Raw genomic sequence first — 57,671 nt, 5'->3', positions numbered from 1 at the left:
ACCCGGCTTCCGGCAGTGTAGCGCAACTGACGGAGTTTGCGGACTTCCCGGTGATCAGTCTGCAGGCGGGCGCGGGGGCCGTGGTGTTCGAGCAGGCGGGTTACCTGCACGTGTACGATCCGGGCAGCGGTACACACGAGCGACTCGACATCACCGTGCGCGCCGACGTGCTGGACGTGCGCCCACGCTACGTGACGGGGGGCGACCACGTACGCTCGGCCGGAGTATCACCATCAGGTACGCGGCTGGTGTTCGACTTTCGGGGGGAGATCCTCACCGCGCCGGCGGACGAGGGAGATGTACAGAACCTGACGCAAACCCCCGGTGCCCACGAAACGTACCCGGCCTGGTCACCCGATGGGCGGACGGTAGCCTACTTCAGCGACGCCTCCGGAGAATACGCCTTGCACCTGCGTACCGCGCAAACGCAAAACACGCGTACGGTCGATCTGGATGGGACGGGCTTCTACGCCCACATACACTGGGCACCCGACGGAAAACACCTGGCTTTTGTTGATAATGGCCGTAACCTATACGTACTGGAAGTAAGTAGCGGTCAGGTCATCAAGGTGGACCAGGACGTGCTCTACTACCCGGGGGCCTACCGCGACCTGTTCGGTTCCTGGTCGCACGACGGGCAGTGGATGGCCTACTCCAAGATCATGGGCACCAACTTCGAGCGGGCCTATGTCTATAGTGTAGCGGACGGACAGTCGCGGCCCGTGACCGACGAATTGGTGAACGTAACCGAGCCGACCTTCGACCCCTCGGGTAAGTACCTTTATTTGACGGCATCGACGGATGCCGGTCCGGTCGTGAACTGGTTCCAGCAGTCGAGCAACGATATGCAGGCCACGAACAGCATCTACCTGCTGACGCTGCAGGAAGACGTGATCTCCCCCTTCTTCCACCGCAACGACGTGGAGGAACCCAGCGAAGACGAGCAGTACGAAGCCGCGCTCAAGAAAGAGAAGGCGGACGATGCTGCGGATACCGAGGATGAAAAAGACACGACCACTAGCGACCCCGGTCCGCTGAGGATCGACTTCGACGGACTCGACACCCGCATCGTACACCTCCCCCTACCCAACGGCAACTACAGCAACCTGGCGGCCCCCTCCGAGGGCAAGCTGCTCTTCCTGCAAGCTACGGATGCCGGCTCTATGCTACACAGCTACTCGCTGGAGGACCGGGAAGCCACCGAGCACATCCCGGCCAACTGGTTCGAGGTGACCGCCAACGGGAAAAAGGCCTTCGTGGGCAGCTTCGGCCGCTGGGGCGTGACCAGTCTGGACGCGCCTAGCCTGGAGGACCTGAAGTCGCCCGACGACTACGGACTAGCCGTAAAGATCGCCCCCCGGGCCGAGTGGAAGAACATCTTCGACGAGATGTGGCGGGTGAACCGCGACTACTTCTACGACCCCAATATGCACGGGGTGGACTGGGATGCGATGAAGGCTAAGTACGAGCCCTTCCTGGCGGACGTAATGACCACCGACGACCTCTACCGCGTCATGCGCTGGATGGGTAGCGAACTGGGCGTAGGCCACCACCGCTTCGGCGGACAGGGCGAGCCGCTGCGGGAAGCCGAGCGCGTACCGGGCGGTGTACTTGGGGCGGACTATACCGTAGCCAACGGCCGCTACCGCTTTGCCAAGATCTACGGCGGGTTGAACTGGAACGAGGAGCTGGCCAGCCCGCTCACCGAGCCAGGCGTAGACGTGCAGGTGGGTGATTACCTGCTGGCCGTGAACGGGGAGGAGCTGATGGGCGAGGATAATCTCTTCCGCCTCTTCGAGCGCACGGCCGGAACGATCGTGGAGCTCACCGTAGGGCCCAATGCAGACGGTAGCGACAGCCGCAGGGTGAAGGTCACCCCCGTAGAGGATGAGTACGCCCTGCGCAACCGCGACTGGGTGGAGGGTAATTTGCGCAAGGTGAACGAGGCTACGGACGGCAGGGTCGCCTACGTCTACGTACCCAATACGGGCGGCGGCGGCTTCGAGTACTTCAAGCGCTACTTCTTTCCGCAGGTCGATAAGCAGGCCATCATCGTAGACGAGCGCTTTAACGGCGGCGGTCAGATCGCCGATTACTACATCGAACTGCTCATGCGGCCCTATCAGAACAGCTGGACCTACCGCTACGGCGCCGATCAGCACGCCCCCGTAGCCAGTATTCAGGGTCCGAAGGTGCTACTGGTAGACGAGACGGCCGGCTCGGGCGGTGACCTCTTCCCCTACCTCTGGCGACAGAACGAACTGGGCACCATGATCGGCAAGCGCACCTGGGGCGGGCTGGTCGGCGTACTGGGCTATCCGGAATTTATCGACGGCGGCTCGGTGACGGCCCCCAACGTAGCCTTTTGGGACAAAGACGGCTACCGCGTCGAGAACGAAGGCGTAGCGCCGGACATCGTCGTAGAGCAGTACCCGAAGGAGGTCATGGCTGGGCGGGATCCGCAACTGGAGCGGGCGATCGCGGAAGTGCTGCGGCAATTGGAGGAAGCGCCGGTGGCGGTGCCGGAGCGGCCTGCGTTTGAGAAGCGGGGTCGTGCTGGGTTTTAAACACGGATTCCACAGATTTTGGGCACGGATATCACACGGATTCCGGCTCACAAAATCTGTGAGTTAATCCGTGAATTAATCCGCGTAATCTGTGTTTAACCTTAGAACTGCTGGTTCCCCTCGCCCTCCTTCTGGTCATCATTCCGCACGCGGCTCCTACGGTTTTGGGCCTTGAAGTCGATGGCACCGAACTTGTGGCTGAAGCTGACCCCGAAACTGCGGAAGGGGATGGTGAAGGCGCTATACTGCTCGAAATCGGTACCACTGAGTTCGCTGGCAAAGACCTTGTCCTCGCTGAAGGGGGTGATGACGCGCACACCCAGGCTGGTGCGTTCGCTGAGGTCGTAGTTGAGTCCTACGCCATAGATGCTGAAGCTGGGGTTGCTGCCCTGAAGCGTCTGCTGGGGACCGCGACCAAAGACAAAGAAGTCAGCCCGCAGCTTATCGTTGAATTTGTAGCTGCCGCCGCCGTTGCCGCTGATGACGTTGGCGGACCGCTCCAGCCGTTCGCCGTTGATGGTACCAGTACCGGTGTAGCGGCCGTAGTTGACGCTGGCGCGGAGTTGCAGTTTTTTCCAGATCGTGAAGGAGGTAAAGAAGTTGGCGCCGTAAGTATCGCTGGCTCCGATATTGAGGTAGGTGGTGGTGCTAGCGATACCGTCATCATCTACCCGTAGGAAGCTCTCGATGAGGTCCTTGGTCTCGCGGTAGTAGACCGAGCCGTTGATGACTACACCCTTGATGTAGGTATTGTAGGCCAGCTCGTACTGGTCGACGATCTCAGGCTCCAGGTCGGGGTTGCCGATCTGTAGGGTATTGGGGTCGGAGATGGCCGTGAAGGGGTTGATGAAAAACAGGCTTGGCCGCTGGATGCGCTTGGTGTAGCTGCCCTTGAGGTTGGAAAACTGGCTGAGCTTGCGGCTCAGGATGATGCTGGGCAGGAAGTTCTGGTAGCTGTTTTCGAAGTCGGGGTTGACGAAGTCGGGATTCTCGTTGCTAAACTCTCCGCCGATCTCCGTGGCTTCGTAGCGGGCGCCGGCTACTAGTCCCCAGTTTTCGGTGATGGTCCAGTTGGTACTGAGGTAGGCGGCGTAGACGTCCTGGTCGTAGAAGAAGAGGTCGGTGAGCCGGGGTGCGTCGGTAAAGGTGCCGTTGTCGTCGGGCTTGATCTGCGTGCGGTAGTCGCTGTCGATGCGGCGGATGACTGCTTTAAGTCCGGTTTCGATCTTGACCTTTTCGCCGGCGGGGTGTACGTAGTCGAGCTGTCCGGTGTACTCCAGGTTGAGCCCGTCGTTGGTGTTGATCAGGTCGCGCTGGTAGATGGGCAGGCTGCCGGACTGGTCGACGATATTATCGGTATTGCTGTTCTGTCCACTGAGTTGGAAGGCCAGGATGAGCTCGCGGTCGGGCTGATCGGGGAAGGTCTTGCGGTAGTCCAGCGTGCCGTCGAAGCCGCTGTTGGCGTTCTTGCTGTCGTTGAAGCGAGAGAAGATCGCGTCTTCGCCGGTCAGGAAGTTATCGAGAAAGCCATTCGTGGTGCCCTCCCCCGAGCGGGCGAAGCGGTTGTAGCGGCCGCTGAGATTGAGGCTGTTGTAGGCGTTGAAGTCGTAGAAGGCGCCCACATTGCCATTAGCTCCGAAGAAGCCGGACTCGTTCACGCCGTTCTGCTCCAGGAAGCGGACGGTCTCGCCGCCGGCGAAGTCGGTACGGCGAAAGTCGATCAGTGCGTCCCGCTTCCAGCTCCAGAAGCCGTTCACGCCGCCGTTGATGCCGAAGCGGCCCACGAGGGCATTGACGTTCAGGCCGAAGTTGTTTTGTCGGGTGCCAATGCTGCTATTCACCGTGCCGGTGAAGCCCTGAGCTTCCTTCTTCTTGGTGATGATGTTGATGATGCCGCCCGAGCCCTCGCCGTCGTAGCGGGCTGAGGGGGTGGTGATCACTTCGACGGACTTGATCTGGTCGCTGGGTATACCCTTCAGGGCATCGGCTACACTGGTAGCGAAGATGGTGGAGGGTCGGCCGTTGATCAGGATGCGCAGGTTAGAGGAGCCGCGCAGACTCACATTACCCTCCAGGTCGACACTCAGTAGCGGAACTTTACGCAGTACGTCGCTGGCATCACCGCCTTGATTGGTGGCGTCCTTTTCGGCATTGTAGACCAATTTATCGATACGGTTCTCGATCAGGCTGGCCTCGCCGGTGACTTCTACCCCGTCCAACAGTACGGCATCGGCGGAAAGTGTGATCGGTTCGACCTCGAGGTCCGGGCTCTTCTTGGTGGTCTTGACCTCGGACACGAGCAACTCGGTGTAGCCGATGAAGGTGGCCTTGATCTGGTAGTCGCCTACGGGGATATCGGTAAGGCGAAAGCTACCGTCGGGCTCGGTCAGGGTACCGTTGATCTGTGTGGTGCCATCGGCGGCCAGGAGAACGATGGTGGCGTACTCTACCGGATCACCGGTCTGCTCGTCGGTCACGCTCCCCTTGATGGTGCCCTTGATGGCGGGCGGACCGCCCGCGCCGGGGTACTGCCCGAACAGTGCAGTGGTCAGGAGGCAGAATAGTAGCGTAGTCTTCATAACTAGGGGGAGCTGGCTGAGCGAATACCAGGGCTACCGCACCGCGCTCCCCCATGTTGTGGCAACTATACGCCTAATCGACCAAACGAGCATACTAATCTACGGTTGGGACAAACTACCGTTCCGGCAGGAAGCTAGTCAGGAATGGACAGCGTGGTGGCCAGACCGGTCAGGGTGAATTCGGTCGGCAGGGCATCCGGGGTCAGGTAGGGGGAGAGGTCGAAGGAGTAGGTCTCGGTGACTTCGGCCTGGCAGGTAAATTCTGCCGCATCTACCCCATCATCGAACAGCAGGCGGGCGGAGGTCTGGGTGGGCAGACTTTCGGCTACTTCGCCGAAGGTGAACAGCTCCATGGTCCAGCCCTGGCTGCTGCAGCCGGTGGCCGAGACCGTGACCTCCAGGCACAGATCAGTGACCTTGGCATCGACTAGCGTGAAGGAGTCGAACTCCCGGGCGACCAGCACGTCTCCGATGGTGATGTCGGGTCCGCAGAGGAGGCGGGGGATCTGGTCGTCGTCGTCGCCGCAGGCGGTGAGCAGCAGGGCGAGTACACAGGCGGGAAAGAAGCGTTTCATGTGTAATTGGTTTTGTTAGTCGATTAGACGTCGGTATTATCTGCCGCGTTAGTCCATTTTAGTTAAATTTTTCCTACCAGGCGGGCAGCTTACCTTGTGGCTAGAGCTTGCCTCGATCGGCGCTCTCGCTACGTTCGTCGCTTCTTCTTTTCACCCTATGTCAGACTACGTCCCCCTATCCCATCACCCGCTGGACGAGCAGCGTATGCTACAGGCTGTCACTACACTATACGAGCGCCTGGCGAGCCGGCGTACGGTGCGCGATTTCTCCCCTGCCCCGGTAGCCCGCGCGGTCATCGAGCATATCGTAGCCACGGCCTGCACCGCGCCATCCGGGGCCCACAAGCAACCCTGGCACTTCTGCATAGTGAGCGATCCGGCGATCAAGCAGCAGATCAGGGAGGCCGCCGAGCGGGAGGAGTACGAAAACTACCACGGCCGGATGTCGGACGACTGGCTGGCTGACCTGCAGAAATTCGGGACGGACTGGAATAAGCCTTTCCTTACCACCGCCCCCTACCTGATCGTCGTATTCAAAAAGCCGTATGACCTGGGCCCGGACGGAGACCGGCAGAAGAACTACTACGTCAACGAGAGCGTAGGCATCGCCTGCGGTATGCTCATCGCGGCGATCCACCTGGCGGGCCTGGTCACGGTGACCCATACCCCCAGCCCGATGAATTTCCTGCAGCAGGTGCTGGACCGGCCGGACAACGAGCGGGCGTATCTGCTGCTGCCCGTGGGCCTACCCGCCGAAGGGGCGACCGTGCCTACCCTCGAGCGCAAACCTTTGGAGGAAGTGCTTACTTGGTACGATCATGCAGAGTAGTCGCGCTGCGCGCTGGTTGGGCCGTCTAACCCAGCGAAGCGTCTAACCCCGGCCGAAGGCCGTCTAACCCCCTCCCCATGTGGACCTGCCCCAAATGCCAGCGGCCCTTCCGCCGCCCCGACCAGTGGCACATCTGTAGCGAAAAGACCATCGACGAGATCTTCGCCGGTAAACCCGACGAAGTGGTCATGGCCTTTGATGACGTGCTGCTAGCCACCGCCGACTGGGAGCCCAACCTCATCACCCCCGCCCGGCGGGCCATCATGTTCACCAACAAACGGGCCTGGATGGTCGTACGCCCCATGACCAAGGTGCTGGAACTGAGCTTCTTCACTCAGGAGGTCATCCACTCCCCCCTGCTCCACCGCTCGGCCCCTGACAGTATGGGCAAGACCAAGTTTCGACACAGCATCCGGCTGGGCGGACCGGGGGAGCTCACCACCGAGCAGATCGACCTGCTGCGGCTGGGCTACGACTACGGTAATCGCTAGCTTCGCGGCATGGCTGACAAACTCTGGCAAAAAGACTACCCCCTCGACCAACGCATCGCAGACTTCACCGTAGGCCGCGACCGGGAGCTGGACCTGGAGTTGGCCCCCTTCGATATCCTCGGCAGCATCGCCCACGTCACCATGCTCCAGGAAGTAGGCCTCATCGACGGGGCGGCGGCGCGCAGGTGCAACGCCAAGTTGCGGGAGCTTTATTCCAGGACCCTGGACGGCTCCTTCGTCATCGAAGATGGCGTGGAAGACGTACACTCACAGGTTGAGCTGCTACTAACCCGCGCGCTGGGCGACGACGGCAAAAAGATCCACTCCGGCCGCAGCCGCAACGACCAGGTACTGGTAGACCTGCGGCTGTACTTCCGCCACCGCATCCAGGGTATCGTGGAGCAGACCGCCGACCTGAGCCGTACCCTGACGGAGCTCAGCGAGGAGCATAAAGACAAGCTCATCCCCGGCTACACCCACCTGCAGATCGCGATGGTGAGCAGCTTCGGTCTGTGGTTCGGTGCGTACGGAGAGGCCCTGATCGACGACCTGCGACTGTGGAAGGCGGCCTTCGATACGGTGGATCAGAATCCATTGGGGTCAGCCGCAGGTTACGGCTCCAGTTTCCCACTCGATCGCGACCGGACTACGGAGCTGCTGGGCTTCCGCGAGCCGGTAATCAATGTGGTCGCCGCCCAGATGGGACGGGGCAAGACCGAACTCACCGTAGCCTTCGCCATCGCGGGGCTGGCGCAGACGATCGGCAAGATGGCGATGGACGTCTGCCTGTACAGCAGTCAGAACTTTGGTTTTCTACAGCTGCCCGACGACCTGACGACCGGGTCCAGCATCATGCCACACAAAAAGAATCCGGATGTCTTCGAGCTACTGCGCGGTCGCTGCAACCTGCTGCAGACCCTGCCGGCCCAGATGAGTCAGCTCACCGGCAATCTGCCGAGCGGCTACCACCGCGACTTCCAGCTGCTGAAGGAAGCGATCTTTCCGGCCCTGGACCAACTCGAAGACGGGCTGGCCATTGCCCGTTATGCGCTGCCCCGCACCCGCGTGCGCGCCCAGGAGCTACCGACGGACCCCCGCTACACCTATCTGTATAGCGTGGAGGCGGTCAATAAGCTGGTACTGGAGGGTGTGCCCTTCCGGGATGCCTACGTGCGGGTCGGCAAGGACATCGAAGCGGGGACTTTCGAGCCCCCGACGGAGTTGCAGCATACCCACCTGGGGAGTCTGGGTGACCTAGGGAACGAGCGAATCGGAGCCAAACGACAGGCTGTCATGGATAGCTTCGATTTTGGGCGAGTGGACCAGGCTACCGAAGACTTACTACTGCCATAGTTGCAGCAAATGGATGGCCTTATCGGCCTAGCGGGCCGGCAGGGAAAGAAGATTCAGGGTACCGAAGTACATATCGTTCTTATTGTAGCCACGCAGTAGCAGCCGATCGCCCTGGCGTAGGATGTTGCCTAGCTCGATACGCTTGCCACGCTTGGGTTCCGGGTGGAGGTAGAAACGATCTAGCTGCTTTCCGGTGAAGTCTAGCACCTGGATCGCCGTCCTCGGACCGCCGTATTTATCGAGGGCTTTGGCGAGCTTGCGGTGTTCGGTATCGTTGTAAAGTAGAAACACCCGATCGTTCGCTATGGCGGCGTAGTAGCCAGCTGAAGCGGAGGGTGAGGGATACTCTTTCTCCAGCAGTAGGGTGCCCAGCATGACACCCGATGCATCGTAGCGAACGATGTACGCATCGGTGGTGTACCACTGTGACCCCAACGCTCGCTGGGAAGCTTCCTGAGCGCCGGACGGTTGATAATAGCACTGCTCGAAGAGCATCCAGGTATGACCATTCGGTAGCCGCAGTAGGTCGAAGCCCCTGAATCCTCCCTGTCCCGTACCGTCCAGTATAGCGGCCTTGCTCGACTCGCGTAGGGATTCCAGAAGCGTTTCGTCCTCAAACGGCGTAATGGTTTGGTCGATTTTTACAAGTTCCCTGTCCAGCACGGTACGAAATGAACCGATTACTTTACGGCTCTTTCCGCTCTCGGCGTAGACGCCGTAAACAGTCAGTTTGCTCCGGTCGGCCTTGTCGAGGGCCATCGTCCACCTCCGCAGCGCGACTCCTTCCGGGAAGTTGAGGTCGGTATGTCGCACCTCGTCTGCACCCACTTGGTACAGCCGTAGGGTAGGTCCGTCGCGCTTCTTTGCGGAGGGTAGTACGGCGGCTACTACCACCGTGGTGGAATCCATCATCACATCGCCCGGCACGATGTACCCTTCCCCATCGTCGAAGTTTAGGGTGAGCGTACGTCGCCAGACCTCGTTGAACTGGAGGTCATATACGCCGACCTCTACGGTTTCCGCTTCCTTTTTCTCCTGCTGCATGCGCGCGTTGACGAGGTAGAACCTGTTTTGCGCCGCGTCGGCCAGTACCTGTGGAGGGGAGTCTGCGGCAGTACGAGACACGAACATGCTTTTGTAGCTGTAGTCACCCCGGTAGCCATACGTAGGCATGGCCTCGATCCCATCCTCAGTGATGCGCCCGGCGGAGAAGTCCGTCTGTTGGCTACCGTCGGCTTGCGTGAAGCGTCCCAGCCAGTTGGCTTGCCCGATGTGTAGGTGCACGCTTGCTTTGGTGTCATCTCCCCTACTGGGTCCGGGCGCGGTTCCCACTACCCGATGATCGGTACCGTAGGAGATCAGGTCTCCGGCTTTTTTATCTCGTTGGTGTAGCAAGTAGCTACCATCGGCTCGGAAATCCAGGAAATCGTAATAGACGCCGACTTTGAAATCCCGTGGCGGCCCCCAGTCGACCAACTCGCCGTCGGTCTGTCCGGAAGCAGCGAAAGCAATTAAACTGAAGAAAACGAATAGACTATACCGAGGAATAGGCATAAATTCTTGTACTAGGGTAGGTGAAGGCAAATGCCCTTGCGCTAAGGTAAGCGTACTATTTAGCACCGACCGCTGGTACGGTAATCGCTAGGCTGGGGCAGGACGGATAAGGTCTGGCGAAAACAAAATAATATGCTGGAAGGAGTAACACTTCCTGGATGAACGGAATACAGCAGCGAGGCAGCCTAGCACCTACAGAGGCAGCAAAAAAATGGAAAAATAGTTGCGAACGACTTAAAAATTCGTTATACTAGTATAACATACAGTTATAAATTTGGAATACTTTTCTAGGTACTTGAAACACTCTTAAGTTTCTCCTACTCATGTATTGTAATTGTTTAAGGTTACCGATACCTACAGGCATGCGGTAACTGAATGCCCCGGCTCCCCCCAGAGCTATCCACTGATATTCGGATGTACACCTAACCCGTACCGGCCTTCTTGGCGTGGCCGGGCAAGGCGTGCGTACCGCTAAGCCGTGGGGCCGCCCGATTTCACCACACTATCCCTTCACCTCCTAATAACACATCGGTTATGAACAACCTATTACAATTCATTGCCCTGCCCCGGCGGGGCGCGCCCGTGATGCGCTTTTTACTATTCGCCCTGCTGTGCTTCAGTATGTCGCTGCAGGCTAGTCACTTCCGCTACGGCTCGATGAGCTGGCGCCACATCAGCGGTACCACGGTAGAATTCAAAATCCAGGAGGCCTGGCGGGCAAGTGCCTTCTTTAGCGGCATTCCTTCGGTGGGTGCGGAAGCGACCGTGGACCTCCTACAGTTCGGCGACGGAACGAGCGAGAGCGTGCGCGTCACGGTGACTTCCGTTGATGCTGCTGACGATTGGTTCTTCGGCGAGACCACCATCACGCATACGTACCCCGCCAATATGGCGTACACGCCCTTCTTGTCCGGCTGTTGCCGGATCGCGGGGATCAGCAATGCGGCCGGCTCCCGGTACGTACTCAACCAGGTGGATCTGTCACCGGGTGTACTGGGTAATGACTCCCCGGTCACCGCGCTGTCTCCCATCGTGAACGTTGCCATGGGTGCTTCCGCTACCTTCAATGTACCGGCTACGGATCCGGATGGTGATCCCATCCAGTACCGCCTGCCCACCACCGGGGAGTTTCAGGGTATTAATCTGACTCCTCTATCCATCACTCCGCAGGGCGTAGCTACCATCACACTGAACAATGCTCCGGCGGGTAGCCTGTTCGCCATGCCGGTTATTGTCGAGGACCTCGACGGCTCGGGCAACGTCAAGTCGGCCACCATGGTGGATTTCCTGATCCGGGTGGTGATGCCCTCGGCGCCGCCGGTCTTTGACTACACCGTTACGCCGGCCGATAACTTTATCTTCTTCGTGAGTCCGGGTCAGGCCGTCAACTTCGACATAAAGGCTTCGGACCCGGATCCGGGGAGCACCGTTACCCTGAACGCCGTAGGTGTGCCCGTGGGGGCGGTGTTTACTCCCGGACTTCCAGTATCGGCCGAGACCCCACAGTCGTCCTTCAGCTGGACGCCCCAACTGGCGAACATCGGCACGAACGTCATCAACATTACGGCCCGGGACGACCTCGGGAACCAGACGGCTACCGCGGTATCGATCGTAGTATCCCAGCGGCCGGTCTTCGACGTGCCTCCGACGCCGGACGCTACCGTGCACCAGGTGGTGGCACCGGGAGATCTGCTGACGTTCACCGTACAGGCCTCGGATGCGGACCCGGCCGATCAGGTCCAGATCATCTCCGCTACCCAGAAGGATAGCGGCGACGACTTCACTACCCTGGGGGCCACCTTTGCCCCACCCCTGCCTACCCCTGCCGGTAACCCCACCAGTACGGTGTTCAGCTGGACGCCCGCCCCCACCGACTGGGGCATGCAGCATGCGGTCTTCACTGCCGAAGACCTGACCGCCGAGACCGCTACCTACGAGGTACCCATCCTGGTCAACACCACGCCGCAGTTTACCAGTACACCGGTACTGACGGCCGTGAGCACCTTCAATTACGTCTATAACATCACGGCTACGGACGATGACCTGCCCTACGGCGATGCCCTCATGCTGGTAGCGGTAAGTATCCCGCCCTGGCTGACCCTTACCGACAACGGAGACGGTACGGGACAGCTGAGTGGAACACCCCTACCCGGTGACGAAGGCACCTACACCATCGAGCTACAGGCACAGGATATTCACCACCATCAGAACCCGGGGGGCATTCCTACCCAGACGTTCCAGCTGGTCGTGACCAGCGACGGTGGCGGTGGCGGTGGTGGCGGTGACACGACCTGTACCCTCAGCATCGATCCACCCACGGTGACGGACGTGAGCTGCCTGGCAACCAGTGATGGTAGTATTCAGGTGACGGTGAGTGGCGCGGTTGGGAATGTATCCTACGACCTGACCGGCCCCACGAACCAGTCCAACACCACGGGCGTGTTTACCGGACTACCGGATGGTATGTACACCGTAACGGCCACGGATGATGGAGTAGCCGGCTGTACGGCCACCGAAAGTGGCATTATGGTCGGTACCGGTGGCGGCGGTGCCGCACCCGTGATCACGAACATCGATGTGCCCACTACCGTCCAGCTCATCGGACAGATCCTCAAAGCCTACGTAGACTATACGGACGCGGACGATAACGACAACCATACGGCCACAATCGATTGGGGCGATGGTTTTAGCGAACTGATGTCGATTGACCAGCTGACCAACGAGGCGGACGCCCAGCACCGCTACTTCGCCCCCGGCAGCTATCAGGTGACCATCACCCTGGAGGACGGTTGTGGCAATGTAGTGACGCAGCAGGCCAGCAACCTGATCGTAGTGAGCAACTGCCCGGTCGCCAAGGCCGCGCCGGTGATCACGAACATCGATGTACCTACTACCGTCCAGCTCATCGGACAAATCCTTAAGGCCTACGTGGACTACACGGACGCCGACGATCAGGACGACCATACGGCCACGATCGACTGGGGCGACGGATTCAGCGAACTGATGTCGATCGACCAGCTGACCAATGAGGCGGACGCCCAGCACCGCTACTTCGCCCCCGGCAGCTACCAGGTGACCGTCACGATTAAGGACGGCTGTGGCGGTACGACCACGATGATGGCGCCCAACCTGATCGAAGTAGGCAACTGCTCGATCAATAATGCCGCGCCGGTAATTACAGCTATCGACGTACCCACCACCGTCCAGGACATCGGACAGATCCTCAAGGCCTACGTGGACTATACGGATGCTGACGATACTGACGACCATACGGCCACGATCGACTGGGGCGACGGATTCAGCGAGCTGATGTCGATCGACCAGCTGACCAATGAGGCGGACGCCCAGCACCGCTACTTCGCCGCTGGCAGCTACCAGGTAAGCGTTACGATCGACGACGGCTGCGGTGGTACGACCACGATGATGGCCCCCAACCTGATCGAGGTAAGCAAGTGCTCGGTAGCCAATGCCGCACCCGTCATCACCAACATCGACGTGCCCACTACCGTCCAGGATATCGGACAGATCCTCAAGGCGTACGTCGACTATACGGACGCTGATGATCAGGACGACCACATGGCTAAGATCGATTGGGGCGATGGCTACAGCGAGATGATGTCGGTCAAGCAACTGACGAATAAGGCCGATGCCCAGCACCGGTACTTCGCTGCCGGCCGCTACCGGGTGACGATCACCCTGAAAGATAGCTGTGGCGGAATGGTCACCAAGATGGCTGACAACCGGATCGAAGTCGGAGCCGTCAGTGTGAGTGCGCCCCCGGCTGCGCCCACTGTCATCAACCTGGAAGGTGCGGCTGCCGCCGGCCGGATCGACGCACTGGTCTACCCCAACCCGGCCTCCCACGAGCTACGGGTCGAGTGGACCGGATTTGAGGGTGAGTTGCGGGTGGCCCTGATGGACCAGGTCGGCCGGCGCGTGATCGAGCAGCGGGTAGCCGCGGAGGCCGCTAACCTGCGCATGGACCTGACGGCCCTGCAGCTGGCACCCGGTGCGTACCTCCTACAGTTGACGGACGGCGACACACGCCTGAACCGCATGGTACTGATACAGTAGGCTATCGGAGGACTTAGCCAAGCGCTAGTCCATATTGGGTGGATACCTCCGGGTATCCACCCCTTTTTAATTACCCCACCTCCTGCAATTCCACCAGCTTGCGGTAGGCCCCACCGCGCTCCAGCAACTCCCCGTGGGTGCCCTGCTCGATGATGCGGCCGTGGTCCAGCACGGCGATCTGGTCCGCGTTCTGGATGGTGCTGAGGCGGTGGGCGATCACCAGGGCGGTGCGGCCCGCCATCAGGCGCTGTAGGGCTTCCTGGACCAGCCGCTCGGATTCGCTGTCCAGGGCCGAAGTAGCCTCGTCCAGAATAAGAATATCGGGATCGCGCAGCACGGCCCGCGCGATGGTGAGGCGCTGCCGCTGTCCCCCGCTGAGCTTAGTGCCCCGGTCACCGATATTGGTCTGGTACCCAGCTGGGGTGGCGACGATGAAGTCGTGGGCGTTAGCTACGCGGGCGGCGTGCTCGACCTGCTCCGGCGTGACGCCGGCCATACCGAAGACGATGTTGTTGTACACCGTATCGTTGAACAGGATGGCCTCCTGACTCACGATCCCGAAGCGTGCACGTAGGGTGGTAATATCGTAATCGCGCAAGTCCCGCCCGTCCAGGCTAATACTCCCCGTCGTGGGGTCATAAAAGCGGGGCAGCAGGTCGGCAATAGTAGATTTACCCCCCCCGCTACCGCCAGCCAGGGCCAGCACCTTGCCCGTAGGGATGTGAATGTTTATATCGTGCAGCACGGTAGGTCCATCACTGGTGTAAGAAAAACCCACCTGATGAAAACGGACTCCCTCAGTACCTGCCGCGCCCCCACGACCATTCACCGCACCCGCGTCCGCGCCCGCACTCACGCCTACCTTAACCCCTTCTCCCCCTAAGCCCATAACCCCTTGCACCAGCGGGTTACGCACATCCAGTACCGCCTCCACCCGCTCCAGGGCGCCGAGGCCCTTTTGTACGTTGTACCAGGCCTTACTGAAATTCTTGGCTGGGTCGATGACCATATAGAAGGCGAAGATGAAGGCGATGAAGGTGCCGGCCTCCATGGTACCACCGAACACCTGCCGGGAGCCGTACAAGAGCAGCACGGCCACCGTGGCGATACCCAGAAACTCGGTGAGGGGGCTGGAGAGGTCGCGCCGCCACAGCAGCCGCGTGAGCTGGTAGCGGTAGCTGTCGTTGAGCTCGGCGAAGCGCCGGCTTTGGTAGTCTTCGGCCCCGAAGGATTTGATGATGCGCAAGCCCCCCAGACTTTCCTCGGTGCGGCTGACAATCTGGCCCAGCGTCTCCTGCACCTCGCCGCTGCTACGCTTGAGGCGCTTGCCGAGTCCGCCGATGACCACGCCGGTGAACACCATGAGTCCGAAAACGAAGAGCGTAAGCGAGGGGCTCACGAAGATCATGAAGGCAAGGGCACCCACGATGATGAAGGGCTCGCGCCAGACGGCTTCCAGGACGTTGAGGATGCTGCTTTCTACCTCCTGCACGTCGCCCGTGATGCGGCTCAGGAGGTTGCCCTTGCGCTCTTCGGTAAAGTAGCCCAGGGGCAGGTGCAGCAGGTGGCTGTACAGCTCGTTGCGCAGGTCGCGGATGATGCCGTTGCGCACCGGGGCCATGAAGAACAGCGCCAGGTAGCGGAACAAGTTCTTGAGCAGGAACGACAGCAGGATGAAGCCGCAGACGTACAGCAGGGCCGTTTCCCGGCCTAGGGTGGTGATCCACTCGGTCACCTTGTAGCCGCCGTACTGTTCCAGTTCGGACATGGAGGTGATGCGGTCGGGGGCGGTGGTGACGACTTCGGTCTGCTCGAACAGGATATTGAAGAAGGGCTGGAAAATGGGGATGGACACCACCGTAAAGACGGCCGTGAGCACGTTGCAGAAAACGGCCAGGGCGACCAGGCCCCGGTAATTGCCCATGTAGCCGAGCAGGCGGCGGAAGGAATCCATGCCGCAAAGGTAGGCAGTAGTACCTTCGGCCCATGGCACGGATCGAGCACGCTACCTACACCTTCCTGCGCCAGCTGGCGGCGCACAACGACCGCGACTGGTTCGCGGCGCACCGGGAAGCCTACGACGCGGCCCGCGCCAACGTAGCCGCCTTCGCCCAGGAGCTGCTCGACCGCCTCGCTAAGACGGATGTCATAAGTACCCAAAACGGCAAAAAGGCGCTCTTCCGCATCTACCGCGACGTGCGCTTCAGCAAGAACAAGCTGCCCTATAAGACCAACTTCGCCGGCAGTTTTACCCGCGACGGCAAGCAACGACGCGGCGGCTATTACTTCCACCTCTCCCCCAGCGAAAATATGGTCGGCGGCGGCTTTTACGGCATCGAGCGCGCAGACCTCAAGCGCATCCGCGAAGAACTGGACGGGGACGCCGGTGCGCTGCGGGAGATCACTGGGGCGAAGGAGTTCACCCGCCTATACGGTACCCTGCGGGGCGAGCAACTCAAGACGGCCCCGCAGGGCTATCCCAGGGACCACCCCAACATCGACCTGCTCCGCTACAAGCAGTTCTACGCGGCCCGGACCTTTAGCGAGCAGGAGGTGCTCTCCGCAGACTTCATTGATTTGGCGGAAGAAGCCCTGCTGGGGCTGCGTCCGTTCTTCGACTACTTCAGCGAGGTACTCACCACGGACGCGAACGGCGAAAGTATCCTGGACTAGATGGGCTATTCGATACTCGTCGTATCCGACTACCGGGATAGCCTTAACGCCGTACGTCCTGAGGGAAGACTCTACGTAGAGCTGGTACGCCAGCACGACTACCAGGTAACCCTTATGACCCACCGCGAGGGCGCTCACTACCTCGAAGAGTTGGAGGCCGCCGGGGTGCGCATCATCGACTGGCACCCAACCACGAAGTTCGGACGGGCCGACCGCGACCGCCTGCGGCAGGAACTGGATACGGGGGACTACGACATCCTCCACCTGTACAATAATAAGGCCGTAGCCACCGGTGTCCGCGCCGCGAAGGGCTGGGACGGCAAGGTGGTTACCTACCGCGGCTACACGGGTAACGTCAACTGGTACGACCCTACGGCCTACACCCAGCACCTGCACCCACGGGTGGATATGATCACCTGCGTGAGTCAGGCGGTAAAGGACAGCATCGACGCGCAGCGGTTCTTCGACGCCTCCAAGACGGTAGTGGTGGGCAAGGGACACGACCCGGCCTGGTACGCGGCCATCGAGCCGATCGATCTGCACGCTGCCTTCGATATACCGGCGGACCGGGTGGTGATCATCGTGGTCGCTCACGCCCGTCGTATGAAGGGTCTGGACTACCTGGGTACGGCCATTCGCCGGATGCCCGCCGAGCTACCGCTTCACTTCTTGTTCGTGGGTCGGGGACTGGAAGAAACGGACCTGCCCGTCGACCTGGCCGACAGTCCTTACCACGACGCCGAGGACTTCACCTTTGCCGGCTACCGGGAGGACGTACTGCGGCTGTTGGCCGGCGCCGATATCAGTTTGCTACCCAGTGTCAAGGGGGAGGGACTCAGCAAAGTATTGCTGGAGAGTATGTTCCTGGGTCGGTCGACCATCATGACCGATATCGGGGGCAACCGGGGTCTGGGGGTACATGAGCAGACCGCCCTCATCATACCACCGCGCGACGAAGATGCGCTGGTGCACGCGGTCCTCCGGCTGGTAGAAGATCCAGCGTTGCGCCAACGCCTGGGTACCGCTGCTATTGCCTATATCACCAAGCACTACCGGGCGGAGCGCTCGGCCGAGGAGCTCGCTGCTGCCTACCGCTTCGTCATGACGCGCTAGTAGCCTGGCCGTTTTTGCTATTCTTCATATTTACCGTAGCTTCTTACCTTACCAGGGTAAACCGACGATCAATGCACTACCGACTACTCACTCTACTAAGCCTCCCCCTGCTCCTGCTGTCGTGTGGAGGCACTGATTCTACGCGCGCCGATAGCATGGCCACTCCCGAAGCACAGTCGACCACCGAAGAGGATGTAGTCCTGGAGGGTGACGGCGAATGGACCGACCTCCTGGCCGGCGGCACCCTCGACGCCTGGCATAAATACGGCGAGGATGCCCCCGGCCCCGCCTGGAAGATCGACGAAGACGGGGTGCTCTACCTCGACACCACCAACAAGGGCGAGCACGGCGTAGAGGGCGGCGGTGACCTGGTCACCGACGAGAGCTACGACGACTACGAACTGGAGCTAGAGTGGAAGATCGGAGCGTGCGGCAACAGCGGCCTGATCTACAACATCGTGGAATCTGAGGATAACAGCTACCCCTGGCAGACCGGCCCCGAGATGCAGATCCTGGACAACAGCTGCCACCCCGACGCCAAGATCACGACCCACCGGTCCGGCGACCTCTACGATATGATCACCGGGGAGCCGGAGAACGTTAAGCCCGCCGGTGAATGGAACAAGATCCGCCTGGTGGTCACCGACGGCTACGTCGAGCACTGGCAGAACGGGGAGAAGGTCGTCAGCTACACCGCCGAGGGTGAGCCCTGGGAGGCGATGATCGCCGAGTCCAAGTTTAAGGATATGCCCGACTTCGGCAAGTCTACCTCGGGCAAGATTGCCCTACAGGACCACGGGGACCCGGTCTGGTTCCGCAACATTCGTATTCGGGACCTGGACGCTAAGTAGTCGATAACCTAGAAAATCATAGTATATGAGTACCATTATTGCATCCGGTCAGCAGGACCGCATTCCGGCCGGGGTGCCGGCGAACCGGGACCGGCTGTTTCTGGCCGCCTGTGTATCCTTGATCGTTACGGCGATGACCTTCGCCATTCGCGCGGGCATCCTTACAGAACTGGGAGAGACCTTCGCCCTAAACGACGTAGAACTGGGCTGGGTCAATTCCATGGCCTTTCTGGGCTTTCCCGTTGCGATGATCGTCGGCGGGCTGATCTATAATCAGGTAGGGCCGAAGAATCTACTCTGGATGGCCTTTGTCAGCCACCTGGCCGGACTCCTCCTCACGATTTACGCCGGTGGCTTCTGGGGTCTGATCATCTCGACCTTCTTCATCGGTTTCGCCAACGGTAGTGTCGAGGCCGCCTGTAATCCGATGATCGTGGATATGTATCCCGACAAGAAGAGTCAGATGCTCAACAAGTTTCACGTCTGGTTTCCCGGCGGTATAGTCATCGGCTCACTCGTTGCCAACTTCCTGGGCGATGCAATAGGATGGCAGGGACTGATCTGGGTCATGGTACTTCCGACGCTTGCGTACGCCGTGCTGATCTTCGGTCAGGAATTCCCGAAATCACAGAATATCGTCAACGATACCGGTGCCAATTTTAAGGGCTTACTCAATCCGCTCTACCTGTTTATGTTCGTCTGTATGTCGCTTACCGCGGCGTCCGAGTTCAGTACCACACAGTGGGTAGAAAAGATTCTCGGGGCCACCGGGGCTCAACCGCTGCTCGTGCTGGCCCTGGTTTCCGGTTTGATGGCCACGGGTCGATTCTTTGCCGGTCCCATCATCCACCGGCTCAATCCGGCGGGTGTGCTGTGGATCTCTTCCATTCTTACCACGGCGGGCATCTACCTGCTGAGTACCCAAGAAGGCGCTATGATCTACGTGGCGGCGGTGGTGTTTGCCCTGGGTGTATGTTACTTCTGGCCCACCATGCTGGGCTTCGTGAGTGAGTACACTCCTCAGTCTGGTGCACTGGGCCTGTCCCTCATGGGAGGTATCGGCATGTTCTCCATGGTAGTTTGGAATCCGGTCATCGGTGGCTGGCTCGAGAGCGCTACCGCAGCGGCTACCGCCATCGGTGCTACCGGCCCGGAAGCGGACCTCATTGCCGGGCGAGAGACGCTACAGGCCATGATCTACTTCCCCATCATCCTGATCGTTCTCTTCGGCGGCCTATACTTCTACATGCGCAACAAGCCGCAGGTACACGCTGATGAAGTGATGCTGGACCCCGACGCCATGTCGGTACCCGGTTCGGCCCGGTAGCACTGAGCCGAAATGATTTACAGTCAATCGCCCGCTCCAACTTGTTTGGAGTGGGCGATTGACGTAGTAGATGGAGCCTTCTACCTATTAGGATTTATCTAAATCTATCCAGCTAAGCTATAGTGTATTTGTGGCTAGGTCGAGGCTACTATAGCTACCGCAGCAGGCAGGTTACTAGTCAAGCCTGGGTATCTGGGGAGTCTATGGTGTCAATGGGGAGTACACTTGACCCCAGCGCCCAGTCCGCAAGCGCTGGTAAGCGGACACAAAAAAGCCGCTTCCCCAGTGAGGAGAAGCGGCTTTGTGGTGGCAGGAGGTGGTCCTACCGATCGATTACCGTAGCTCGTCGGTACGCTTACCGGCGGAGTAGTTGATCTTCAGCTGGTTACTCTTACGCAGCTTGGTCTTGACGTCCTGTACGATACCCATGGTGACATCGCCGTCCACACGAAGCGAGGAGGTGATACGGCTACGCTTGGCCTCGGGGAGCTTCACTTTGTGCTGTTCCAGGAACAGGGGGATGTCATCGACCGTGGAGATCTTGTCGCTCAGCTGGATGCGGGGCGAAGTACCGTATACGGCCTGGTACTGCTGCGTAGGGCGTCCTACGTAGATGTAGTTGACCAGCGACTTCTCATCCAGCTTGGTGAGCTGAGTGGCTTCCGGCGTATTGACGGAGAGCTTTAGGTCGGAGTCCCGCAGCACGGTCACCATCATGAAGAAGAAGAGCAACATGAAGATGATATCGGGCAGCGAGGCGGTAGAGATCGCGGGGGAAGACTTGCCGCGCTTTTTGCTAAACTTGGCCATGGGTTGAGTTTGTATTAGTGACTGCGCTTAACAGATGAATCTGCGGGCGGTAATGGTGGGTGAACGGTCCGATTTACTGCTCCTCACCGAAGTTGGTGGGCTCGGCTTCGGACAGTACCATGGGGATCTCGTCGCGAATGGCCTTGCGCTGAGCGAAGGGCATCTCGTCCGAGTAAGGCTGTCCGTACCGGCGTTCGGAGAGTTCGTCCCACAGTTCGTCGTACGCACCCTTGAGCTCATTGTAGACGGCCAGGTAGGTCTCGTAGTTAGTACCCCGGTCGTTCTTCAGGGAGATAATAGCATTCCGTGGGCCTTCGGCCAGGTCGGGGCGCTTGCTGGGGTTCATGATGAACTCCTTGGCGCGTTCGCGTAGCTCGCCGATGCGGGCCGGCTCCTCGCGGACGAGCAGCTGGTTTTGCGCATTGACCAGCACGGAGAACACGTTGCGCTCCTTCAGCTTGGTGATATCGGGTTCCTCATCGGACCAGGGTGGTAGCTTGACGAGAATGCCCTTGTCTTCTGCGATAGTGGTGGTGACCAGAAAGAAGATCAGCAGCAGGAAGGCGATATCCGCCATCGAGCCTGCATTGATCTCGTTATTCATCCGGTCTCTCGTTTTGGTCTTAGCCATGGTCGTAGTCGGTTGTGATTGGTTACTTAAAGAGGCCGCGGATACCGAACACCACGAGGGTGAGTACCGCCAGGGCTAGCATGATCAGCGCCGTCACGATGGAGCCGCTGATGAATTTCAAATTGCCCGGTGAAATAGAGGCCTCCTGTGAAGTCTCGAACTTGGTGATCGCGTTAGCGATCTCCGGATCGTTGACCTCACCGCTGGCCATCGAGTATCCGATGAACATGATGAGGACGAGTGCGACCAGTCCGGCAATTCCCTTGAGCGAACCCTTGGGGTTGTCGATCATCTGGACCACTCCGAAGATGATGGCTACCAAGAAGGCCAGGCCGATCAGGACGACGGAAATGGTGATACCGAAGTCGAAGATGCCGGTATCGTACGCCTCGGGCGACTTATCGTTAGCTAGGAGCAGTTCGCGGGTCGTGTCGTCCGCGGAGAAGATCGCCGCCAGAAAGATAACCGTGATCAGCACTCCAATCCCGAAGGCCAACGCCTGACCGTACTTGTTTAAGAACGTATACATAGTTGATTGGATTTTTGCGGATGAGCCGGTTAGATCCGGGGACGCGTGGTCGTAAAGATGTTGTTGGTCGCCATGATGTCTACCAGGGCGATCGTAGCATCTTCCATGCGGTTGACGATACCGTCGATCTTGTTGACGATGTAGTTGTACAGGATCTGCAGGATAATGGCTACTACCAGACCGAATACCGTGGTCAGCAGGGCTACCTTAATACCGCCGGCTACTACCGCGGGGCTCAGGTCACCTACCGTCTCAATACGGTTGAAGGCCTGGATCATACCGATTACCGTACCCATAAAGCCGAGCATGGGAGCAATGGCGATAAACAGGGCGATCCATACCAGGCCGCGCTCGAGCAGGCCCATCTGTACGGAACCGTAGCTGACGATCGCCTTCTCTACGGCGTCGGGGCCTTCGGAGCTGTGGCGGAGTCCTTCGTACAGTACGCTGGCGGTGGGGCCGGGGGTAGACTTCGCTACTTCCTTGGCACCTTCCACATCACCGGCTTCGAGGCGTTCTCCGATACGGGAGAGGAGCTTGTCGGTGTTGGTGGAGGCCAGGTTGAGCGTGATGATTCGCTCGATACAGAACGCCAAACCGAGAATCAGACAGATCAGTACGATCGCCATGAAGCGCCAGTCGCCGTCGATGAAGTTCTTCTTCAGGACCTGGAAGCCGTCGGATTCTTGAGCTGCCAGATCCGCTGCGGAAAAGGCGACCAGCGCGAGTACCGCCAGTGGTTTAATAAGATGTCGCATAGCCGTATTTAAAGGTTTAACGTAGTGTGGTTGCGTAAGAATAAGATGAGAACCTCCCGCCATTTGGCGTAAGGCACTGCGGAGAAAGAGGGATTCGAACCCTCGATACGGTTACCCGCATATACGCTTTCCAGGCGTACCTCTTCAACCACTCGAGCACTTCTCCGTATGAATTCGTTTCGGGTGGCTTCATTCAGCCTCCCGTACTGTCATTCCCAGGTCAGGGACCGTGGGTGTAGACGCAAAAATTGTAAAAACGATCAACAAAACAAAATTTTTAACCGCCTGTCGCAAAATAAGCAAGGGCTTTAGTACGTATCACCCTACCGCTTAAGCTACGCTATTTTCCGCAAAGCGGTCAAGGTCAAACAGTTGCCGTGCGTTCTGCGTGGTGATGCGCCCAACGTCCGATAATTCAATTCCCCAGACCGCCGCAATCTTTTCGGCTACCAATGGGAGATAGGCCGTCTCATTGCGCTTTCCCCGGTACGGTGTTGGTGCAAGATAGGGCGCATCCGTCTCAAGTAGCACGGCATTTTTCGGTACGTGCCGCAGCACCCCCTCCAATCCACCGTTTTTAAAGGTCGCTACCCCACCGATTCCGAGCGCAAAACCCAGCGCAATGGCCCGGTCCGCCTGCCCTACGTCTCCCGTAAAGCAGTGGAACACCCCCCGGGGGTGCGCGCCTGACATCCCCTCCAGCAAATCCAGTAACTCATCGATCGCCATACGGGCGTGAATACTGATCGGCAGGTCGTATTCCACCGCCCAGCCGCACTGCCGGACAAAGGCATCTTCCTGCTGCGGCCGGTAGGTGGTATCCCAGTGCAGGTCCATACCAATCTCCCCGATGGCCACCCACTTGCGGGGCAGTTGCAGATAGCGGTGCACCTCGGCCAGCTCCTCCTCGTAGTCCTCCTTTACGCTCACGGGGTGCAGCCCGATCATCGCGTGGCAGAACTCCGGCTGTGCACGCTCTAGGTCCAGCATGGCGGCGTGCGTACTCCGGTCGATGGCGGGTAGCAGGGCTAGGTCTACGCCGGCTTGCCGCGCGCGTGCGAGCATCGCCGGCCGGTCGCCGTCAAATTTGCTGCTATAGAGGTGGGTATGGGTATCGATGTACATATCGGGGGGGAGGGGCTTGGGGCGGGGTGCTACCTTCGTGGCTATGGCGAAAAAGAAATACTACGTCGTCTGGATGGGCCACGTACCGGGCGTCTACACCGCCTGGCCTACCGCCAAGCAGCAGATCGACGGCTATAAGGGGGCAAAGTACAAGTCCTTTCCCGATCGCGCCCAGGCCGAAGCCGCCTTCCGCAGGGGATTCGGCAGCTACCTCAAGCAGAGCCTGGGGACTAAAGCTTCCAAGTCATCGCACCCGCGTACGCGCCCTTCCGCCGTGCCTAGCTCGGAAACGATCATCGGTAAGAGCATCAGCGTAGACGCCGCCTGCTCCGGCAACCCCGGAAAGATGGAGTACCAGGGCGTGACCACTGTGGGCAAGCGGCAGATCTTCCACCAGGCCTTCCCCCTGGGCACCAACAACATCGGCGAATTTTTGGCCCTGGTCCACGCGCTGGCCTTCCTCCAGAAGCAGGAGCAGCCCGACCTGCCAATCTATACCGACTCCAAGATCGCTATGGGCTGGATCAAAAAGGGCAAGTGCAAGACCACCCTGGTCCGCAATGCCAAGACCGAGCTCCTCTACCAGACCATCGAAAAGGCCGAAGCCTGGCTCAAGGAAAACACCGTCACCAACCCGATCCTCAAGTGGAAGACTAAGGTGTGGGGGGAGATACCTGCTGATTTTGGGCGGAAATAGGGGGGATTAGACCCACTGTCGTGGGGTAGAGTCCGCGCTGGCGCGTGCGGACGTAGACCGCTGAAGCGGAGTAGACGGCAGGCGATAGTAAGCGTATATAATCGACTATTTACGTATACGATCGGGTACCCAGCTGGAGCTTGACATAGGTTTGCTGCAAATAGAAAGTACATGGCCTCCGACTTCCGCAAACTGGCTGCTTACCGCAAGGGATTTCAATTAGCTAGTCAGCTACGAAAGGCTACCCTACAGTTTCCCCGAAATGAGTACGCATTCATCGATCAAATTCGTCGTTCGTCCCGCTCTGTATGCGCCAACTTGGCGGAGGTGTATGGGGTGAGGCAGTACCAGAAACATTATCAGTCTAAGCTCGCTATTGTAGTGTCCGAAAACTTCGAGACGCAAGTCTGGCTGGACTTTGCCCTTGAAGCCGCCTACATCAGCAAAGAAGACTACACCAATTGGAGACAGCAGTCCGAAGAAGTAGGCAAGCTACTGACCCACATGCAGAATAACTGGCAGCGCTATAAAAACTGGAACAACACCAACTAAGTCGCCCGCACTCTTCCCCCCCCCGTCTACCCGCGTAGCGGTCTGCCCTCGCACGCGCCAGCGAGCGGTCTACCCTGCGACAGCAGGTCTACTCCCTGCGACAGCAGGTCTATCTAACAAACTTCATCCGATACTTCAGCTCAATATCCCCCCTACGGATCTTCTCCAGCTTGCGCTTGACCAGCCGTTTCTTCAGGGGCTTGAGGTGCTCGGTGAACAGAATACCCTCGATATGGTCGTACTCGTGCTGCACCACGCGGGCGTTCATGCCAGTAAAAGTGGAGGTGTGGGTCACGAAGTGCTCGTCTTCGTACTCGATGGTGACCTGCTCGGGGCGTACCACGTCGCCGGTGATGTCGGGGATGCTGAGGCAGCCCTCGGCGTAGCTGCAGTCGGCACCGGCCTCCTCGATGATCTCGGCGTTGATGAATACCTGACGGATGCCCTCGCCCTCCTTGCCCTCGTCCTGCATGGGGCCGCTATCGACCACGAACAGCCGGATGCTGCGGCCCACCTGCGGCGCGGCCAGACCTACCCCATTGGCCTCCTCCATGGTCTCCCACATGTCAGCGATAAACTGCGCCAGATCGGGATAGTCGGCGGCAATGGGCTCGGCCACTTTCTTCAGCACGGGCTGACCGTAGGCGTAAATCGGTAGAATCATTAGGGCTTAGTTGGGGGTGCACGTTCGAAGAGACAAGGTTACCGCCTTTCTTCCAAATAGTCCTGCAGCAGCAGCGCTGCCGCGATACGGTCTACCTGCGTCTTGTCGCGCCGCTGCTTCTTCTTCATGCCCATGGCCAGCATCGACTCCCGGGCGCGGACGCTGGTGCGATACTCCTCCTGCCGGTGCAGCGCGATCTCCGGATACAGCTTGGCAAACTTACGCTCGAAGCCTACGATGGCGCCCTGTACGGGGTTAGCTTCTCCCGATGCGGTGAGCGATTCGCCAACCACCAGATCGCTGACTGCTTCGCGTGCCAGATAATCAGCCAGCCAGTCCCAGAGTTTACCGGTCGGTACGGTGTCCAGACCGGTAGCGATGAGCTGTAGGGGATCGGTGACGGCTAGTCCGCACTTTTTGGTCCCGTAGTCTATGGCTAGGATGCGCATAAAGATAAATTTCTCCTCGTCGGCCGAGGTTCGGGTTGAACCGGTCGGCGGACGAGCCAGACTGCGTAAGGCTCGGCCGACGACCGGCCTAAGTGGTTTCGATCTCGTAGACTTCCTCCTCAGACTCCTCGTGGCTGAAGCGGGCCAACTGAGTGCGGATGCCGCGACGACCCCGGTAGAGCAGCCACATCATCACCGGTACGACGACCAGCGTAAGGAAGGTAGCGAAGATCATACCGTAAATGATCGTCCAGGCCATGGGCCCCCAGATCGCGGTATTGTCACCCCCCAGGAAGTAGCGGCCATCCCAACTCGCTACGAAGCTGAAGAAGTCGAAGTTGAAGCCGATAGCCAGCGGGATAAGGCCCAGTACGGTAGTGATAGCAGTAAGGAGTACGGGGCGCAGACGGGTAGACCCCCCATCGACGATAGCGCCGCGAATGTCGGCCAGGTCCAGGTCGGAGATCTTCTCCAGTCCCTGCTCCTCGACCCGCTCGCGCATGAGCAGCGTGGTGTAGTCGATGAGTACGATGGCGTTGTTGACCACCACCCCGGCCAGTGAAATGATACCTACGCCCGTGAAGACGATCGATAGCGTACCTCCGAAGAAGAAGTACCCCAGCAGTACGCCGATCAGGGACAGCACCACCGAAGTGAGGATAATGAAGGGCGAACTGATACTATTGAACTGCGCCACGATGATGATGAAGATCAGGAACAGGGCGAAGACGAAAGCGCCAAGGAGGAAGCCAAGGTCCTCCTGCTGCTGTTGCTGCTCACCGGTAAACTCGTAGGAGAAGCTCGCCGGCAACTTATAGCCCTCCATAGCCTCCGCGATCTGGGGTACGACGTCGTTGCCGGTATACCCCTCCGTGACGTTGGAGCTGATGGTGATGACCCGGTCCAGGTCTTTACGCTTGATACTGGAGTAGGTGGAGGAATAATCCACCTCGGCCACCGTACTGATGGGCACCTGCGTGATGCGGCCGTTGGAGGGGTCCCGGAAGGTGATCCGCTGGGCCAGCAGGCGGGAGACGTTGTTGCGGTCTTCCTCCTTTAGGCGGATGTAGATCGGGTACTCGTCCTCCCCCAGTTTATACTGACTCACCTCGCGGCCGTACACCGAAGTGCGCAGCGCATTGGCGATCTGGAAGGTCGACAGGCCGTAGCGGCGGGCCACCTCGCGGTTGACCTTGACGAGTAGCTCGGGCTTACCGAGTTTGACGTCGGAAGACAGTTCTTCGATACCGGGGATACCCTGTGCGTTGATGTAGTTGATCACGTCATCACCGAGGGGGACCAGCTTGTTCAGGTCCTCTCCAGAGATCTCCAGGTTGATGGCCTTACCCGTTGGCGGACCGCTTGCGTTCTGGTCTACGGTGATCTTGGTACCCGGTATACCCTGTACGGTTTCCCGGATCTGCTCCATCAGCATGGCGGTACTCACCTCACCGCGTTCCCGGAAGGGGACGAAGCTGATCGTGATCCGCGCTTTGTTCGGCGTCACGCCGGGCTCGGGGGGTGTGTTGGGGTCGGAGGTATTCTCTCCGATCTGCGTGAGTACGGATTCTACGACGTTCTCGTAGGGCTTCAGCAGGTTGAGCACCCGCTGCTCGATCTCCTTGGATACCTCGTTAGTAGCCTGGATGTCGGAGCCGAGGGGAAGCTCGATGAAGGTATTGACGTACAGTGGGTCGGCCGTAGGGAAGAACTCGATCGTGGGCGGACTGACCGCCGTAAGAATGAACGACAGGATCAGCAGGCCGAACGTACCCGCCAGAACAGTTTTGCCCCAGCGCAGGGAGGTATCGATGAGTCCCTTGTACTTGGTCTCCAGCCAGGGCAGGAAGCGGTCCTGAAAGATGAACGACACCGGCCGCAGCGCAAAGAAGTACAGTACGCTGACGATCGTAGCGATCACCATCAGGTTAAATAGCCACTGCACCCCGGCGATCAGACCGATCACGCCGATGGTCATCATGACGGCGGCGGTGATGAGCACGTTGCGCGCCCGGCGCTTACGTTCCGCCTTCGTAGCGGCGCGTTCGTCGACCTTCATCAAGCTGGCCGCCAGCACGGGGTTGATCACTAAGGCCACGATGAGCGAGGAGCCCAGTACCAAGATCAGCGTGATCGGGAAGTATTTCATGAACTCCCCCACGATACCCGGCCAAACGGCGAGCGGACTAAAGGCAGCCAGCGTAGTAGCCGTCGAGGCAATGATGGGCCAGGCCACCTCACCGGCACCGAACTTGGCCGCATTGTCCGACCGCCGGCCGAGCTGCATGTAGCGGTAGATGTTCTCGACGATCACGATGCCGTTATCCACCAACAGACCCAGCGCCAGAATGAGGGCGAAGAGCACGACGATATTTAGCGTCACTCCACTTAGCCAGATCCAGAGGATACCCATGAGCATGGACAGGGGAATGGCAATACCCACAAACAGCGCATTACGCAGACCCAAAAAGAATAGCAACACCAGCACCACCAGGATCACACCGGAAATGATGCTGTTCTCCAGGTTATCCACCTGATCGCGCGTATTGACCGACTGATCGTTAAAGAAGGTCACCTCCAACTCGGCGGGTAGCCTTTCCTTCACGCGGGTCACTACTTCCTGGATCTCGTCGGAAGTGGTCAGCAGGTTCTCCCCCGATTTTTTGATCACGTCGAGGCTAACCACCGGCAGGGCATTAGCCCGGGCTATGCTTACGGGATCCTGGTAGCCGAACGCTACGGTAGCTACGTCCCTGAGGTAGACCAGGCGCTGGTTCTCGTTCTTGATGATGGTGTTGGACAGTTCCTTGGCGTCCGCAAACTCTCCGACCACGCGGATAGCCCGCCGTACGTTATTGTTGACGATCTCTCCGCCAGACAGCGTCAGGTTCTCGCTCCCGATCGCGTTTTCGATATCGTTGAAGCTGATCTCCAGACTCTCCATCTTGCGCACGTCTACGGCGATCTCGATCTCGCGGTCCTGCACGCCCTTAAGCTGTACATCGTTGACGCCCTTGATGTCTTCGATCTCCTCCTCCATCAGTTCACCGTAGCGGCGCAGGTCGTCGGGCGAGAAATCTCCGCTCATGTTGATCGTCACGATCGGAAAATCGGAGGCACTGATTTCCAGCACGGTGGGGTCGGTATCGAGGTCGGAGGGCAGCTCTGGCTTAGCCAGGTCGATGGCATCCTTGACGCGGCGAGTGGCCTCGTCAATATCCTCGTCGGCGTTGAACTCTACGGTGATGACCGAGAAGTCCTGGATACTAGTCGAGGTGATCTTCTTGAGCCCATCCACGCCCTGCAGCTCCTTTTCCAGGGGCCGGGTAACGAGGCTCTCGATGTCCGCCGCCGAGTTACCGAAGTAGGGCGTATTGACGAACACCTGCGGGAACTTCACTTCCGGAAACTGCTCCTTCGGCACCTGGTCGTAGGCGTACAGACCGAAAATGAAGACCATGATGGTCAGCAGGAACACACTGGTGGCGTTATCGACCGCCAGGTTGGTCAGCGAAAACGTCCGCTTGCTCTGATTGGGATTATCCATTAGTGATGGGTTTGCTCAGTGAGATGGGTTGGCCGTCCGTGAGTCCGCGCGAGCCATTGGTGATGAGGCGGTCACCGGCCACTAGTCCGGACGCCACCACGGCCTTATTGTCGTAGCTCTGGCCGGTCTCGATGTAGGTCTTGCGGGCTACCGGTCCGCGCTCCCCTTCCGCGACGGTGTACACGAAGCGGCGCCCGTCGATCTCCTGCTGGATCTGGTCCTGGCCTACGATAAGCATGTCTTCACCGCTGAAGTCGAGCACTTCCACTTCGGCCAGCAGATTGGCCTTGAGCTGCTTGGTGTACTGCCGCGGCACGTCGATCTCCACCTCGAAGGTGCGGTTAGCGGGGTCTACCGTACGTCCGATACGACTGATGGGGGCTTCAAATTCCAGGTCTAGGGCCGGCACCCGCACCCGCACCCGCTGCCGTAGTTGCACCTTGGTGAGCAGGTCTTCGGGTGCATCGGCTACCACGTCCAGGTCGTCGGTGCTGATGATCGAAAGGATCGGCGCGCCGGGCATGGTGGCCTCGCCGGTGCGTTGCATGACCCGGTCGACTGTACCGCTCAGGGGGGCGTAGACATTGCGCTTATTGGTCTGCACGTCGACCGACTTGAGCTGCTGCTGGATCCGGTCGTAGTTGTTCTTAGCTTGCAGGTACTGGATCTCGGAGCCGATGTTTTGCTCCCAGAGTTTTTCCTGCCGCTCGTAGACGGTCTTGGCCAGGGAGGCGGCCGTTTCCAGTTCGGCGCGCTGGGTCTCGGTGCCCTCTACGTCCAGTACGGCCACCAACTGCCCCTTGCGGATCGCATCGCCCTCCTCGAAGTTCATGCGCAGGATCCGACCGGGTATCTCCGGCGTGGCCATGGCGGTCTCCGAGGCGCGCACCGTGGCCTGTACCTCGGCATAGTTGCTGAAGCTGCTGGGCTGGACGGTCTCGTAAGCCACCAGGGTTGAGTTGGGGGCGTAGGTGGGGTCTATTTCCGCCAGTTTGAGTTCCAGTTCTTCCACCTCCTGGGTGAGGGTACGGACTTGCGCGCGGCGGTCCTTCAGGGCCTGTTGGATCTCCTCCGTGGTTTCCGGTACAGTGTCCTCCGGGGCGGGGCCGCAGGTGCTGAGGAATAGGAAGAGCAGACTGAGGGGTAGGATAGTTTTCATCGGTACGGACATAGAGCGTGAGGGATGTAGCCTAGCGGCCGAGGGCGAGGTAGAGATTTTCTTTGGCGACGAGGGTATCGTAGAGGGCATTCAGGTAGTTGGCCTGGGCATCGTAGAGCTGCTGCTCGGCCTGTACGGTCTCGATGCTGCTGCCTACCCCCTCCTTATACTTGATCTGGGTGACGTCGTAGATGCGCTGGGCCAGGTCGAGGTTTTCCTTGGTGGAGTTGAGTCGTGCCCGGGCGGTATTAAAGGTGCCGCGGGCGTTGAGTACTTCCAGGGCAATGCTGCGTCGCAGGTCGTCGCGCTGGTTGATCACCTTTTCCTTGGCCAGACGGGCGCGTTCCAGGCGGGCGCTGCGGCCACCGAAGTCGTAGATGGGGATGAAGGCGGAGATACCCACCAGCACGGTAGGTGCCCAAAAGCCGTCGCTCAGGTTATCTCCCTGGTACTGGTACTGGGCGGCGGCGGTGGCGTCCAGCCGGGGCAGGTAGGCGGCGCGCTGCAGGTCGATATTGAGGTCCTGGAGCACCAGGGCTTCGTCCAGTAGCTTGAGTTCGCTGCGCTGTTGGTAGGGAATATCGGCGGTGAGGGCGGCGGTTTCCACTTCGATCTCGAGCTGATCCAGGTCGTCGGCAACCCGTAGCTCCTCCCCCTCCGGGAAGTTGAGCGTGAACTTGAGCGCGCGCAGGGCATTCTCGCGCTGCTGCTCCACCTCCGCCCGGTTAGCGCGCAGGTTACGGATACTGAGTTGTAGACGGTCTACGTCGAGCTGTTCGACGAAGCCGGCCTCGTACTGGGCTTCGGTTTCGCGCAGCAGGCTCTCCAGGTTGCTGATGTTGCGGTCCAGGATCTGCATGTTGGTGGACAGCAGCAGCACCGGGAAGTAGCTCTGCGTCACCTGGCTGCGGATCTGCCGCTGGGCATCCTCGAGTTGGAGGTTGAAGTAGCTGCGGCTGGCCTTGGCCGCGCGCAGACCTACGAAGAAGGATCCGTCGAAGAGCATACTGCTCACGCTCACCCCGCTGGTGAAACTGTTTTTGAGCTGAAAGGCGATCGAGGTGGGTGCGTCGGGATCACCCATGGCGAAGGCCTCGGGTAGGGGCAGCACGGGCACCTTGAGGTAGTGGGTGAAGTCGAGGCTGGCGTTGAACTGCGGCAGACCGGTACTGAGGCGCTCGCGTACGTTCTGCTCCGCATCCAGGATATCGACCCGGGCATTGCGGATCGTATTGGAGTTGAGCACGGCGAAGTTCACCGCATCCTCCAGGGAGTAGGCTGCGGAGGTAGCGGTTTCCTGCGCGGCCAGTCCGCCGAGTAGCAGGAGACTAATGAAGAGTAGGTAAGATCGCATAAGGCAGTACTTAGGGGAGGTCTTCTTGCTTGAGGTAGTGGTCGAGCCGGTCGCGGCCGAACTGATTGACCACCCCGTTGAAGTGGTAGGTGCTGTGCTGACGCAGGATCTCGGAGAGCGGACGCTCCTGGGCTGGGAATACACCGCGGTCGATGACCATCATGGTCATTCCTACGTAGAGGTTGGCGATCACCTCGGCGTCGATGTCGTCGCGGTACAGGCCCTCCTCCATACCGCGCTCGAGATTGGCGGCTACGCGGCGGTGGAACTCGGTCTGATGGGCCTTCACCTGGGAATGAAAAATTTCCGGGTAGTACTTGCGCAGATCGTGCATGGCCGTGGGGGACACCTTGCGCATCTCCCGGATGAAGTAGCGGCTGTTGCGCAGGAATTCATCGATCGCATCGGAGGACTCCTGGAAGTGGCGCTCCATCACTGCGATATCCCTGCAGGTATCGTTCTCGAGTACCAGATGAACGAGCTCCTCCTTATTCTCTACCAATTGGTACAGGGTCTTCTTGGATATACCGAGCTCCCGGGCGATGTCGTCCATGCTCACGCTGCGGATACCGATCCGCATAAAGAGCTCACCGGCTTTTTCGATGAGTTGCTGCTGTTCCTTCGTTTGTATCACGGTGCAAAGAACGGGGGAAACTTTACATAGTTCCAAAGTTTCTAACGTTTCATCCGTTTTATTTCCGACTGCCATAGCATACTTAATATACAAGCTATTGTTGGTAGTTACAATTTAATCACCACAATATGTTGTATTTATCCCCGCAATTTTAACTCACATCCTTCGCAAGCTCGGCCTTAGCCAGACTGCATTTAGCATATTATGGATGTATGTCCGTCTGTGATCGGTGAACGGTGTACTACGGGTCGTCCTGCTGTTAATCTGACTAGGCCTCGCACTGGCGGCCCCGCCCGAGTCCACGTATCTTGCCCGCATGAATCTTGCTGACTTTCGTAACCACCTTTCCCCATCAGACGCGGCGGGGGATCCCGCACAGGAGGGTGATTTCGGACTGGGCGATAAAGTGGCCCGACAGCCCGGTACCCGCCTGATCAATTCCGACGGCAGCTTCAACGTCGTGCGGCGGGGGCAGTCCTTTTTCGCCCCCTATAAGAAGCTGGTGGAAATGGATTGGCCCCGCTTCATCATCGTCACCCTGCTCACCTACCTGCTTTGTAACCTGGCCTTCGCCGTCGGCTTTTACCTGATCGGACCGGAAGAGCTCTCGGGTATCGAAGGTTGGACCCCCTTCGATCAGTTTCTGGGGTGTTTTTACTTCAGCGTGCAGACCTTCACCACGGTGGGATACGGAACGATCGCTCCCTCTTCGGTATCGGCCAATGCGCTAGCAGCCCTGCTGGCACTTTTCGGATGGGTGGCCCTGGCGCTGGTCACGGGACTGTTCTTTGCCCGCTTCTCGCGCCCTACCCGGATGATCGTATTTTCCGACAAGGCCATTGTAGCTCCCTTCCGGGACGGTAAGCACAGCCTGCAGTTTCGGATTGCAAACAAGCGGGATACCAGCCTGATCAACGTGCAGGCCCGGGTGGTGATGACCTGGCTGGAAAAGACGGATGCAGGACTGAGCCGGCGGTTTCACCCCCTACAGCTGGAACGCGATTTCGTAGCACTGTTTCCACTCAACTGGACCATCGTACACCCCATCGGCGAGGACAGCCCCCTACATGGCTGGAAGCGTGAGGACTACGGTAGCCGGTACTCCGAGGTACTGGTCTCCCTGGATGGCTACGACCAGACCTTCGCCCAGCAGGTCCACCTGAACAACAGCTACACCTATGAGGAGATGGAGTGGAACGTCCGCTTCGAACCCATGTACCAGGAGCGGGAGCGGACGACGGAACTACTGCTCGACCGCATCAGCGACACCGTGCCCTGTGAGGAGGAATAAGCCCTGATCGATGAGCCGCTCGACGGTAGCGGCGGGCTGCCTGCTGAAGGTGCCGGCGGTGCGGTTGGCCAGCAGCGCGGAGAGGGAGGCCGATCGGTGGCCCAGTGCGTTAGCCAGCCCGTAGATACCGGCGGTTTCCATCTCGATATTGGTGATCCGCAGCTCGCCGGAGCGCAAGCTGCGTAGGGCGAGCAGTAGCGCTGGGTCCAGTCCTGAAGCTAAGCGCAGACTTCGGCCCTGGGGGGCGTAAAATCCCGCAGCAGTGAGGGTGATGCCATGGGCCAGGGCGGGTACCGCGGCCCAGTTTAGGTCGGGCAGCTGCGGACGTACGATCCGCAGGGGCACCGGCGCCTGCACACCCTGCTCGGCCAGGTGCCCGGCTAGTGACGTTGTGAGGGAATCGTCCGCGCCGGCTGCAGGATAAAACGGTAGCAGCCCATCCATCGCCAGGGCGGCCTGCGAGAGTAGGAAGCTATCCAGGGGCAGATCGGGCTGAAACGATCCGCTGGTGCCCAGACGAAGAAAGGTGAGGGACGTCAGTCGGTCCTTTATCTCTCGCCGCGCTAGATCGATATTAAATAGGGCGTCGAGCTCATTGAAGACGATGTCGATATTATCCGTACCGATACCGGTAGATATGACCGTGAGCCGCCGTCCGTCCAGCTCTCCGGTGTGGGTCACAAACTCGCGTGCCTCTACGCGCAGCTCCACCCGGTCGAAGCGCCGGCTTACCTGGGCGACCCGCTCGGGATCACCTACGGTGATAATGGTTTCGGCAACCTGTCCGGGCAGCAGGGCAAGGTGGTACAGCGATCCATCGGGACGTAGGATCAGTTCGGAGGCGGGGATCAAGCCGCTTCGGTGAGCGTGCTGATCTCCTCTTTGAGGCTGTCTTCCTGGATCTCGGAGCGCCAGTAGTCGGATACCGCCTTGCCCTTATGGACTACGATAGCCTGGGGACTCTTATGCGCTACTTCCAGCCGGTCGGCGATCTCGGTAGAGAGCGATTTGGCGTACTGGATCACGATACCGTAGATCTCGATATCGTGCTTCGCTTCAGAAATCTGCACCTGCGCCCGCGCACTGAACGGACAGCTGTTGGAGTGCTTGAAGATGACGATGGGCTGATCCTGCGACGCGGCGATGGCGGCGGTGAGGTCTTCGGAGGTGGACATGGTATGGAACATGCCCTGCTAACGCGGGGGCCGTGGGGGGGTTCGTTAAAAGCTTAACACCAAATTGGCCTGCAGGCCCACGGTGGAATCTTTGTCGTCACGCAGCCGCACATCCTGTGGTCGGGTAACACGGTCGATGAGACTACGGTCTTCGTCATCGTTGGTGACATCGGTGATGGTGTGGTAGAGGCGCACGTCGAGCTTCAGTTTGGGTGCCAGGGGGATCATGGCCCCGATGTTGGCCGCCACGTTGAGGCGATTGATGTAGGACTCCCCGTAGCGGTCGTCGTTGATCAGATCGATTTCTTCCTGTACCGTAGACCGGTTCTCCCCGGCAATGGTGATGACCGTGAGCTCATTGGTAGACTCCGAGGTAGCGGAGAGCAGGTAGCTCACGCTGGGGCCAATGTAAACATTGAAGCTCCCGGTACCGAAGGTGGCCAGTAGCGGTACGCTCAGGTAGGTGAAGCTGTTTTTAAATTTAATGTCGGAACTGACCCCCTGATCGGGGCCCGGTATTATCGTGAAGCTGGCGTTCTTGACGCCGCGCCGGTCTTCGTACAGTAGTTCGGCGTTCAGACGGAAGGCGTTGAGCTCGAGTACCGTGGCCGTGATCCCGAACTGATAGCCTATGGCGGGGTCGATCGATTCGATCTTTTCACCGTCGAACTCCTCAGCGCTGCCGTAGGTACCGCCGACGGTCAGCCCGCCCTTGATCCCCAGCTGAGCGGTGGCGGGCAGGGAAAAGAGTAGAAGGGCGAGGGTGATAAGTAGGTGGTATTGCATGATGGGAGGTGTTAGGTGTTAGGTGTTGGGTAGGAACGGGCGCGACGCAGGTGCGCGTGTTTAGGCCCTGGTGGCAATACAAGGTAAGTCTGTACGCTGACGTGCCTACCTTGCGCCGGGCGGCAAGGCTGTCAGCTCCGCAACAGATCACCACCAAAATTTCCTCAGATGAAAGCTCCCCGCCGCTTCCAACGCTCGCAGGCCCGCAACTCCGCCCGCCCGCCCGGTCTGGAGCGGGCTACCGAGGACATCATCGGCATGCGGCTCAATAAGTACATTGCGCACTCCGGCGTAGCCAGTCGGCGCGTGGCCGGTGACATGGTCAAGGCCGGCAAGGTAAAGGTGAACGGTGAGCTACAGAATAACCCGGCCTACCAGATCGTGGAGGGTGACGTAGTGGAATACGAGGGCCAGGTCGTAGCGCCGTCCGAACGCTTTTTCTACATCCTGCTCAACAAGCCACGCAACGTCATCACCACCACCGACGACGAGCTCGACCGCACCACCGTGCTGGACCTGCTCGATGAGCCTGCCCTGGAGCACATCCGCCTGTTTCCCGTGGGCCGGCTGGACCGCGACACCACCGGCCTGCTGCTCATCACCAACGACGGCGACGTCACCACGCGGCTCACTCACCCCCGCTTCGAGACCAGCAAGATCTACGAGGCCTCCCTGGACCGCCCCTTCTCGGAGCTGGACCTAGCCAAACTGCAGGCGGGCTACGAGCTGGAGGATGGCCACTTCCAGCCCGACTGGGCACGCTACGCCAAGCCCAGTGATCCGTACACCGTTACGCTACAGATCCACAGCGGTCGTAACCGCATCGTGCGCCGTGCCTTCGAGCACCTGGGCTACACCGTCGAACGTCTGGACCGCACCTACCTGGCCGGTCTCACCAAGAAGAACCTCCCCCGCGGCTTTTATCGCTTCCTGACCATCGAGGAGGTGCGTAAGCTGAAGTACTTCAAGGGGTAAGGTTGGGGAAGGGGTTAAGGTTAGAAGGGGTTAAGGGGTTAAGGATGGGGATGCTCGCTTCGCTCGTCGGAGTGTTATTTGGCTCGACGCACTGCGTTCGGCAGGTAACTTGCATCGCTATCATACACTTCCAACAATTGCCTTAACCCCTTGAACCCCCTAACCCCTTGAACTCCCTAACCCCTTGATTCCCCTAACCCCTTGACATGCACATCCATCTGGGGGAAGGGAATGCCGATACCGGCGGCGTCGAAGGCTTTTTTGACGTGCTCGGTGACGTGAAAGTGGACGGGCCAGAAGTCGGCGTTGGCGGCCCATACCCGTACGGTGAAGTCGACGCTGCTGTCGTTGAGGGTCTTGACGAAGACGTTGTAGCCGGATTCATGGACGATCATGGGCGTCTGCTCGAGGACGGAGATAATGACGGCGCGGGCGCGGTCGATATCGTCATCGTAGCCGATACCTACGGTCATGTCGAGGCGGCGGACCCCCTGGGCGGTCATGTTTTCGATGGCGTTACCCATGACGTTGCCATTGGGGATGATGATGAGCCGGTTGTCGAGGGTGGTCAGGATAGTATTGAAGACCTGGATTTCCTTGACGGTACCCGAATAGCCGTCGGCGGTCACGTAGTCGCCCACCTTGAAGGGGCGGAAGGTGAGGAGCAGAATGCCGCTGGCGAAGTGGCCTAAATTTCCCTGTAGGGCCAGTCCCACGGCCAGAGAGAGGGCCGATAGGATAGCGATGAACGAGGTCGTTTCGACCCCGAACATACCGGCCACGGAGAGGATCAGCAGGATCTTGAGGCTGACGCCCAGAAAACTGGTGAAGAAGCCCGTGACGCTGAAGTCGATGTTGCGTTTGAGGAGCAGCTGCTTGAGTTTGCCCGTCAGCAGGTTGATCAGGTAAAAGCCGACGACCAGGAGGAATAGTCCGGCGAGGAGCTTGAATCCAATCTGTAGTAGGGTGGGTTCGTAGTCTTCCCAGATTTGGCGGAGGTCCATGTGCAGGGGGTTAAGGGGAAAGGGGGTTAAGGGGTTAAGGACGGGGATGCTCGCTTCGCTCGTCCTGGTGCTCCTTACTCGCCCGGCTAATGTAGGACTCTGCGGGCTATCGGAACAGTGGACGCAGTATTGTTGTATACCTAGTCGCACCCGCGGCCCCGCCCACCTATCACGTCTCCAACACTTCCCATACCTATCACGTCTCCAACGCCCACCTTAACCCCCTAACCCCTTCTCCCCCTAACCCCTTGCCCCCCCCATGGCCTTCCCCCAGAAGAAAATCGTCTATACCGCGGAGCAGGCGCTGGAAGCCCTACAGCACTTCTGTGCCTACCAGGACCGCTGCCACAAGGAGGCGCGGGAAAAGCTGCATGAGTTGGGCTACTACGGAGACCCCGCCGAGGAGGTGATCGTGGAGCTGATCAAGGATAAATACCTGGACGAGGAGCGGTTTGCGCGGAATTACGCGCGGGGCAAGTTCCGGATGAAGCGGTGGGGGCGGTACAAGATCCGCAACGAGCTGAAGCAGCGGCAGATCAGCGCCTACTGCATCAAAAAGGCGATGACGGAGATCGACGAGAGTGACTACTTCGGTACGTTGTGCAGCGAACTGGAGCGGCGGAACAAGGCGGAAAAGGCGGGGCAGCATCCTTACCTGCGGCGGCGTAAGCTGGCGGACTATATGGTGAAGCGGGGCTATGAGTCCGGCCTAGTCTGGGAGGCGATCAAGGAACTGGAGTTGTGACACGCCAAAACCCCGCTGAAACTCATCTGTTCGTCTGAGTAGAATCTCCCGATCCATGTCCGCATACCGCTACCGCTTTCTTTTCATCCTGGCCTGTTGCGTGGGGCTTGCCTCCTGTGGCAACGAACGGCTGGAAAGCACCTTCTCTCCCACCCCCTCGGCCTTCGGGAAGATCAATAGCCTGGTGGTGATCGCCGATAGCAGCACCTGGAAGGCCGGAGTGGGTGACTCCGTAGCGTACTTCTTCGAGGCACCCTACATCATCCTGCCGCAGCCGGAGCCGATCTTCGACGTGCGCTTCATCGAGCCCGGGCGGGTGGTGGCCGAGCCCACCTGGGGGCAACTGCGCAACTACATCGTGCTGGCTGATCTGAGCGATACCGACAGTCCTACCACGCAGATGGTGCTCAATGACCTGACGGACGAGAAGATCCAGCAGGTACGCACCGAGGGCTTCGGCACCGCGGTAGCTAAGAACAAGTGGGCCACGGGACAGCAACTGGTCTACATCCTGGGTAAGAACCATAACGAGCTACTGACCGGTATGAGCAATGTCTACCCCGGGGTGGTACGCCGCCTGCAGCAGGGAGAGGATGAGCGGATGCGCGTGACGACCTACTTCGAGGGCGTGAACCGGCGGCTGGGCGATACGGTGCGGCAGTTGGCGGGAGCTAGTCTGGAAATCCCCGGTGGTTACGACCGCGTGCCCCTGGATACGGACAGCGTGATCTGGCTGCGCAAAGAAGTGCAGGGGGCCAGCCTTAATATCATGGTCACTAAGGTACCCTACCGCAGTCAGGACCAGCTGAGCAAGGCCGGCCTGAAGGAGATCCGCAACCGGCTGGGCCGCGAGTACGTCAGCTCCACTACGGAGAATACGTATATGCAGATCAACGATACCGATCTGCCGCTCTTCACCGAATCGACCGAGCTCAACGGGGCCTTTGCTATCGAGGGTCGGGGCATCTGGGAGATCGAGAACGACTTCCTGGCCGGTCCCTTCGTGTCGTATTTACTCAACGATACGGAGGACAACGAGCTGGTCTTCGTCGATGGTTTTGTTTACGCTCCGGGCCGCAAGAAGCGTGACCTGATGGAGGAGGTCGTACAGGTAATCCGCTCGGCCACGGTCAACTAGATCACCCGGCTGCGGTAGGCGGACTTGAGTATCAGGAAAAAGGGTACGATCCAAATAAGGTCGTTGAACAGCGTGATCCACCAGAAGGCGGCGGGGAAGGTGCCGAGGTAGAAGTGGTACACGAATCCGATGGGGCCGAACACCTTGCCCAGGAAGCCGACCAGTACGATGGGCCAGTGGCCGTCCGGGTCGAGTGCCGCGATGGCGTAGCCGATACCGTATACCCCGACGATCATGCCTACACTCTGCCAGATCATGGGATACAGGGGCTGGGCCATCCCGACCAGCGAAAATACGTGGCCGGGGAAAAGGACGACCCAGGCGCCCCAGAGTATATTGTAGGCGGCTGCGGCGAAAAGGACCGGGCGGCGCCAGTCGGAAAATGGTGTAGGCATACCCTGCGGAACGGCTGAATCTCGCGCTTGGTTTCGCACCCGCGTACCCGCCCCTACCTTCGCGCTATGGAAACGGATAAGTTGCGCTACCCCATCGGTACATTCGTACTACCGCCGGCTGGAGATGAAGCGCGGAGGATGGACGCCGTCAAGGAGATCGGGGCCCTGCCGGAGCGGCTGGAGCGCGTGGTACGGCAGATCCGGGAGAATGGGCTCCTGGACGTCAGCTACCGCCCCGGTGGCTGGACGGCGCAGCAAGTGATACACCACCTGGCCGACAGTCACCTGCACGCATACCGTCGCTGTAAGGTCACGCTGATCGAGGATCACCCTACCCTGGTCCCCTACGATGAGCAGCGGTGGGCGGAGCTGCCGGACGTACAGGCCGTACCGGTGCAGGCTAGTCTGGATATACTGCGGGGATTGCACCTGCGCTGGGCGGTGCTACTGGCACAGTGCACGGAGGCCCAGTGGGCGCGCACAGCCTACCATCCGGGGAGTGGAATAACCTATCATTTGGATACGCTGGCCGCGCAGTATGCCTGGCACGGTGCGCATCACCTAGCCCACCTACAGTTGATCGTTAACCCTCCTGCTGGTCAGTGAGCCGACCGAACATCGACCCAAAGAATTGAGTTTTGGGGACACAGTTTGCGTTCATTTATTGAATATTCCCCAAATCCAAATTTACCATATGTTACCCTATCAATCCTTCAGCCGGCTCAGCCTGCTGCTACTCTCCCTTGCCGTATTTAGCCTAACGGGCTGCAATGACGACGACGATACTTTTCTGGGTATTGACTTCGACGACGACGGCACGCTCTTTCTATCCTCCAACACCTCCGGTACCGTAGGCGTGCTAAACCTCGAAGATGGCGATATGCCCGCGATCGAGACCTTCATGGCCGCTGGTACCGATGCTGACGGTCTGTTCTACGAAAGCGGTGAGGGCAACCTCTACCAGGTCAACCGGAGCGACAGTACCGTAGTGGAGTACAACGACGTCATCGACGATCTTGACGATCCGAACGGTGTCGACGTCGAAGCCCGCAGTACCTCCGACTTTACCAACGGTCGCGGTCTGGCCGCCAACGATCAGCGCGTAGTCGTAGCCCAGCAGGGTGTCGACGCCAACGACAACCGGAACCGCCTCATCGTGTACGATATCTCCAATGACGATGATGTCATCGAGCTATCTGCCTCCTACCCTACCAACATTGCCCTGTGGGGTGTGCAGTTCGTCGGTGACGACCTCTACGCGGTAGTCGACAAGAGCGACTCGGTAGCCGTATACACCAACTTCCTGGCTAACACGAACGGTGATACCATCATGCCTACCCGCTACATCAAGGTCGATGGCATCACCCGTACCCACGGACTGGAGTACAACGCCGATGACGACATCATGATCCTCACCGACATCGGTGCCGCAGACAATTCTACGGATGGCGCACTGATCGTGATTCGCGACTTCTCCACCTTGGGCATGGCCGACATGGTGGCCACCGACCGCTACACCCGCATCGGCGGCGACGCTACCCGCCTGGGTAACCCCGTCGACGTAGCCTACGACATGGACACCGACCGCATCTACGTAGCCGAGCGCGCTACCGGTAGCGGCGTACTGCTGATCTTCAGCGGTGATGCCAGCGACAACGCTGCTCCCCTGCGGAGTATCCCCTTCGTTGGTCTGAGTTCGCTGTACCTACACCGCGACTAAGTCGTACCCTCGCACGCTTACTGTGATGAGAAGCGCCCGTTCCTATTGTTGGAGCGGGCGCTTTTCTAATTTTGGTGGTATGGTTACTACTACCTACCCCGACTAAGCTACCCCCTTAGCGATACGGTCCCCGAAGGCAGCCGTACCCAGTTGTTCCCGGGGTCGGAGATCTTCGGTACCTACCCCGGCGGCAAGCGCTTCATTTACCGCGCGCCGCACATCAGCGGCCTCGTCCCGTAAATCGAGGTGATCGAGTAGCATGGCGGCTGAGAGGATAGCGGCTACCGGATTGGCCCGGTCCTGCCCCGCACCCTCCGGCCAGGAGCCGTGGATGGGCTCGAACATGCCCACCGTAGATCCAATGCTGCTGGAGGGCAGCAGACCAAGCGAGCCGGCCAGCACGCTAGAGGCATCCGACAGAATATCACCGAACATATTGCTGGTCACGATCACGTCGAACTGCGCGGGATGCAGGATGAGCTGCATGGCGGCGTTGTCGACGAACATGAAGTTGAGGTCTACGTCCGTGTTCTCTTCGGCCAGCTCGCGGGTCACCTCGCGCCACAGGCGGCTGGACTCCATCACGTTAGCCTTATCGACCAGGGTGAGTTTGCCGCGACGGGCGCGCGCCTCGACAAAGCCCATCTTCACGATCCGTTCGATTTCGTGGCGGCTGTAGGTACAGGTATCGTAGGCGGTATTGCCATTGTCCTTGCGGCCCTTTTCTCCGAAATAAATGCCCCCGGTAAGCTCGCGGACGATGAGCATGTTTACCCCCTTCATCCGCTCCGGACGCAGGGGACTCAAGTCAGCTAACTCGGCGTAGCTGGCTACGGGACGCAGGTTGGCGTACAGGCCAAGCTCCTTACGGAGTTTGAGCAGCCCCTGTTCGGGCCGCACCTTCGCCGAGGGATCGTTGTCGAAGCGGGGATGGCCGATGGCACCGAAGAGTAGTGCATCAGACTTCTTGCACAGCGCAAGTGTATCCTCGGGCAGCGGCTCGCCAGTCTGATCAATGGCTACGGCACCTACCGGAGCGTAGGTATAGTCGAAGGTGTGACCGTATTTACCGGCGATGGCGTCGAGCACCTTGGTGGCTTCGGCGATGACTTCTGGTCCGATGCCGTCTCCGGGCAGGACGGCTAACTTGAATTGGGGCATAAAGTGGTAAGGCTGAATAACTGCTAAATACTGTGATCTACCCGCCCTGCTTCGAACGCCTCGATCTGCTGAGCCTGACTGAGCAGAAAGTCGATGTCGTCGTAGCCATTGATCAGGCAGGTCTTCTTGTACTCGTCGATGGGAAAGCCGGTGACCGTACCGGTATCCTCATTGGTGAAGGTCTGCTCCAGTAGGTTTACCGTGAAGCGGGCGGCGGGGTTTTGCTCGATGGTGCGGAAGGCTTCGTCCAGCGCCTCGGGGGTGATCGTCACCGGCAGGAGTCCGTTGTTAAGTGCGTTGCCCCGGAAGATGTCGGCGAAGTAGCTGGACACGACCGCGCGAAAGCCGAAATCCTGAATGGCCCAGGCGGCGTGCTCGCGGCTCGATCCGCAGCCGAAGTTGGCTCCGGCCATGAGAATGTCTCCGGCGTACACGGGATTGTTCAGGACGAAGTCCTTCGGGTGGTTGAGCTTGTCGTAGCGCCAGTCCCGGAAGAGGTTCTCTCCGAAACCCTCCCGCGTAGTGGCTTTCAGGAAGCGGGCGGGAATGATCTGGTCGGTATCGACGTCCTCGATGGGCAGCGGAACGGCGGTGGTCGTAAGGGTACGGAAGGGATGCATGATAGAGTGGTATGGGGCTTAAGCTAGTACGGCGTATTCATTGCGCACATCAACGATCCGGCCGGCGATGGCGGCGGCGGCGGCTGTGAGCGGACTGGCCAGTATGGTGCGCGCACCCGGTCCCTGACGACCCTCGAAGTTGCGGTTGGAGGTGGACACGCAGTAGCGACCGGCGGGCACCTTATCTTCGTTCATACCCAGGCAGGCCGAGCAACCCGCCCCACGAAACTCGAAGCCGGCGGTTTCGAAGACTTTATCTAGTCCCTCGGCGATCGCCTGCTTGGCTACCTGCTGCGAGCCCGGTACGACGATCCCGGTGATGCCCGGCGCGATCTGTTTGCCCTGCACCAGCGCCCCCGCCAGACGGAGGTCTTCGATGCGCGAGTTGGTGCACGAACCGATGAATACGTAGTCGATCGGCATGCCTTCCATTTGCTGGCCGATGTGGAGGTCCATGTAGTTCATGGCCTTGTGCATGCTGGCCTCACCGTGGAGGTCGCTGGCCATGGGGATCAGGTCGGTCACGCCCATGCCCATACCCGGATTGGTGCCGTAGGTGATCATGGGGGGGATGTCTTCGGCGCGGTAGGTGTATTCGGTATCGAACACGGCGTCGACATCGGTGGGCAGGGTACGCCAGTGGGCTACGGCGGCCTCCCAATCTGCTCCCCGGGGGGCAAACTCGCGGCCCTCGATGTAGTCGAAGGTCGTCTGGTCGGGTGCGATGAGTCCGCCGCGGGCGCCCATCTCGATGCTCATATTACAGACCGTCATCCGACCCTCCATACTCAGCGCACATACGGCCGAGCCGGCGTATTCTACGAAGTGGCCGGTGCCGCCGCCCGTACCGAGCTGGGCGATCACGTACAGGATCAGGTCCTTGGCCGTGACACCGGGCTGCAGCTCGCCCTCCACGTTGATACGCATTTTCTTGGGCTTGCTCATGAGTACGCACTGGGTGGCCATGACCTGCTCGACCTGGCTGGTGCCGATGCCGAAGGCGATGGCCCCGAAGGCCCCGTGGGTACTGGTGTGGCTGTCTCCACAGACCATGGTGATACCGGGCCGGGTGATGCCGAGTTCGGGTCCGATCACGTGCACGATACCCTGGTAGGGGTGGCCCAGTCCGTACAGCTCCACACCAAATTCAGCGCAGTTGGTGGTCAGCATCTCGACCTGCTTGCGGCTCAGTGGCTCGGCGATGGGCTTGTGCTGTTCTTTAGTGGGTACGTTATGGTCGGCGGTGGCCACGATACGGTCGGGCCGCGCCAGCCGGATACCGCGCTGCCGCAACCCATTAAAGGCCTGCGGACTGGTGACCTCGTGGATCAGGTGACGATCGATATAGAGCACCTGGTTGCCGCCGGGCACCTCGGTGACTACGTGAGCGTCCCAAACTTTATCGAATAGGGTTGGCATGGTGGGCAAGGGGTTAGGGAGAGAAGGGGTTAAGGGGGTGTTGGAGGCGTTGGAGATGCTAGGGGGGCGTGGAAGTCATTATTGGGTGCGGCAGGCTGTCCGGATATGACCAGCGGTTCGGGGTGGGCGGGGCCGCGGGTGCGGAGATTACTACAACGAGCCGATGAACGAAGCGAAGCGCATCCCCACCCTTAACCCCTTTAGTCCATCACCCCTTAACCCCTTGAACACCTAGGCCGCCATGCCCTCCATCATGTCCCGCAGATCGGCGTCTTCCACTTCCTTTTTCTGATCGGCGATGTGGAGGAATTCCTGGTACACATTGTCGAGCTGCACCTTGGTGAGGTTGAAGCCGAGGTTCTTGAAGCGGTAGGCCAGGGCGGCGCGGCCGGAGCGTGCGGTGAGCACGATCTTGGACTGGTCGACGCCCACCTCGGCGGGGTCGATGATCTCATAGGTATCGCGACGCTTGATCACCCCATCCTGGTGGATACCCGAGGAGTGGGCGAAGGCGTTATCACCGACGATGGCCTTGTTAGGCTGTACCATCATACCCATGCTTTCGCTGACCAGGTGGCTGGTTTCGAGCAAGAGCTTAGAGTTGATGTTGGTGGTCAGGCCCAGGTGGGGGTGCTGGCGCATGATCATTACCACTTCCTCCAGGGAGGTGTTGCCGGCGCGCTCGCCGATGCCGTTGATGGTACATTCGATCTGGCGGGCTCCGTTCTGGGCTCCGGCGATGGAGTTGGCGGTGGCCAGGCCCAGGTCGTTGTGGCAGTGGGTGGAGAGGATACACTTATGGATACCGTTGACATTATCGCGCAGGTAGGCGATCTTGTCTCCGTATTCCTGCGGCAGGCAGTAGCCGGTGGTATCGGGAATGTTGAGTACGGTAGCACCTGCATCGACGACGGCCTGTACTACGCGGGCCAGGAACTCATTGTCGGCCCGACCGGCATCTTCGGCGTAGAACTCTACGTCCTCCACGTAAGATTTAGCGTGCTTGACGGCGGCTACGGCGCGCTCGATGATCTTGTCCGGCGTGGTGCGTAGCTTGTACTGGATGTGGCTGTCGCTGACGCCGATACCGGTATGGATCCGCGGGCGGCGGGCAGTCTGCAGGGCTTCGGCGGCTACGTCGATATCGTTCATGACCGCGCGGGTGAGGCCGCAAACGATCACGTCCTTGACGGTGCGCCCGATCTCGGCTACGCTCTTGAAGTCACCGGGGCTAGAGACGGGAAAGCCGGCCTCGATGACGTCGACGCCGAGGCGTTCGAGCTGGCGGGCGATGACGATTTTCTGTTGGGTATCGAGCTTACATCCGGGTACCTGTTCGCCGTCGCGCAGGGTGGTGTCGAAAATTTGAACTTGGTTGGTATTCATCTTTGGTTCGGGTCGGTTAACCGGCTTCTACTATCTTTAGGGCGGATTCTTACGTGTGTTGTCGATCGTGTGAAAATAACGCTTCCCCCGCGAACATCGCCGGGAGACCGAAACAGTTTATACAATGCCTAAGCAGAAGACCGACGACCTCCTCAAACTCGTAGCCTCCCTCAACCGGGCCGAAAAGCGGCACTTCCGCCTTTTCGTTAAGCGTAACCAGCAGGCGGACGCCGATATCCTCTTCTTACAGCTCTTCGATATCCTGGAACGCACGGGCACGTACGACGAAGGTTACCTCCTTAAGCGCATCGAAGGTATCAAAAAGTCGCAGCTCAGCAACCTAAAGGCGCATCTCTACAAGCAGCTACTGACTTCCCTTCGTCTCCTTAACCGAAATAAGGACGAAGAGATCACCCTGCGCGAGCAATTAGATTACGCCCGCATCCTCTACAATAAGGGATTGTACCGCCAGTCGCTCGATATACTCGACAAGGCCAAGAAACGCGCCGTGGAGATCGAGTCCCACACCATCGCCCTCGAGACCGCCCAGTTCGAGAAGCTCATCGAGGGGCAGTACATCACGCGCAGCATCGAGGGTCGCGCTGAGGAGCTCAGCCAGGAGTGCGAACTGCTCACGAGCAAGATCAGCGACACCAACGGATTCTCTAACCTTTCGCTGCGCCTGTACGGCCACTACCTGACCAACGGCCTGGTCGGCAGCACGGAGGAAGCCGAAGAGGTACGGACGTTCTTCGACGACCGGTTGCCCTCCGTCCGCTACGAGGAGCTGGACTTCTGGGGCAAGATCTACTACTGCCAGAGCTATACCTGGCTACACCTGCTGCGGCAAGAATTTGCGCTCTGCTTCCGCTATACCCAGCGCTGGGTAGATCTGTTTCGCGAGCAGCCCAAGATGATCGAGGTCAATGCCCCCCTCTACCTCAAGGGGATGCATAACCACCTGGCGAACCTGTTCAATATGTGGCAGTACGATAAATTCATCGCCGAGCTGCAGCACCTCGAGCTGTTCCCCCACCAGTTCGATTTGACCAACAACGTCAACGTAGCCGGACTCTACCACCTCTACCAGTTCGACCACCAGATCCGCCGTCACTATATGGAGGGCACCTTCACGGAAGGCCTCGGACTGGCGCCCCAGCTGATGGAGGTCATGGAAGACAACCGTTACAACTGGGACGACCACCGCCACATGGTCTTCTACTACCGCATCGCCTGCCTCTACTTCGGTAGTGGCGATAACGATACGGCCATCGACTACCTCAACCTGATCATCAACCAGCGCAGTCCCAACTACCGCTCCGATATCCAGGCCTACGCCCGCATCCTGAGCCTGATCTGCCACTTCGAGATGGGTAACGTCCAGTTGGTGGAATACCAGGTCAAGAGCGTCTACCGCTTCCTGGCCAAAGTGGAGCACCTGCAGGAGACCCAGCAGGTCATCTTCCGCTTCCTGCGCCGCATCCCGCGTATCCGCGAAGCAGACCTCCGAGACGAGTTCATCAAACTGAAGGAAACCCTGGATGAGGTAGCGAAATTACCGTATGAGTCGCGTCCCTTCACCTACCTGGATATACCGAGCTGGTTGGAATCGAAGATTGAGGGCATCAGCGTGCAGGAGGTAATTCGCCGGCAGTTCGAGGAGAACCGGGAGCTAGTCTAGCTCTTGGCTAGCACGGCTTCCCGCGCCGCCTTCATGGGGATACCGATGCAGCGCTTTTCCATGTACAGCATCATGCGGTCCATCAGCTCGCGGGTCTCGGGGTCGAGGTCTTCGAGTTCCTTGCGAAACACCTTGTTGACGGCATTGTGGCGGATGGCCTTGATCTGTCCGGGTACTTCAGACATCGCCCGCTCGATCAGGCGGGTCTGGTAGAGGGTCTCCGTCTCCAACAGGTGACGCTCGATGATGGTGTGCGCCAGATCGACCTCCCGACGGCGGAAGCCCATATTCTCCTCCGCCAGCGCCCGGAGGTGCTCGATGGCGATGTAAGTAAAATCATATTGTGCTACGGTGGCCTCGGCTACGTCGGCCGGCACCCCTAGATCGACGACGATCTTGCCCTTAGCGCCCTCCCCGCCGAGTAGCGAAGTAAAGCGCTCCGGCGTGATGATGGCCTCCGCGGAAGCGGTACATACGAAGAGCACGTCAAAGCTTCCGGCGTAGGTATCGAGCTCGGTCAGCGAGATTGCCCTGCCGTGGTCGAAGCCATTGACCAGCTGCTGTGCCCGCTCCAGGGTACGGTTGGCTATGGTGACGTGGCTATAGCCCTGCTTGCGCAAAAACTTGGTGACTAGCACGTTGGTCTGTCCGGCCCCTACCATAAGGATGCGAGCCTTGCGGCTGGGGGCGTGGCGCTGTAACTGCTGCATGGATAGGGAGACGACCGAAACCGACTTCTCTCCGATGCGCGTATTCGCGTAGATGTCCTTGGCGGCCAGCACGGCCTGATTGGTGATGATGCGCAGGTCGTCTCCGATGAGCCCCCACTCGCGGCACATCACCTGGCTTTCCCGCAGCTGACCCAGGATCTGCCGCTCCCCGACGACCAGGGAATCGATCGATCCGGCTACTTCGTAAAGGTGGCGAATAGCATCCAACCCGACCAGGTGGCGCATGTGCGTCAGTTGGGCGACCGGCTCCGACAGCAGTGCCTGCTTGAAGCGGTCGTCGACCTTGCGTTCGGTGGTAAATAGCAGCAGCACCCGGTTGCAGGTAGAGGCGTAGAACACCTCGTGGACCAGGCCGCGCTCCCGCATACACGTCAGTCGCTCGCGTAATCCGTCATCTCCCTCGAAGGCCGTGACCAGCGCGCCCACCTCTTTGAGCTTAGCGTCGCGGTGGGTTAGGGTCAGAATGTGAAAATGCTGGAGCATGGAGGGGGTTGGAGCGGTGGCAAAGATAATTTATCGCGGAAGGGCTTCTGTCAGGAGGGTGTAGAAAGTGGCAAAGGGTAAGGTCGGGAGGCAGTGAAGGAACATGGCACCTGCGTTCGCGCCCTAGTTATTTCGCGCATATTTAGCCCGCGAAAGCAGCCCTTCCCCACCTCATTACCTACGTACTTCCCCAACTAAACACCTAGCCCGCATCCTGGATGATGGCCCCGAAGTACCATGCGTAAAATAACAGTAAAACATAGCCCTCCCAGCGCGTGATCTTGCGGTTGTTGCTCATAACACCCAGCAGAACGGTCATCACGATCATCAGCGGCAGGTAGGTAGTGATGATCTCGGGGGGGATGACGAGCGGGCCGAAGAAGCGGGGGATCGCCATTACGATGAAGGTGTTGAAGATGTTGGAGCCGATGGCGTTGCCGACCGCGATGCTTGCCTTCCCCTTGCGGGCGGCGGCCAGGCTGACGGCTACTTCGGGCAGGCTCGTACCCACCGCTACGGCCGATAGCGCGATCACGCTCGGGGCTACGTCCAGCATGACGCTGATGGCCGTGATGGCCGCGATCACGTAGCTGGCCGACACGCTCACCAGCGCACCGCCCAGGATCAGAAAGAAATAGTCCTTGAGCCCGGCGGCGGGTCGATCCGCCTTGTCGGCCTTCTCCTGGTCCTTGAAGCTATAGGCCAGGAAGATGACGATCCCCGCCAGGAAGAGTCCACACTCGAAGTAGGACAGATTACCGTCCATGACCGCGAAGTAGAGCAGGAACGCGCTGCCCCAGAGGAAGGGGATGTCGATGTGCCAGAGGTTGTACTCCAGATCGATGTTCTTGACCACCACGGCGGTGAGGCCCAGGACCAGCGCGATATTAGTGATGTTGGAGCCGACCACGTTGCCGATCACGATCTGGCTGGTGCCGTCGAGCACCGATACGATGCTAGTGGCTAGCTCCGGCAGCGAGGTACCGAAGGCCACGATCGTCACCCCAATGATGAACGGACTGATACCCAAGGAAAGCCCGATCCGCTCGGCTGACTCTACGAAGCGGTCGCTCGACCACAATAGACCCGCGATGGCCGCCACGAAAATACCGATCTTTAAGAGTAGGTCCATACGTTAGGGGGCTGGGGGGTTGAGGGGGTCCGGCCCGTCGGACCATTCCCGCGGCACGCGCCCCATAAGCTGGTCCCGTAGCGACCGCAGCTCCGCATCGTGGGTACTGCGCCCGCTGAAGCGTCCGGCCCAGTAGGCCCGGTAGGTTGTCCAGTACCGCAGGGCGAAGAGTCCGGATACCGGCAGGCTCAGCAGGTACAGCCAGCCCAGTCCGCCGGGGTACACCCAGTTGAACAGCAGGGTCTGCAGCAGGTACAGGATGGGTAGTACGAACCAGGAGCCGAGCGTCTGTACGGTAGCCTTATAGCCCCGGTCAATGCCCAGCGCCTTCCAGATTGCGTTGATGGCTAGCAGCCAGGGCAGGTGGTTGAGCAGACCGTAGAGGTACACCGGCAGGGCCAGAAACAGGCCCGGGGAGTAGGTCCGGTGCGGGTTGCTGCTGAACTCGATGTCCTGCTGCTTGGTCTGGCGCAGCAGAGTATCGTACCGGCTAGCCAGTACGCAGAGTTCCTCCCGTTTTGTAGGCTCCAGCGCGCGCAGCCACTCCAGGATGTGCTTGGTCCGGAAGTGGTGGCGGGAGACGGTCAGCGGAAGGTCGTTCTGCAGGCTGCGCTCGATGCGGCGCAGGCAGCGCTCTTCGGTCTTGTCCTTGGTGTGGACGAGCAGGTTCTCCATGCGCTTGCTCAGCTCGTTGGTGAGTCCGCGTACAGCCCGCATGGGACTCTTCTCGTAGGCCTCGCGCCACTCCGCGGCCACGATGGGCTCCCCGTAGCGCACGAAGGCGCGGCTAAAGCAGGTGGTGGGGCTCTCGTAATTTACGCCTACGGGCTGCAGGGTGATGCCGAGCTTCCAGTCGTTGCGCGACTCGCCCTCCAGGGCCAGACTGGCGGCGCCGGCCTTGATCTTGCGCAGTTTGCGCTCCAGCTCGGAGTAGGCCTCGGGGGCGATGTACATGGTTTTGCCACTCTCCAGAGCGGCGAAGGTGCGGTTGAACACTTCCTCCTTACTGCCGGTGTTGGCACCGGCTTCCTTGTCCTTGGCCCGGGCTACGGGTACGCAGAAGGGGTCGATGACGAAGGCGGTCACGGGGTTGAGCCACAGGCCGGCGTTGGCCAGGAAGTAGGTCTGGTAGTCCAGGTGGATACCCGACATGAGGGGGTCGGCCAGGGTGTTGGGGTGGTTGCCGCACAGCAGCATGGGCCCCGGGTGATTGGCGTAGTGGACCCCTTCGGTTTCCATTCCGGGGTAGTACACGCGCAGCATCCAACGGCTCAAAAAGTGCAGGACCCAGAAGAAAGGCTTAGAGCTCATAAACGGTATATCGGGGGCGCAAAGTAGGCATTACGCCTCGAAGCCCTGCAGGTAGTCCCGCACCAGCTGGTCAAACACGGGCCCCTCGTCGAAGTGGAAGCGCACCTCCAAAGGCAGCACGAAGACGGGCAGCTTTTCCTCGGCGATGTAGTCGCGGTGTACGTCCAGCCGCATCGCGTCCTTTTCCGTCGTGATGACGGCCCGGTGCTGCCCCTGCAGGGCGGCAAATTTCTGCTTCAGGTTCACCAGGTCGCTCGCACTGAAGTAGTGGTGGTCGGCGTATTCCAGGCTATGCACGGTATGGGCGGTGGCACGCAGGTGCGCAGCAAGGTAATCGGTGTTGGCAATGGCCGATAGCAGTAGTACGTCGATCCCCTGCTCCATACGCAGGCGGTAGCGGGGGTCCAGCAGGTAGTAAGGTGCGGCGTAGGCGTAGTAGCTGAAGAATACCCGCTGGTGCGGCAGGGGGTCGATCTCGGCGATGAGGGCCTCGGCGGCGGCGCGGTCCAGCTCGGGGGGGCACTTACTCACTACGATCACGTCAGCCCGCCCGTAGCCGCTGCGCCACTCCCGGAGCCGTCCGCTCGGCAGCAAATAATCACGGGTAAAGGGCAGGGCGTACTGGGTGAGCAGAACGTTGAGTCCGGGTTGCACGGCACGGTGCTGGAAGGCATCGTCGAGTAGTACTAGCTGGGTGTCCGGCCTGCGGCCCACGATCTCGGGGATGGCAAAGGCGCGTTCCTCAGCTACGGTGACCATTACCTCCGGGAACTTGCGGGCGTACTGCAGGGGCTCGTCTCCGACCTCCTCTACCTGCATCTCCGGCCGCACGACCAGGAAGCCCCGTGTCCTGCGGCGGTAGCCCCGGCTCAGGGTAGCGATATTGAGGTAGGGGTCGAGCAGGCGGATGAGGTACTCGATGTGGGGTGTCTTACCCGCACCACCTACCGACAGATTACCCACGCTGATCACCGGAACGGCAAAGGAGATGCCCCGCAGGATGCCACGACGGTAAGCCCAGTTGCGAAAGCCCACCCCCGCCCCGTAGAGCAGGGAGATGGGGGCAAGGAGTAGTTTGGCTGCTGTAGACTGTACCACGGGGCGGCGGGCTGCTTATAGGATGTTACGATGACTAACGGGCAGCCCGGCGGAAAGGATGGGCCACCCTCCTATTTCCGAACAAGGCAACAGCCCCAGCCGGTACTTCAGCGCTCGAATATATTGGGACAACGGGGGGCTATATACGTAGGTCGCCCTCGCGGAGCATTCCGGGAGGGCGACTTACAGATCAGAATATGTGTATTGCGTACGTACTAGCGTACGACTATCCGCAGGGTGCCGCGTTCGCGCTCACTCCTTACCTGTAGGAAGTAGAGGCCGGGCGCTAGTGCATCACGACGGATCTGCCGGCGGTGGCTGCCGGCGTTCAGCCGACCGAACGATTCAACCCGCACGGTACGGCCCATTGCATCAAACCACTGCAGGTCGACCCGCGAAGCCTCACCGAGCTCGAAGGTGAGGGTAGCTACGTCGGCCAGGGGATTGGGGTAGGTAGCCATCGCTACCTGATTCACCAATACGTCGTTCGTATTCACGCTGTTTTCGACCCAGTTGAGATCGCCGAGCTGCATACCGGCCTCATTGCGCAGGGAATCGTTCACGGCATATCCTCCATCGAGGGTTTCGCGCCAGTACGTGGCGTCCTGCCGGTTCATGGTGAACTCTCCGGTGGTCACCTTAGCCTTATTGGCTCCATCGGGGGACCAGTACCAGTCCTGCAGTTCCTCGGGGAACATGGGAGCTTCGTTGACACTTACCTGTACCTTCGTAAAGGCCATGCTGCCATCAGCCAGCCGTCCGGCGATGTGGTCGGTCAGCAGTAGTTCAGGGCCTTCGTCGACACCCTTTTCCGCGTACCAGGCTTGCAGTTCATCGGAGACGGAGTAGACATTGTCATCGATGACGAACTCGGTGGTATCATTAGGAATGGAACCGATCCAGACCATCGTCGGACGGCCTTCCGCGTCGGTCTCGCCGTGGCTATCGAACTCCGTGAGCCGTTCCGCATCGGTGACGTCGTTACCCATGCTCATCCCGTCCAGGATCAGGTTGTTGGTAAACTGGAAGTAGTCTCCCATATTCCCCAACTCCAGGAAGCCGTGGTAGCCCATATGATTGATGGTCGTGGTATGGTTGACTACCATACTGTCGATCACGCCCGAACCACCCCGGTGGCGGATGAGGCGGTCCATTACGTTGACGAAGGTGCAGTTCTCCAGCCGGAGGTAGTTGATGGAAGAACTGCGGGCATCGATTACCCGACCATTGCCCATATTGTCCTGTGCGATAGCGCCCAGGTTGGTGATCACGTTATTCTCGAAGATGATCCGGCCGGCGGCCTTATTGACGCGTACGGCACTCTGCGCACCGTTGGTAAGTAGACAGCCCGTGACGGTCAGGTTCTGTCCTTCCCCCTCCGTACGGAACAGGCGGTTGGGGTAGGGCTGATCGCCACTGGAGCTCTCTCCGTCGATATGGAGGTTCTCAAAAATGCCGTCGGCGTACAGGCGGATCATGTCTCCGTTGATCGTTCCCTGCTGATCGGGAAAGGTCTTGATGTGGGGGCGGTCACCCTCGCCCTCCTCGGCGCGCAGGTGCAGCTTGTAGGTTTGGTTACGGAACTGGCCGCGCACGAGGTACTCGGCATCTCGACGGAGGACGTAGATGCGGTTGGAGTCCACCCGTTCACCGGTGGTGGTAGTATCGGCGGCGATGACCTCGTTCAGAAAGCTGCTACCTGGCTCCACGATGAGTTCGCTTTGTGCCCTCAGTTGGGTAGCTCCCAGACAGAGTAGAAGGGATAAAAAGGTAAATCTTGATGTCATAATAAAATGGTGTAGCGCGGCTGCCGGAGCAGCGCGTGCAGTGGATAATTAATGATTAGAGGGTGTACCGGACGCGGAAGTCGACCTGTAGGTCATACTTCAGGCTACCGGTATCGAGGTTCCGGAACTGATAGAACTGCCCCTCCGAGAAATTTGAGAGGTTGCGTACGTTTACGAGTAGCGTAATTTTCTTGATGTCCTGCCGCAGCGAAAGGTCCCAGTTGGCGTACCCCTTCTGCAGCTGGTCTCGCAGTCCGAGACTGGTGATCGTAGTCAGGTAATCGTCCTGAAAGAACACACTCAGGCGGCCGGAGAAGCCCCCCTGGTCGTAGCCGAGCGCGACGTTACCGAAGTTCGCCGGCTGCCCCTCCAGCTTACCCTCTTCGTTGAACTCCACCACGGTCTGCTTGGGGGGGAATTCAGAATCGTCCTCCTCGATGCGTACGCGGGGAAACTGGGTCTGCGACTGAATGCGCGAGTAGTTGGCCCGGAAGATGATGTTGCTTAGTAGGCCCGGCAGGAAGGACATATTAGCCTGTAGGTCCACCTCGATGCCGTATACTTTGGTGCCGTCGGTATTGACCGGCTCGTCCAGGCCGAAGCCGAGGTAGGAACCCAGGCCCTGCGGCAGTCCGGCCGCTAGCGAAGACTCCTCGGTCAGGATACGGAAGTTGTTGCGGGTGTAGAATACATTGTCCAGCTGCTTATAGAAGCCACCTACAGTGAAGAGCCCGTACTTCGATCTGTAGAAGGAGGCGATCACATCGTAGTTCCACGCTACCGTAGTTTGTACCTCGGGATTCCCCCGGTCGATGGTTCTGGCTACGCGATCTACCACCAGGCGGGGCAGCCGCATGGAGAAGTCGGGGCGCGCAAGGGTTTTGGTGGCCGCCAGGCGCAGGTCGAACCATTCGGTAGGCTTCAGACGGACGTGCAGGTTGGGTAGGATATAGCTGGCCGAGTAGCTGGAAGCAGTATCCGAGAGTTGGGCGGGATCGAAGGTCAGAAAGCCACCCAGTTCGGGTGCGTAGATGCCCCGGTAGTCGTTGTTTTCATTTTCGAAACGTACCCCCCCTAGTACCCGGATCTTTTCACCGAAGTCTACCGTGGTCATCACGTAGGCCGAGCTGATCCGCTCGTCTACGTCGTAGTTGCCCGTAGCCTCCCGCAGGTCATCGCTATACTCCAGCAGGTTGCCCTGTTCGTTGATGCCGTTGCGCGTCAGTTCGTACCACTCGCGGGTCCGATCGCGGTCGATCATCGGCGAGAGGCGGTAGCGATCGAAGACGTCGCGGCTGGACTCCCCCTCCCCCAGGAAGTTGATCAGGGAAATGTTGTTACCCCCCACCAGGCTGAGGTCATTGAAGGAAGTATTACTCAGGTCCTTAGGTACGATGCTGCCGTCATCGAGCCGCACGAAGCTCTTGGGTCGGGAGACGTAGTACGGTGCCCAGTTACTACCCCGCTCCAGCTTCCGGTTCTTCTGGCGCACCTTACCGCCTACCTTGACCGATCCGGTGATGCGGTCGTTGACGATGAAGGGCTTTTTGAGATTCAGGTGGGCGATGAGATCGCGGTCCTGGTTCTCCGAGCGGTCGGAGCGGGCCTGGAAGAGGTAGGCCTCCCGGAAGTTGTTATAGGCAAAGGGGATGAGCGCCTCCCCCGATCCCTGCAGGAGATCAGAGGGAATATCTTCCATACCGGTACCCGGCGCACCACCTTCGGTAAAGTCCATCGAGTAGGAATAGGGCAGTTCGCCCTTGGTCAGCGCGTGGCTAAGGCCCCAGGTGATCTCGGTACTTCCCCAGAAATTCTCTCCGGAAACGGAGTTGTTTATGGTAGACAGCACACGCTCCTCATCGTCGATATCGTAGGAAACATCACCCGCTACGGGGTAGTCCCGGCTGAAGGATACGCGGTCGCGCCCCGTCTGATTGAAGAAGTTGTTGAAGCGTATGGTACCACCGTCCTTGGTGTCGAAGTCCAGCAGCAGACTTCCCCCCAGGCGGGTGCGAATCTCGTTGACGTAGTTGACGGATAAGCCGCTGATCTGGTAGTTGCTGTCGGGGAAGATGCTCCAGCCCTGGGAGAAGGACTCCCTACTCCGGATCAGTCGCTCATTATTGACGGCGATCTGTACCCCGATCTTCTTGTCCAGTACGCGGCGCCCGTAGCGGGCATCTACGCGGTACTGCTTCAGGCTGTTTTCCAGTTTGTTGTACCCCCCGCCTACGTCGATCCGAAATTCCGGCTCCACCGTGGCTTTCTTGGTGATCAGATTGACCGATCCGGCAATGGCGTCGGCGTCCATGTCGGGTGTGACCGCTTTGGTCACCTCGATCCCCGCCAGTGAGCTCTGGGAGAACATACTGAGGTCGACGCCCCGGGAAGACGCATCCGAAGCGGGCACCGGTACGCCGTTGAGCGTGATGAGGCTGAACTTGTCGTTGAGTCCGCGCAGCACGACCTTCTGGGCCTCGCCGCCGGCACGCTTCAGCGAAACTCCCGGTAGCCGACCGATGGCCTCGGCGGCATTCGCGTCGGGCAGCTCCTGTATTTGTTCCTCGGATACTACGTTGACGATACCATCGGCGTTGAGCTGCCGGTTGATAGCCGCCCGCTGCCCGAGGGCCTGGGCAGTTACCAGGATCTCTTGTCCCATCACCACATTGGGGGGTAGGGCAAAGTCGACGACCTGTTGCTGCCCATCCACGACGGTGACGCTGATCATTTGCGGG

48 protein-coding genes and 1 tRNA gene (2 of these 49 running past the window's edge) are annotated in these 57,671 nt (G+C 59.6%); 18 read left to right on the top strand and 31 right to left on the bottom strand.

Annotation, left to right across the window (positions count from 1 at the left end):
• Positions 1-2,567, top strand: partial view of a S41 family peptidase gene (locus tag MJQ68_RS12915; protein ID WP_238751536.1) — the 3' portion only. Its footprint begins 706 nt before the window's first position; the window shows 2,567 of its 3,273 coding nt (coding positions 707-3,273); its start codon lies beyond the left edge, outside the window; its stop codon occupies positions 2,565-2,567.
• A gap of 101 nt (positions 2,568-2,668) precedes the next feature.
• Here MJQ68_RS12915 and MJQ68_RS12910 read toward each other — a convergent pair whose 3' ends face one another.
• Positions 2,669-5,146 carry a TonB-dependent receptor domain-containing protein gene (locus tag MJQ68_RS12910; RefSeq protein WP_238751535.1) on the bottom strand — a complete coding sequence of 826 codons (2,478 nt, stop codon included), beginning with the start codon at positions 5,144-5,146 and terminating at the stop codon, positions 2,669-2,671.
• A 134-nt stretch (positions 5,147-5,280) separates the two neighbouring features.
• Entirely contained in the window at positions 5,281-5,721 is a 441-nt protein-coding gene (locus MJQ68_RS12905) for a hypothetical protein (protein WP_238751534.1), read from the bottom strand.
• 157 nt (positions 5,722-5,878) lie between these two features.
• Here MJQ68_RS12905 and MJQ68_RS12900 point away from each other — a divergent pair, with 157 nt between their 5' ends.
• The 3 genes from MJQ68_RS12900 to argH all read left to right on the top strand — a co-directional run bounded on the left by MJQ68_RS12900 (position 5,879) and on the right by argH (position 8,394).
• Positions 5,879-6,550, top strand: coding sequence for a nitroreductase family protein (locus MJQ68_RS12900; RefSeq protein ID WP_238751533.1), 672 nt, complete (start codon positions 5,879-5,881; stop codon positions 6,548-6,550).
• 77 nt (positions 6,551-6,627) lie between these two features.
• Positions 6,628-7,041: a DUF5655 domain-containing protein gene (locus MJQ68_RS12895; RefSeq protein WP_238751532.1), complete on the top strand. Its 414-nt coding sequence runs from the start codon at positions 6,628-6,630 to the stop codon at positions 7,039-7,041.
• A gap of 9 nt (positions 7,042-7,050) precedes the next feature.
• Positions 7,051-8,394, top strand: a complete 1,344-nt coding sequence (argH, locus tag MJQ68_RS12890) for an argininosuccinate lyase (protein ID WP_238751531.1) — start codon at positions 7,051-7,053, stop codon at positions 8,392-8,394.
• 27 nt (positions 8,395-8,421) lie between these two features.
• Here the strand turns inward: argH and MJQ68_RS12885 are convergent, their stop codons facing one another.
• Positions 8,422-9,948, bottom strand: a complete 1,527-nt coding sequence (locus tag MJQ68_RS12885; RefSeq protein WP_238751530.1) for a hypothetical protein — start codon at positions 9,946-9,948, stop codon at positions 8,422-8,424.
• Between the two features lie 534 nt (positions 9,949-10,482).
• Here MJQ68_RS12885 and MJQ68_RS12880 point away from each other — a divergent pair.
• Positions 10,483-14,022: a PKD domain-containing protein gene (locus tag MJQ68_RS12880; RefSeq protein WP_238751529.1), complete on the top strand. Its 3,540-nt coding sequence runs from the start codon at positions 10,483-10,485 to the stop codon at positions 14,020-14,022.
• A 70-nt stretch (positions 14,023-14,092) separates the two neighbouring features.
• Here MJQ68_RS12880 and MJQ68_RS12875 read toward each other — a convergent pair whose 3' ends face one another.
• Positions 14,093-15,976, bottom strand: a complete 1,884-nt coding sequence (locus MJQ68_RS12875; RefSeq protein WP_238751528.1) for an ABC transporter ATP-binding protein — start codon at positions 15,974-15,976, stop codon at positions 14,093-14,095.
• Positions 15,977-16,008: 32 nt separating this feature from the next.
• On the opposite strand from MJQ68_RS12875, the gene MJQ68_RS12870 reads away from it, so the two are divergent.
• The 4 genes from MJQ68_RS12870 to MJQ68_RS12855 all read left to right on the top strand — a co-directional run bounded on the left by MJQ68_RS12870 (position 16,009) and on the right by MJQ68_RS12855 (position 19,986).
• Positions 16,009-16,695: a DUF2461 domain-containing protein gene (locus MJQ68_RS12870; protein WP_238751527.1), complete on the top strand. Its 687-nt coding sequence runs from the start codon at positions 16,009-16,011 to the stop codon at positions 16,693-16,695.
• Positions 16,696-17,808: a glycosyltransferase family 4 protein gene (locus MJQ68_RS12865; protein WP_238751526.1), complete on the top strand. Its 1,113-nt coding sequence runs from the start codon at positions 16,696-16,698 to the stop codon at positions 17,806-17,808.
• Between the two features lie 71 nt (positions 17,809-17,879).
• Positions 17,880-18,659 (top strand): 3-keto-disaccharide hydrolase, encoded by a 780-nt coding sequence (locus tag MJQ68_RS12860; protein WP_238751525.1) that lies wholly within the window; start codon positions 17,880-17,882, stop codon positions 18,657-18,659.
• A gap of 25 nt (positions 18,660-18,684) precedes the next feature.
• Entirely contained in the window at positions 18,685-19,986 is a 1,302-nt protein-coding gene (locus MJQ68_RS12855) for an MFS transporter (protein ID WP_238751524.1), read from the top strand.
• Positions 19,987-20,319: 333 nt separating this feature from the next.
• Here MJQ68_RS12855 and MJQ68_RS12850 read toward each other — a convergent pair whose 3' ends face one another.
• The 6 genes from MJQ68_RS12850 to MJQ68_RS12825 all read right to left on the bottom strand — a co-directional run bounded on the left by MJQ68_RS12850 (position 20,320) and on the right by MJQ68_RS12825 (position 23,839).
• On the bottom strand, positions 20,320-20,796 hold the full coding sequence (locus MJQ68_RS12850) for an ExbD/TolR family protein (RefSeq protein ID WP_238751523.1): 477 nt from the start codon (positions 20,794-20,796) through the stop codon (positions 20,320-20,322).
• 73 nt (positions 20,797-20,869) lie between these two features.
• The gene (locus tag MJQ68_RS12845; RefSeq protein WP_238751522.1) at positions 20,870-21,427 is read right to left on the bottom strand and encodes an ExbD/TolR family protein; all 558 of its coding nucleotides are present in this window, start codon (positions 21,425-21,427) and stop codon (positions 20,870-20,872) included.
• Between the two features lie 22 nt (positions 21,428-21,449).
• On the bottom strand, positions 21,450-21,956 hold the full coding sequence (locus MJQ68_RS12840) for a hypothetical protein (protein WP_238751521.1): 507 nt from the start codon (positions 21,954-21,956) through the stop codon (positions 21,450-21,452).
• Between the two features lie 29 nt (positions 21,957-21,985).
• The gene (locus MJQ68_RS12835) at positions 21,986-22,714 is read right to left on the bottom strand and encodes a MotA/TolQ/ExbB proton channel family protein (RefSeq protein WP_238751520.1); all 729 of its coding nucleotides are present in this window, start codon (positions 22,712-22,714) and stop codon (positions 21,986-21,988) included.
• A gap of 79 nt (positions 22,715-22,793) precedes the next feature.
• Positions 22,794-22,880 (bottom strand) — tRNA-Ser (locus MJQ68_RS12830).
• A gap of 164 nt (positions 22,881-23,044) precedes the next feature.
• Complete coding sequence (locus MJQ68_RS12825; protein WP_238751519.1) at positions 23,045-23,839, bottom strand: TatD family hydrolase; 795 nt, start codon at positions 23,837-23,839, stop codon at positions 23,045-23,047.
• A gap of 43 nt (positions 23,840-23,882) precedes the next feature.
• Between MJQ68_RS12825 and MJQ68_RS12820 the strand changes: the two genes are divergently transcribed.
• Entirely contained in the window at positions 23,883-24,536 is a 654-nt protein-coding gene (locus MJQ68_RS12820) for a ribonuclease H1 domain-containing protein (RefSeq protein ID WP_238751518.1), read from the top strand.
• A 171-nt stretch (positions 24,537-24,707) separates the two neighbouring features.
• Positions 24,708-25,088, top strand: coding sequence for a four helix bundle protein (locus MJQ68_RS12815; protein ID WP_238751517.1), 381 nt, complete (start codon positions 24,708-24,710; stop codon positions 25,086-25,088).
• 109 nt (positions 25,089-25,197) lie between these two features.
• Here MJQ68_RS12815 and def read toward each other — a convergent pair whose 3' ends face one another.
• From def to MJQ68_RS12785, 6 genes are all read right to left on the bottom strand, one after another.
• On the bottom strand, positions 25,198-25,752 hold the full coding sequence (def, locus tag MJQ68_RS12810; RefSeq protein ID WP_238751516.1) for a peptide deformylase: 555 nt from the start codon (positions 25,750-25,752) through the stop codon (positions 25,198-25,200).
• Between the two features lie 38 nt (positions 25,753-25,790).
• Entirely contained in the window at positions 25,791-26,201 is a 411-nt protein-coding gene (ruvX, locus tag MJQ68_RS12805) for a Holliday junction resolvase RuvX (protein ID WP_238751515.1), read from the bottom strand.
• A gap of 88 nt (positions 26,202-26,289) precedes the next feature.
• A complete protein-coding gene (locus MJQ68_RS12800; RefSeq protein ID WP_238751514.1) occupies positions 26,290-29,748 on the bottom strand; it encodes an efflux RND transporter permease subunit in 3,459 nt (1,152 codons plus the stop codon).
• Positions 29,741-30,907, bottom strand: coding sequence for an efflux RND transporter periplasmic adaptor subunit (locus MJQ68_RS12795; RefSeq protein WP_238751513.1), 1,167 nt, complete (start codon positions 30,905-30,907; stop codon positions 29,741-29,743). The genes MJQ68_RS12800 and MJQ68_RS12795 overlap by 8 nt, the downstream gene beginning before the upstream one ends.
• Positions 30,908-30,938: 31 nt before the next feature.
• Positions 30,939-32,261, bottom strand: coding sequence for a TolC family protein (locus tag MJQ68_RS12790; RefSeq protein WP_238751512.1), 1,323 nt, complete (start codon positions 32,259-32,261; stop codon positions 30,939-30,941).
• A gap of 10 nt (positions 32,262-32,271) precedes the next feature.
• The gene (locus tag MJQ68_RS12785; protein ID WP_238751511.1) at positions 32,272-32,895 is read right to left on the bottom strand and encodes a TetR/AcrR family transcriptional regulator; all 624 of its coding nucleotides are present in this window, start codon (positions 32,893-32,895) and stop codon (positions 32,272-32,274) included.
• Positions 32,896-33,211: 316 nt separating this feature from the next.
• On the opposite strand from MJQ68_RS12785, the gene MJQ68_RS12780 reads away from it, so the two are divergent.
• Positions 33,212-34,186: an ion channel gene (locus tag MJQ68_RS12780; protein WP_238751510.1), complete on the top strand. Its 975-nt coding sequence runs from the start codon at positions 33,212-33,214 to the stop codon at positions 34,184-34,186.
• Here the strand turns inward: MJQ68_RS12780 and MJQ68_RS12775 are convergent.
• Genes MJQ68_RS12775 through MJQ68_RS12765 form a run of 3 tightly spaced genes read right to left on the bottom strand, consistent with a single transcriptional unit; the run spans position 34,139 to position 36,147 of the window.
• A complete protein-coding gene (locus MJQ68_RS12775; protein ID WP_238751509.1) occupies positions 34,139-35,038 on the bottom strand; it encodes a nucleoside phosphorylase in 900 nt (299 codons plus the stop codon). The two genes, MJQ68_RS12780 and MJQ68_RS12775, sit on opposite strands and share 48 nt — an antisense overlap.
• Positions 35,035-35,361, bottom strand: coding sequence for a monothiol bacilliredoxin BrxC family protein (locus MJQ68_RS12770; protein ID WP_238751508.1), 327 nt, complete (start codon positions 35,359-35,361; stop codon positions 35,035-35,037). Before MJQ68_RS12770 ends, MJQ68_RS12775 begins: the two co-directional genes overlap by 4 nt.
• A 45-nt stretch (positions 35,362-35,406) precedes the next feature.
• The gene (locus MJQ68_RS12765; protein WP_238751507.1) at positions 35,407-36,147 is read right to left on the bottom strand and encodes a porin family protein; all 741 of its coding nucleotides are present in this window, start codon (positions 36,145-36,147) and stop codon (positions 35,407-35,409) included.
• Between the two features lie 168 nt (positions 36,148-36,315).
• Between MJQ68_RS12765 and MJQ68_RS12760 the strand changes: the two genes are divergently transcribed.
• Positions 36,316-37,122 carry a pseudouridine synthase gene (locus MJQ68_RS12760; RefSeq protein WP_238751506.1) on the top strand — a complete coding sequence of 269 codons (807 nt, stop codon included), beginning with the start codon at positions 36,316-36,318 and terminating at the stop codon, positions 37,120-37,122.
• Between the two features lie 176 nt (positions 37,123-37,298).
• Here MJQ68_RS12760 and MJQ68_RS12755 read toward each other — a convergent pair whose 3' ends face one another.
• Positions 37,299-38,126 carry a mechanosensitive ion channel family protein gene (locus MJQ68_RS12755; protein ID WP_238751505.1) on the bottom strand — a complete coding sequence of 276 codons (828 nt, stop codon included), beginning with the start codon at positions 38,124-38,126 and terminating at the stop codon, positions 37,299-37,301.
• A 259-nt stretch (positions 38,127-38,385) separates the two neighbouring features.
• Between MJQ68_RS12755 and MJQ68_RS12750 the strand changes: the two genes are divergently transcribed.
• Both MJQ68_RS12750 and MJQ68_RS12745 read left to right on the top strand, forming a co-directional pair.
• Complete coding sequence (locus MJQ68_RS12750) at positions 38,386-38,871, top strand: regulatory protein RecX (protein ID WP_238751504.1); 486 nt, start codon at positions 38,386-38,388, stop codon at positions 38,869-38,871.
• A gap of 55 nt (positions 38,872-38,926) precedes the next feature.
• Positions 38,927-40,009 carry a DUF4837 family protein gene (locus tag MJQ68_RS12745; protein ID WP_238751503.1) on the top strand — a complete coding sequence of 361 codons (1,083 nt, stop codon included), beginning with the start codon at positions 38,927-38,929 and terminating at the stop codon, positions 40,007-40,009.
• Here the strand turns inward: MJQ68_RS12745 and MJQ68_RS12740 are convergent.
• On the bottom strand, positions 40,006-40,404 hold the full coding sequence (locus MJQ68_RS12740; protein WP_238751502.1) for an alkyl hydroperoxide reductase: 399 nt from the start codon (positions 40,402-40,404) through the stop codon (positions 40,006-40,008). The two genes, MJQ68_RS12745 and MJQ68_RS12740, sit on opposite strands and share 4 nt — an antisense overlap.
• Before the next feature lie 66 nt (positions 40,405-40,470).
• Between MJQ68_RS12740 and MJQ68_RS12735 the strand changes: the two genes are divergently transcribed.
• Together MJQ68_RS12735 and MJQ68_RS12730 are read left to right on the top strand one after the other, a co-directional pair.
• Complete coding sequence (locus MJQ68_RS12735) at positions 40,471-41,010, top strand: YfiT family bacillithiol transferase (protein ID WP_238751501.1); 540 nt, start codon at positions 40,471-40,473, stop codon at positions 41,008-41,010.
• A gap of 88 nt (positions 41,011-41,098) precedes the next feature.
• Positions 41,099-42,124, top strand: coding sequence for a hypothetical protein (locus MJQ68_RS12730; RefSeq protein ID WP_238751500.1), 1,026 nt, complete (start codon positions 41,099-41,101; stop codon positions 42,122-42,124).
• A gap of 102 nt (positions 42,125-42,226) precedes the next feature.
• Here the strand turns inward: MJQ68_RS12730 and leuB are convergent, their stop codons facing one another.
• The 4 genes from leuB to MJQ68_RS12710 all read right to left on the bottom strand — a co-directional run bounded on the left by leuB (position 42,227) and on the right by MJQ68_RS12710 (position 46,710).
• The gene (gene leuB, locus MJQ68_RS12725; protein ID WP_238751499.1) at positions 42,227-43,285 is read right to left on the bottom strand and encodes a 3-isopropylmalate dehydrogenase; all 1,059 of its coding nucleotides are present in this window, start codon (positions 43,283-43,285) and stop codon (positions 42,227-42,229) included.
• A 23-nt stretch (positions 43,286-43,308) separates the two neighbouring features.
• Complete coding sequence (gene leuD / locus MJQ68_RS12720) at positions 43,309-43,905, bottom strand: 3-isopropylmalate dehydratase small subunit (protein WP_238751498.1); 597 nt, start codon at positions 43,903-43,905, stop codon at positions 43,309-43,311.
• 18 nt (positions 43,906-43,923) lie between these two features.
• A complete protein-coding gene (gene leuC, locus MJQ68_RS12715) occupies positions 43,924-45,324 on the bottom strand; it encodes a 3-isopropylmalate dehydratase large subunit (protein ID WP_238751497.1) in 1,401 nt (466 codons plus the stop codon).
• Positions 45,325-45,555: 231 nt separating this feature from the next.
• Positions 45,556-46,710 (bottom strand): 2-isopropylmalate synthase, encoded by a 1,155-nt coding sequence (locus MJQ68_RS12710; protein ID WP_238751496.1) that lies wholly within the window; start codon positions 46,708-46,710, stop codon positions 45,556-45,558.
• A gap of 124 nt (positions 46,711-46,834) precedes the next feature.
• Here MJQ68_RS12710 and MJQ68_RS12705 point away from each other — a divergent pair, with 124 nt between their 5' ends.
• The gene (locus tag MJQ68_RS12705; RefSeq protein WP_238751495.1) at positions 46,835-48,391 is read left to right on the top strand and encodes a hypothetical protein; all 1,557 of its coding nucleotides are present in this window, start codon (positions 46,835-46,837) and stop codon (positions 48,389-48,391) included.
• Here the strand turns inward: MJQ68_RS12705 and hemA are convergent.
• The 6 genes from hemA to MJQ68_RS12675 form a co-directional block, all read right to left on the bottom strand.
• Positions 48,388-49,605, bottom strand: a complete 1,218-nt coding sequence (hemA, locus tag MJQ68_RS12700; protein ID WP_238751494.1) for a glutamyl-tRNA reductase — start codon at positions 49,603-49,605, stop codon at positions 48,388-48,390. The two genes, MJQ68_RS12705 and hemA, sit on opposite strands and share 4 nt — an antisense overlap.
• 202 nt (positions 49,606-49,807) lie before the next feature.
• Positions 49,808-50,737, bottom strand: a complete 930-nt coding sequence (locus tag MJQ68_RS12695; RefSeq protein WP_238751493.1) for a calcium/sodium antiporter — start codon at positions 50,735-50,737, stop codon at positions 49,808-49,810.
• A gap of 3 nt (positions 50,738-50,740) precedes the next feature.
• Positions 50,741-52,048, bottom strand: coding sequence for a 1-acyl-sn-glycerol-3-phosphate acyltransferase (locus MJQ68_RS12690; protein WP_238751492.1), 1,308 nt, complete (start codon positions 52,046-52,048; stop codon positions 50,741-50,743).
• A 30-nt stretch (positions 52,049-52,078) separates the two neighbouring features.
• Positions 52,079-53,146 carry a tetraacyldisaccharide 4'-kinase gene (gene lpxK / locus MJQ68_RS12685; protein WP_238751491.1) on the bottom strand — a complete coding sequence of 356 codons (1,068 nt, stop codon included), beginning with the start codon at positions 53,144-53,146 and terminating at the stop codon, positions 52,079-52,081.
• 215 nt (positions 53,147-53,361) lie between these two features.
• Positions 53,362-54,933, bottom strand: coding sequence for a T9SS type A sorting domain-containing protein (locus MJQ68_RS12680; protein WP_238751490.1), 1,572 nt, complete (start codon positions 54,931-54,933; stop codon positions 53,362-53,364).
• A 55-nt stretch (positions 54,934-54,988) separates the two neighbouring features.
• Positions 54,989-57,671, bottom strand: the 3' portion of a protein-coding gene (locus tag MJQ68_RS12675) for a TonB-dependent receptor (RefSeq protein WP_238751489.1). It continues 149 nt past the right edge of the window; only the last 2,683 of its 2,832 coding nucleotides appear in the window; its start codon lies beyond the right edge, outside the window; the stop codon is at positions 54,989-54,991.

The organism is Neolewinella maritima, assembly GCF_923081025.1.
In the GTDB taxonomy this organism is placed as follows: domain Bacteria; phylum Bacteroidota; class Bacteroidia; order Chitinophagales; family Saprospiraceae; genus Neolewinella; species Neolewinella maritima.
The sequence above is the reverse complement of the archived record's forward strand: the minus strand, read 5'-3'. Positions and strand labels throughout refer to the sequence as shown.

Bases quoted from the DNA above. Each gene is read 5' to 3' on its own strand.
- MJQ68_RS12910 (WP_238751535.1), bottom strand. From the start codon at position 5,146: ATGAAGACTACGCTACTATTCTGCCTCCTGACCACTGCACTGTTCGGG.
- MJQ68_RS12905 (WP_238751534.1), bottom strand. From the start codon at position 5,721: ATGAAACGCTTCTTTCCCGCCTGTGTACTCGCCCTGCTGCTCACCGCC.
- MJQ68_RS12900 (WP_238751533.1), top strand. From the start codon at position 5,879: ATGTCAGACTACGTCCCCCTATCCCATCACCCGCTGGACGAGCAGCGT.
- MJQ68_RS12895 (WP_238751532.1), top strand. From the start codon at position 6,628: ATGTGGACCTGCCCCAAATGCCAGCGGCCCTTCCGCCGCCCCGACCAG.
- argH (WP_238751531.1), top strand. From the start codon at position 7,051: ATGGCTGACAAACTCTGGCAAAAAGACTACCCCCTCGACCAACGCATC.
- MJQ68_RS12885 (WP_238751530.1), bottom strand. From the start codon at position 9,948: ATGCCTATTCCTCGGTATAGTCTATTCGTTTTCTTCAGTTTAATTGCT.
- MJQ68_RS12880 (WP_238751529.1), top strand. From the start codon at position 10,483: ATGAACAACCTATTACAATTCATTGCCCTGCCCCGGCGGGGCGCGCCC.
- MJQ68_RS12875 (WP_238751528.1), bottom strand. From the start codon at position 15,976: ATGGATTCCTTCCGCCGCCTGCTCGGCTACATGGGCAATTACCGGGGC.
- MJQ68_RS12870 (WP_238751527.1), top strand. From the start codon at position 16,009: ATGGCACGGATCGAGCACGCTACCTACACCTTCCTGCGCCAGCTGGCG.
- MJQ68_RS12865 (WP_238751526.1), top strand. From the start codon at position 16,696: ATGGGCTATTCGATACTCGTCGTATCCGACTACCGGGATAGCCTTAAC.
- MJQ68_RS12860 (WP_238751525.1), top strand. From the start codon at position 17,880: ATGCACTACCGACTACTCACTCTACTAAGCCTCCCCCTGCTCCTGCTG.
- MJQ68_RS12855 (WP_238751524.1), top strand. From the start codon at position 18,685: ATGAGTACCATTATTGCATCCGGTCAGCAGGACCGCATTCCGGCCGGG.
- MJQ68_RS12850 (WP_238751523.1), bottom strand. From the start codon at position 20,796: ATGGCCAAGTTTAGCAAAAAGCGCGGCAAGTCTTCCCCCGCGATCTCT.
- MJQ68_RS12845 (WP_238751522.1), bottom strand. From the start codon at position 21,427: ATGGCTAAGACCAAAACGAGAGACCGGATGAATAACGAGATCAATGCA.
- MJQ68_RS12840 (WP_238751521.1), bottom strand. From the start codon at position 21,956: ATGTATACGTTCTTAAACAAGTACGGTCAGGCGTTGGCCTTCGGGATT.
- MJQ68_RS12835 (WP_238751520.1), bottom strand. From the start codon at position 22,714: ATGCGACATCTTATTAAACCACTGGCGGTACTCGCGCTGGTCGCCTTT.
- MJQ68_RS12825 (WP_238751519.1), bottom strand. From the start codon at position 23,839: ATGTACATCGATACCCATACCCACCTCTATAGCAGCAAATTTGACGGC.
- MJQ68_RS12820 (WP_238751518.1), top strand. From the start codon at position 23,883: ATGGCGAAAAAGAAATACTACGTCGTCTGGATGGGCCACGTACCGGGC.
- MJQ68_RS12815 (WP_238751517.1), top strand. From the start codon at position 24,708: ATGGCCTCCGACTTCCGCAAACTGGCTGCTTACCGCAAGGGATTTCAA.
- def (WP_238751516.1), bottom strand. From the start codon at position 25,752: ATGATTCTACCGATTTACGCCTACGGTCAGCCCGTGCTGAAGAAAGTG.
- ruvX (WP_238751515.1), bottom strand. From the start codon at position 26,201: ATGCGCATCCTAGCCATAGACTACGGGACCAAAAAGTGCGGACTAGCC.
- MJQ68_RS12800 (WP_238751514.1), bottom strand. From the start codon at position 29,748: ATGGATAATCCCAATCAGAGCAAGCGGACGTTTTCGCTGACCAACCTG.
- MJQ68_RS12795 (WP_238751513.1), bottom strand. From the start codon at position 30,907: ATGAAAACTATCCTACCCCTCAGTCTGCTCTTCCTATTCCTCAGCACC.
- MJQ68_RS12790 (WP_238751512.1), bottom strand. From the start codon at position 32,261: ATGCGATCTTACCTACTCTTCATTAGTCTCCTGCTACTCGGCGGACTG.
- MJQ68_RS12780 (WP_238751510.1), top strand. From the start codon at position 33,212: ATGAATCTTGCTGACTTTCGTAACCACCTTTCCCCATCAGACGCGGCG.
- MJQ68_RS12770 (WP_238751508.1), bottom strand. From the start codon at position 35,361: ATGTCCACCTCCGAAGACCTCACCGCCGCCATCGCCGCGTCGCAGGAT.
- MJQ68_RS12765 (WP_238751507.1), bottom strand. From the start codon at position 36,147: ATGCAATACCACCTACTTATCACCCTCGCCCTTCTACTCTTTTCCCTG.
- MJQ68_RS12760 (WP_238751506.1), top strand. From the start codon at position 36,316: ATGAAAGCTCCCCGCCGCTTCCAACGCTCGCAGGCCCGCAACTCCGCC.
- MJQ68_RS12755 (WP_238751505.1), bottom strand. From the start codon at position 38,126: ATGGACCTCCGCCAAATCTGGGAAGACTACGAACCCACCCTACTACAG.
- MJQ68_RS12750 (WP_238751504.1), top strand. From the start codon at position 38,386: ATGGCCTTCCCCCAGAAGAAAATCGTCTATACCGCGGAGCAGGCGCTG.
- MJQ68_RS12745 (WP_238751503.1), top strand. From the start codon at position 38,927: ATGTCCGCATACCGCTACCGCTTTCTTTTCATCCTGGCCTGTTGCGTG.
- MJQ68_RS12740 (WP_238751502.1), bottom strand. From the start codon at position 40,404: ATGCCTACACCATTTTCCGACTGGCGCCGCCCGGTCCTTTTCGCCGCA.
- MJQ68_RS12735 (WP_238751501.1), top strand. From the start codon at position 40,471: ATGGAAACGGATAAGTTGCGCTACCCCATCGGTACATTCGTACTACCG.
- MJQ68_RS12730 (WP_238751500.1), top strand. From the start codon at position 41,099: ATGTTACCCTATCAATCCTTCAGCCGGCTCAGCCTGCTGCTACTCTCC.
- leuB (WP_238751499.1), bottom strand. From the start codon at position 43,285: ATGCCCCAATTCAAGTTAGCCGTCCTGCCCGGAGACGGCATCGGACCA.
- leuD (WP_238751498.1), bottom strand. From the start codon at position 43,905: ATGCATCCCTTCCGTACCCTTACGACCACCGCCGTTCCGCTGCCCATC.
- leuC (WP_238751497.1), bottom strand. From the start codon at position 45,324: ATGCCAACCCTATTCGATAAAGTTTGGGACGCTCACGTAGTCACCGAG.
- MJQ68_RS12710 (WP_238751496.1), bottom strand. From the start codon at position 46,710: ATGAATACCAACCAAGTTCAAATTTTCGACACCACCCTGCGCGACGGC.
- MJQ68_RS12705 (WP_238751495.1), top strand. From the start codon at position 46,835: ATGCCTAAGCAGAAGACCGACGACCTCCTCAAACTCGTAGCCTCCCTC.
- hemA (WP_238751494.1), bottom strand. From the start codon at position 49,605: ATGCTCCAGCATTTTCACATTCTGACCCTAACCCACCGCGACGCTAAG.
- MJQ68_RS12695 (WP_238751493.1), bottom strand. From the start codon at position 50,737: ATGGACCTACTCTTAAAGATCGGTATTTTCGTGGCGGCCATCGCGGGT.
- MJQ68_RS12690 (WP_238751492.1), bottom strand. From the start codon at position 52,048: ATGAGCTCTAAGCCTTTCTTCTGGGTCCTGCACTTTTTGAGCCGTTGG.
- MJQ68_RS12680 (WP_238751490.1), bottom strand. From the start codon at position 54,933: ATGACATCAAGATTTACCTTTTTATCCCTTCTACTCTGTCTGGGAGCT.